Source organism: Acinetobacter sp. RIT698 (assembly GCF_009668065.1).
In the GTDB taxonomy this organism is placed as follows: Bacteria; Pseudomonadota; Gammaproteobacteria; order Pseudomonadales; family Moraxellaceae; genus Acinetobacter; species Acinetobacter guillouiae.
Map to the genome: position 1 here is coordinate 1 of NZ_WJYH01000024.1, position 57,671 is coordinate 57,671.

The 57,671-nt window shown below is 39.7% G+C and carries 58 protein-coding genes (1 of these 58 running past the window's edge); 23 read left to right on the plus strand and 35 right to left on the minus strand.

The genetic code is table 11. The features are described from left to right. Positions 1–81: 81 nt before the first annotated feature. The gene (locus GJV03_RS11885) at positions 82–1,401 is read right to left on the minus strand and encodes a M15 family metallopeptidase (protein WP_151956667.1); all 1,320 of its coding nucleotides are present in this window, start codon (positions 1,399–1,401) and stop codon (positions 82–84) included. 2 nt (positions 1,402–1,403) lie between these two features. Further along, entirely contained in the window at positions 1,404–1,835 is a 432-nt protein-coding gene (locus GJV03_RS11890) for a hypothetical protein (protein WP_004718858.1), read from the minus strand. Between the two features lie 63 nt (positions 1,836–1,898). On the opposite strand from GJV03_RS11890, the gene GJV03_RS11895 reads away from it, so the two are divergent. Then, on the plus strand, positions 1,899–2,564 hold the full coding sequence (locus GJV03_RS11895) for a hypothetical protein (protein WP_171287931.1): 666 nt from the start codon (positions 1,899–1,901) through the stop codon (positions 2,562–2,564). Between the two features lie 41 nt (positions 2,565–2,605). Here the strand turns inward: GJV03_RS11895 and ppc are convergent, their stop codons facing one another. Together ppc and GJV03_RS11905 are read right to left on the minus strand one after the other, a co-directional pair. Continuing rightward, positions 2,606–5,296, minus strand: a complete 2,691-nt coding sequence (gene ppc, locus GJV03_RS11900; protein WP_004718854.1) for a phosphoenolpyruvate carboxylase — start codon at positions 5,294–5,296, stop codon at positions 2,606–2,608. Between the two features lie 226 nt (positions 5,297–5,522). Continuing rightward, entirely contained in the window at positions 5,523–6,143 is a 621-nt protein-coding gene (locus GJV03_RS11905) for a TetR/AcrR family transcriptional regulator (RefSeq protein WP_004718853.1), read from the minus strand. Positions 6,144–6,292: 149 nt separating this feature from the next. Here GJV03_RS11905 and GJV03_RS11910 point away from each other — a divergent pair, with 149 nt between their 5' ends. The 4 genes from GJV03_RS11910 (at position 6,293) to dnaJ (ending at position 12,261) form a co-directional block, all read left to right on the plus strand. Continuing rightward, on the plus strand, positions 6,293–7,393 hold the full coding sequence (locus GJV03_RS11910) for an efflux RND transporter periplasmic adaptor subunit (protein WP_004718850.1): 1,101 nt from the start codon (positions 6,293–6,295) through the stop codon (positions 7,391–7,393). Positions 7,394–7,395: 2 nt separating this feature from the next. Further along, on the plus strand, positions 7,396–10,542 hold the full coding sequence (locus GJV03_RS11915; protein ID WP_154130160.1) for an efflux RND transporter permease subunit: 3,147 nt from the start codon (positions 7,396–7,398) through the stop codon (positions 10,540–10,542). A 136-nt stretch (positions 10,543–10,678) separates the two neighbouring features. Then, positions 10,679–11,056 (plus strand): hypothetical protein, encoded by a 378-nt coding sequence (locus tag GJV03_RS11920; RefSeq protein WP_004718846.1) that lies wholly within the window; start codon positions 10,679–10,681, stop codon positions 11,054–11,056. Positions 11,057–11,148: 92 nt separating this feature from the next. Then, complete coding sequence (gene dnaJ, locus GJV03_RS11925; RefSeq protein WP_004718844.1) at positions 11,149–12,261, plus strand: molecular chaperone DnaJ; 1,113 nt, start codon at positions 11,149–11,151, stop codon at positions 12,259–12,261. An 81-nt stretch (positions 12,262–12,342) separates the two neighbouring features. Here the strand turns inward: dnaJ and GJV03_RS11930 are convergent, their stop codons facing one another. Next, positions 12,343–12,558 (minus strand): hypothetical protein, encoded by a 216-nt coding sequence (locus GJV03_RS11930; protein ID WP_105713935.1) that lies wholly within the window; start codon positions 12,556–12,558, stop codon positions 12,343–12,345. 411 nt (positions 12,559–12,969) lie between these two features. Beyond that, positions 12,970–13,161, minus strand: a complete 192-nt coding sequence (locus GJV03_RS11935) for a hypothetical protein (protein ID WP_105713934.1) — start codon at positions 13,159–13,161, stop codon at positions 12,970–12,972. 289 nt (positions 13,162–13,450) lie between these two features. Here GJV03_RS11935 and dapB point away from each other — a divergent pair, with 289 nt between their 5' ends. Further along, the gene (gene dapB, locus GJV03_RS11940) at positions 13,451–14,266 is read left to right on the plus strand and encodes a 4-hydroxy-tetrahydrodipicolinate reductase (RefSeq protein WP_004718838.1); all 816 of its coding nucleotides are present in this window, start codon (positions 13,451–13,453) and stop codon (positions 14,264–14,266) included. 57 nt (positions 14,267–14,323) lie between these two features. Then, positions 14,324–14,974, plus strand: a complete 651-nt coding sequence (locus GJV03_RS11945) for an START domain-containing protein (protein WP_096732468.1) — start codon at positions 14,324–14,326, stop codon at positions 14,972–14,974. Positions 14,975–15,142: 168 nt separating this feature from the next. Here the strand turns inward: GJV03_RS11945 and GJV03_RS11950 are convergent, their stop codons facing one another. Both GJV03_RS11950 and dkgB read right to left on the minus strand, forming a co-directional pair. Then, the gene (locus GJV03_RS11950) at positions 15,143–16,318 is read right to left on the minus strand and encodes an MFS transporter (protein WP_004818249.1); all 1,176 of its coding nucleotides are present in this window, start codon (positions 16,316–16,318) and stop codon (positions 15,143–15,145) included. Positions 16,319–16,595: 277 nt separating this feature from the next. Next, the gene (gene dkgB, locus GJV03_RS11955; RefSeq protein WP_154130161.1) at positions 16,596–17,408 is read right to left on the minus strand and encodes a 2,5-didehydrogluconate reductase DkgB; all 813 of its coding nucleotides are present in this window, start codon (positions 17,406–17,408) and stop codon (positions 16,596–16,598) included. A gap of 123 nt (positions 17,409–17,531) precedes the next feature. Here dkgB and GJV03_RS11960 point away from each other — a divergent pair, with 123 nt between their 5' ends. Continuing rightward, complete coding sequence (locus GJV03_RS11960; protein ID WP_004718832.1) at positions 17,532–18,422, plus strand: LysR family transcriptional regulator; 891 nt, start codon at positions 17,532–17,534, stop codon at positions 18,420–18,422. On the opposite strand, the gene GJV03_RS11965 is transcribed toward GJV03_RS11960, so the two are convergent. Further along, positions 18,382–18,789 (minus strand): hypothetical protein, encoded by a 408-nt coding sequence (locus GJV03_RS11965; protein WP_056517032.1) that lies wholly within the window; start codon positions 18,787–18,789, stop codon positions 18,382–18,384. The genes GJV03_RS11960 and GJV03_RS11965 overlap by 41 nt on opposite strands. 110 nt (positions 18,790–18,899) lie before the next feature. Between GJV03_RS11965 and GJV03_RS11970 the strand changes: the two genes are divergently transcribed. Then, positions 18,900–20,336, plus strand: a complete 1,437-nt coding sequence (locus tag GJV03_RS11970; RefSeq protein ID WP_154130162.1) for a PLP-dependent aminotransferase family protein — start codon at positions 18,900–18,902, stop codon at positions 20,334–20,336. Positions 20,337–20,420: 84 nt separating this feature from the next. On the opposite strand, the gene GJV03_RS11975 is transcribed toward GJV03_RS11970, so the two are convergent. The 8 genes from GJV03_RS11975 to GJV03_RS12010 form a co-directional block, all read right to left on the minus strand. Next, a complete protein-coding gene (locus tag GJV03_RS11975; protein WP_034614740.1) occupies positions 20,421–21,443 on the minus strand; it encodes an NAD(P)-dependent alcohol dehydrogenase in 1,023 nt (340 codons plus the stop codon). 31 nt (positions 21,444–21,474) lie between these two features. After that, a complete protein-coding gene (locus tag GJV03_RS11980; RefSeq protein ID WP_151801874.1) occupies positions 21,475–22,029 on the minus strand; it encodes a DNA-3-methyladenine glycosylase I in 555 nt (184 codons plus the stop codon). Between the two features lie 42 nt (positions 22,030–22,071). Beyond that, a complete protein-coding gene (locus GJV03_RS11985; protein ID WP_056517037.1) occupies positions 22,072–22,317 on the minus strand; it encodes a hypothetical protein in 246 nt (81 codons plus the stop codon). A gap of 30 nt (positions 22,318–22,347) precedes the next feature. Continuing rightward, a complete protein-coding gene (locus GJV03_RS11990) occupies positions 22,348–22,896 on the minus strand; it encodes a M23 family metallopeptidase (protein WP_004718822.1) in 549 nt (182 codons plus the stop codon). 76 nt (positions 22,897–22,972) lie between these two features. Further along, a complete protein-coding gene (mutY, locus tag GJV03_RS11995; RefSeq protein ID WP_004818258.1) occupies positions 22,973–24,007 on the minus strand; it encodes an A/G-specific adenine glycosylase in 1,035 nt (344 codons plus the stop codon). A 135-nt stretch (positions 24,008–24,142) separates the two neighbouring features. After that, on the minus strand, positions 24,143–24,511 hold the full coding sequence (locus GJV03_RS12000) for an HIT family protein (RefSeq protein WP_004718818.1): 369 nt from the start codon (positions 24,509–24,511) through the stop codon (positions 24,143–24,145). Positions 24,512–24,574: 63 nt separating this feature from the next. Beyond that, the gene (locus GJV03_RS12005) at positions 24,575–25,312 is read right to left on the minus strand and encodes a dienelactone hydrolase family protein (protein WP_154130163.1); all 738 of its coding nucleotides are present in this window, start codon (positions 25,310–25,312) and stop codon (positions 24,575–24,577) included. A 183-nt stretch (positions 25,313–25,495) separates the two neighbouring features. Next, on the minus strand, positions 25,496–25,654 hold the full coding sequence (locus tag GJV03_RS12010; RefSeq protein ID WP_004718815.1) for a DUF1328 domain-containing protein: 159 nt from the start codon (positions 25,652–25,654) through the stop codon (positions 25,496–25,498). A 189-nt stretch (positions 25,655–25,843) separates the two neighbouring features. Between GJV03_RS12010 and GJV03_RS12015 the strand changes: the two genes are divergently transcribed. The 4 genes from GJV03_RS12015 to GJV03_RS12030 all read left to right on the plus strand — a co-directional run bounded on the left by GJV03_RS12015 (position 25,844) and on the right by GJV03_RS12030 (position 31,146). Next, on the plus strand, positions 25,844–26,296 hold the full coding sequence (locus GJV03_RS12015; RefSeq protein WP_154130164.1) for a YcgN family cysteine cluster protein: 453 nt from the start codon (positions 25,844–25,846) through the stop codon (positions 26,294–26,296). 46 nt (positions 26,297–26,342) lie between these two features. Further along, positions 26,343–27,308 carry an alpha/beta hydrolase-fold protein gene (locus GJV03_RS12020; protein WP_154130165.1) on the plus strand — a complete coding sequence of 322 codons (966 nt, stop codon included), beginning with the start codon at positions 26,343–26,345 and terminating at the stop codon, positions 27,306–27,308. Positions 27,309–27,378: 70 nt separating this feature from the next. Further along, entirely contained in the window at positions 27,379–28,653 is a 1,275-nt protein-coding gene (locus tag GJV03_RS12025; RefSeq protein ID WP_004718810.1) for a replication-associated recombination protein A, read from the plus strand. A gap of 144 nt (positions 28,654–28,797) precedes the next feature. Then, positions 28,798–31,146, plus strand: a complete 2,349-nt coding sequence (locus GJV03_RS12030) for a glycerophosphodiester phosphodiesterase family protein (protein WP_154130166.1) — start codon at positions 28,798–28,800, stop codon at positions 31,144–31,146. 1 nt (position 31,147) lies between these two features. Here GJV03_RS12030 and GJV03_RS12035 read toward each other — a convergent pair whose 3' ends face one another. The 3 genes from GJV03_RS12035 to GJV03_RS12045 all read right to left on the minus strand — a co-directional run bounded on the left by GJV03_RS12035 (position 31,148) and on the right by GJV03_RS12045 (position 35,066). Beyond that, entirely contained in the window at positions 31,148–31,528 is a 381-nt protein-coding gene (locus tag GJV03_RS12035; protein ID WP_154130167.1) for a hypothetical protein, read from the minus strand. A gap of 520 nt (positions 31,529–32,048) precedes the next feature. Further along, positions 32,049–34,451 carry a TonB-dependent receptor gene (locus GJV03_RS12040; protein ID WP_154130168.1) on the minus strand — a complete coding sequence of 801 codons (2,403 nt, stop codon included), beginning with the start codon at positions 34,449–34,451 and terminating at the stop codon, positions 32,049–32,051. 426 nt (positions 34,452–34,877) lie between these two features. Next, positions 34,878–35,066 (minus strand): heavy-metal-associated domain-containing protein, encoded by a 189-nt coding sequence (locus GJV03_RS12045; RefSeq protein ID WP_004818287.1) that lies wholly within the window; start codon positions 35,064–35,066, stop codon positions 34,878–34,880. A gap of 237 nt (positions 35,067–35,303) precedes the next feature. Between GJV03_RS12045 and GJV03_RS12050 the strand changes: the two genes are divergently transcribed. After that, on the plus strand, positions 35,304–35,864 hold the full coding sequence (locus GJV03_RS12050; RefSeq protein ID WP_016539551.1) for a DUF4303 domain-containing protein: 561 nt from the start codon (positions 35,304–35,306) through the stop codon (positions 35,862–35,864). Positions 35,865–35,915: 51 nt separating this feature from the next. Here the strand turns inward: GJV03_RS12050 and purC are convergent, their stop codons facing one another. From purC to dapA, 3 genes are read right to left on the minus strand one after another with little or no spacing between them, the layout of a single operon-like run. After that, positions 35,916–36,635, minus strand: a complete 720-nt coding sequence (gene purC / locus GJV03_RS12055; RefSeq protein WP_004818291.1) for a phosphoribosylaminoimidazolesuccinocarboxamide synthase — start codon at positions 36,633–36,635, stop codon at positions 35,916–35,918. Between the two features lie 37 nt (positions 36,636–36,672). Next, positions 36,673–37,281, minus strand: a complete 609-nt coding sequence (locus GJV03_RS12060) for a hypothetical protein (protein ID WP_004718797.1) — start codon at positions 37,279–37,281, stop codon at positions 36,673–36,675. 15 nt (positions 37,282–37,296) lie between these two features. Next, the gene (gene dapA / locus GJV03_RS12065; RefSeq protein WP_151956677.1) at positions 37,297–38,193 is read right to left on the minus strand and encodes a 4-hydroxy-tetrahydrodipicolinate synthase; all 897 of its coding nucleotides are present in this window, start codon (positions 38,191–38,193) and stop codon (positions 37,297–37,299) included. A gap of 484 nt (positions 38,194–38,677) precedes the next feature. Here dapA and pncA point away from each other — a divergent pair, with 484 nt between their 5' ends. Together pncA and GJV03_RS12075 are read left to right on the plus strand one after the other, a co-directional pair. Further along, positions 38,678–39,313: a bifunctional nicotinamidase/pyrazinamidase gene (gene pncA, locus GJV03_RS12070; protein WP_154130169.1), complete on the plus strand. Its 636-nt coding sequence runs from the start codon at positions 38,678–38,680 to the stop codon at positions 39,311–39,313. Positions 39,314–39,406: 93 nt separating this feature from the next. Continuing rightward, a complete protein-coding gene (locus GJV03_RS12075; protein WP_105713924.1) occupies positions 39,407–40,360 on the plus strand; it encodes a bile acid:sodium symporter family protein in 954 nt (317 codons plus the stop codon). Between the two features lie 60 nt (positions 40,361–40,420). Here GJV03_RS12075 and GJV03_RS12080 read toward each other — a convergent pair whose 3' ends face one another. Next, entirely contained in the window at positions 40,421–40,891 is a 471-nt protein-coding gene (locus GJV03_RS12080; RefSeq protein WP_154130170.1) for a DUF523 domain-containing protein, read from the minus strand. Continuing rightward, on the minus strand, positions 40,891–41,409 hold the full coding sequence (locus GJV03_RS12085) for a GNAT family N-acetyltransferase (RefSeq protein WP_154130171.1): 519 nt from the start codon (positions 41,407–41,409) through the stop codon (positions 40,891–40,893). Before GJV03_RS12085 ends, GJV03_RS12080 begins: the two co-directional genes overlap by 1 nt. Before the next feature lie 105 nt (positions 41,410–41,514). Between GJV03_RS12085 and GJV03_RS12090 the strand changes: the two genes are divergently transcribed. Together GJV03_RS12090 and GJV03_RS12095 are read left to right on the plus strand one after the other, a co-directional pair. Next, on the plus strand, positions 41,515–41,784 hold the full coding sequence (locus GJV03_RS12090; RefSeq protein WP_004718783.1) for a DUF4031 domain-containing protein: 270 nt from the start codon (positions 41,515–41,517) through the stop codon (positions 41,782–41,784). Between the two features lie 140 nt (positions 41,785–41,924). Further along, on the plus strand, positions 41,925–42,245 hold the full coding sequence (locus GJV03_RS12095; RefSeq protein WP_004718782.1) for a metalloregulator ArsR/SmtB family transcription factor: 321 nt from the start codon (positions 41,925–41,927) through the stop codon (positions 42,243–42,245). Positions 42,246–42,356: 111 nt separating this feature from the next. On the opposite strand, the gene GJV03_RS12100 is transcribed toward GJV03_RS12095, so the two are convergent. The 9 genes from GJV03_RS12100 to GJV03_RS12140 form a co-directional block, all read right to left on the minus strand. Next, complete coding sequence (locus tag GJV03_RS12100) at positions 42,357–43,328, minus strand: cation diffusion facilitator family transporter (protein ID WP_004718779.1); 972 nt, start codon at positions 43,326–43,328, stop codon at positions 42,357–42,359. Positions 43,329–43,762: 434 nt separating this feature from the next. Then, the gene (gene glmS / locus GJV03_RS12105) at positions 43,763–45,601 is read right to left on the minus strand and encodes a glutamine--fructose-6-phosphate transaminase (isomerizing) (protein ID WP_056517067.1); all 1,839 of its coding nucleotides are present in this window, start codon (positions 45,599–45,601) and stop codon (positions 43,763–43,765) included. A 12-nt stretch (positions 45,602–45,613) separates the two neighbouring features. Then, positions 45,614–46,978: a bifunctional UDP-N-acetylglucosamine diphosphorylase/glucosamine-1-phosphate N-acetyltransferase GlmU gene (gene glmU, locus GJV03_RS12110; RefSeq protein ID WP_154130172.1), complete on the minus strand. Its 1,365-nt coding sequence runs from the start codon at positions 46,976–46,978 to the stop codon at positions 45,614–45,616. Between the two features lie 21 nt (positions 46,979–46,999). Further along, positions 47,000–47,476: a phosphatidylglycerophosphatase A gene (locus GJV03_RS12115; RefSeq protein WP_154130181.1), complete on the minus strand. Its 477-nt coding sequence runs from the start codon at positions 47,474–47,476 to the stop codon at positions 47,000–47,002. 22 nt (positions 47,477–47,498) lie between these two features. Continuing rightward, on the minus strand, positions 47,499–48,416 hold the full coding sequence (gene thiL / locus GJV03_RS12120) for a thiamine-phosphate kinase (protein WP_154130173.1): 918 nt from the start codon (positions 48,414–48,416) through the stop codon (positions 47,499–47,501). An 11-nt stretch (positions 48,417–48,427) separates the two neighbouring features. Beyond that, positions 48,428–48,877: a transcription antitermination factor NusB gene (nusB, locus tag GJV03_RS12125; protein WP_004718751.1), complete on the minus strand. Its 450-nt coding sequence runs from the start codon at positions 48,875–48,877 to the stop codon at positions 48,428–48,430. A 3-nt stretch (positions 48,878–48,880) separates the two neighbouring features. Further along, positions 48,881–49,351, minus strand: coding sequence for a 6,7-dimethyl-8-ribityllumazine synthase (gene ribE / locus GJV03_RS12130; protein ID WP_004718750.1), 471 nt, complete (start codon positions 49,349–49,351; stop codon positions 48,881–48,883). Positions 49,352–49,448: 97 nt separating this feature from the next. Continuing rightward, a complete protein-coding gene (ribBA, locus tag GJV03_RS12135; protein ID WP_004718747.1) occupies positions 49,449–50,570 on the minus strand; it encodes a bifunctional 3,4-dihydroxy-2-butanone-4-phosphate synthase/GTP cyclohydrolase II in 1,122 nt (373 codons plus the stop codon). A 291-nt stretch (positions 50,571–50,861) separates the two neighbouring features. Next, positions 50,862–52,148, minus strand: coding sequence for a hypothetical protein (locus GJV03_RS12140; RefSeq protein WP_154130174.1), 1,287 nt, complete (start codon positions 52,146–52,148; stop codon positions 50,862–50,864). A gap of 77 nt (positions 52,149–52,225) precedes the next feature. Here GJV03_RS12140 and serB point away from each other — a divergent pair, with 77 nt between their 5' ends. The 3 genes from serB (at position 52,226) to GJV03_RS12155 (ending at position 54,887) form a co-directional block, all read left to right on the plus strand. Continuing rightward, positions 52,226–53,446, plus strand: coding sequence for a phosphoserine phosphatase SerB (gene serB / locus GJV03_RS12145; protein ID WP_004718743.1), 1,221 nt, complete (start codon positions 52,226–52,228; stop codon positions 53,444–53,446). A 430-nt stretch (positions 53,447–53,876) separates the two neighbouring features. Beyond that, positions 53,877–54,191 (plus strand): ciprofloxacin tolerance protein AciT, encoded by a 315-nt coding sequence (gene aciT / locus GJV03_RS12150; RefSeq protein WP_004818318.1) that lies wholly within the window; start codon positions 53,877–53,879, stop codon positions 54,189–54,191. A gap of 216 nt (positions 54,192–54,407) precedes the next feature. Next, positions 54,408–54,887 (plus strand): SCP2 sterol-binding domain-containing protein, encoded by a 480-nt coding sequence (locus GJV03_RS12155; RefSeq protein WP_004718739.1) that lies wholly within the window; start codon positions 54,408–54,410, stop codon positions 54,885–54,887. Positions 54,888–54,966: 79 nt separating this feature from the next. Here GJV03_RS12155 and dtd read toward each other — a convergent pair whose 3' ends face one another. Next, positions 54,967–55,407, minus strand: coding sequence for a D-aminoacyl-tRNA deacylase (gene dtd, locus GJV03_RS12160; RefSeq protein WP_154130175.1), 441 nt, complete (start codon positions 55,405–55,407; stop codon positions 54,967–54,969). A 279-nt stretch (positions 55,408–55,686) separates the two neighbouring features. On the opposite strand from dtd, the gene pncB reads away from it, so the two are divergent. Together pncB and GJV03_RS12170 are read left to right on the plus strand one after the other, a co-directional pair. Continuing rightward, complete coding sequence (pncB, locus tag GJV03_RS12165) at positions 55,687–56,913, plus strand: nicotinate phosphoribosyltransferase (RefSeq protein WP_004718736.1); 1,227 nt, start codon at positions 55,687–55,689, stop codon at positions 56,911–56,913. A 92-nt stretch (positions 56,914–57,005) separates the two neighbouring features. Continuing rightward, positions 57,006–57,671, plus strand: partial view of a rhodanese-like domain-containing protein gene (locus GJV03_RS12170; RefSeq protein ID WP_154130176.1) — the 5' portion only. Its footprint extends 183 nt past the window's final position; 666 of the gene's 849 nt are visible here — the first part of the coding sequence; the start codon lies at positions 57,006–57,008; its stop codon lies off the right edge, out of view.

Genomic DNA, 57,671 nt, shown 5'->3' on the forward strand with positions numbered 1-57,671 from the left:
CAGTGATTTTAGTTGTACAACCTCCAACTATAAAAATAAAAAATAACAAGGCTAAAACATTTTTCATAAACACTCCGAAAGCTAAAAATTTAATTTTTTATAATTACTTATACCAAGTACTAAAAGTTGAGGTCTTAAGTCACGCCATGTTTTTCCATTGGGATGTAATTCGAAATGAGGCCTATCAATTAGGGATTTCCATCGACCACCCCATACTAATCCTAATTGTTCACCAATTGGTCCTAATTTTTTATGATCTTCTTCTGCACTACTTCTTCTGTCTTGTGGAGATAATTTCTGATTATAGGCAACAATTTCACCATCTCGCACAGACCAAACATCTACAGCCAAACCATATTGGTGATAACTTTTTAATGGTCCCGCTTTTGTAACCCCGCTAGATAAAGCGCCTTGTGCTGCAGGGCTTCTATAACCATCCGTAATTGTCCAACATATGTTGAGTGTTTGGTAGCCAGTATTAATTAATTGAATTATGTAGGGTTGATATATTGGATGAAGTTCAGAAATTCTAGCTAATGCCCGTTTGTAATGCTTCTCTCCTCCACATGCTTCTGGTAATAAGCCACTAGTATTGACAGGATCAGATGCTTCCACTTCAGCCACAGGAGATTCTTCTTTGTTTTGAGAAGCATTCTGTTTTACTTTTGGTGGCGTAGACTTCTTATCTTTCTTGCTCTCAATTTTAGCTTTTGCTTGAGTGAGCCCTACTTTTCGGTCATAGACTTTTAACTTTTGGTTCTCACGGAGATGATCATCGCTTAGCCCATTAAGCTTTTTAATTTCATCGACCGTATTAGCTGTAAGCTTTGCAATTAAAGTTAATGTATCTTTATACTGAACTACAATGATCGTGGTTTTTTCTTGCTGACGAGGCTTTGTTTCTACTGGCTTAGTTTTATTTTCAGGAGTTGCTGTTTTTTTGACAGGGATTTTTAGCACTTGCCCAGGATGAATATCTGTATCACTTTTTAAATTATTTATTTTGATCAATTCTGATGTCGTTGTTTGATTATCATTCGCTATTCGAGATAAATAATCACCTTCAGCCACAATATAGGTTGATCTTAGATAAGTACCAGTTGCCACATCCTTTGTAGAAAGATTCACGCCTTTCAGTAAAACTTTTGGGCTACGAACAATAAAAATTGTTTTTTCTCCAACCAGCTGTATTTTGACTTTAGATTGATATTCCCCAGATGTACTACTCCTGATCCTCACATCAATCATCGTGCCTATAGGTCGCTTAAACCAAACAGATTCACCACTGGCAGGAGTAACATGATCAGATATAAGAGAAGACCCCACCCAAAGTTGATGGACTAATCCTTGAATAGGTTGTTCTAATGCATCAAGAAATTTAATATTTGCTAAGCAATCCATCATTAAACCTCTTGATCATGCTGGTCATGTGAACGGCATAGGTATTCAAACGCGTCCTCATCGTCAAGACCATCATCTACAGAAACGGTCCAATCTTCTTCTGTACCAATGAGAATATCGTAGTCATCATTATGGTCCGAGCTTAGTCTTTGAGTTCGTCCATGCTGATCCAGTGTCCCTGAAACATAGGTGTTATTTTTATTATTGATGAGTTTATATTTCACATTAGAAAAATCAGTCTGGTAAAAAAGATCATAAAAATCCCATTTATTACTAAATAGAGTCTCTTCTTTTAAGATAGGAAGTGTTGGAATTTCAGCTTTAACACGACTTCCCGTTTTAAACTGATGTTGCCCGGCAAAAACTTTAAAATCATTTGGTGTTTTAATTGTTATGCCATTTTTTGAAATGATGATTTGTGAACCACCAGCCATGACTATACCATTTATTAGTTTGTTGGTATTATATGTTTAGCATATCTTACAAAAATGAACAATATGACTTTTATCATTGCTATACAACTTGAGGATGGTGTAGTGGTTGCTGTAGATAACAAAAACATTCAATTAAAAGATAAAAATATCAATGATTTTGAGGAATATGACGATGTAAAGTTGTATGGGTGGGATGGTGGTGTTATCACGGGAACAGGTGAAATGTATGTCATTGATAAAGCAATAAGACTTTTTATTAATAATGCTGAATCTGATCTTAAAAAATTACCAGAATGTTTAAATATATCCAGACAAATTCGTGAAATGGAGGTTGGTCAGCATGAGCAAATCCAATCATCCAAATTGCTCTATTCAAGCTTTAGTGATTCAGGTGCAAAAATTTTTGCTGTTGAATGTGATGAAACAGGCGTTTATCGAACTCGTGAATTTCAAAATAACGATGTAATCGTTTGGTTTTTTAACCAAAATATTCAGGAAATAACGCAAGATTTAAACAACTTGTATAGCAAAGCACGAAGTTATAGTTCTTTTGAGCAACAAGCAGATGGGTTTAATTATTATCTTCATCCTATTGCAGAAATTTTCTATAAACAAAGTCAAGTCGATACTTGGATGAGTAGCAGTTTTAATATTTGCTTCCAAACAAGAAACCAATGCTTTTCTGCCTATATCCATAATCAAAGAAATGACTTTATCGAGGGTCACTAAGTTGAAGGGGTACCTATGTACCCCTTCAAAGAAACTTGAACTTAACCCGTATTACGTAAACCTGCCGCAATACCAGCAATACTGACCATCAGTGCATGATCTACAGGGGTATGTTCCGCCTGACATTCAGCCAAGTATGCACGACGACGTTTCATCAATTCGGCTTGTAATAAATGCAAGGGTAATAAATACGGCTTACGTACTTTCATGGCTTGATCAAGCACATCATTGGAACTTAACAGTTGCGATTCACCTTTCATCGCCAACAGGGTTTGTACTGCATCATGCAAGCGTTGACGTAATTCAGCACCAAGTACTTTTAAGTCTTCATCATCGGTAAGATGAGATTCATAATACAGTGCAATATTTGAGTCGGCTTTAGAGAGGACCATTTCCAACATATCAATTAAGGTTTGGAAATAAGGCCATTCCTTTAACATTTCATCCAATACCGCTTTTTGACCTTGATCAATCACTTGGTTGATCGCTGCGCCAGTACCCAGCCAAGCAGGAAGCATTAAACGAATTTGGGTCCAGGCAAAAACCCAAGGAATGGCTCGTAAAGATTCGATTCCACCACTGACTTTACGCTTCGCAGGACGTGAACCAAGCGGCAACATTTGTAACTCAAGCTCAGGGGTGACGGTGCGTAAATATTTAACAAAATGAGGATTTTCACGCACAGTCTGACGATACACCTGAACAGATAAATCCGTCATGCTGTGCATCAAATCTCGCCATGCTTGTTTTGGCACAGGTGGTGGTAATAATGTCGCTTCTAAGGTTGCAGCAGCATAAATTTCCAAATTTTGTAAGGCAATTTCTTCTAGACCAAATTTAAAGCGAATCATTTCACCTTGTTCAGTTACACGGATTGCGCCTGAAATTGAGCCAGGTGGTTGAGAAAATAATGCTTGTTGGGTTGGTGCACCACCACGACTGATTGAACCACCACGACCATGAAACAAGGTCAGTTGAACACCATGTTGTTTGGCAATTGCAGTCAGTTCTTCTTGCGCACGATACTGGGCCCAGTTTGCGGACATAAAGCCAGCATCTTTGGCAGAATCCGAATAGCCAATCATGACTTCGTGCTTAGCTTGGATATGCTGTTTATACCAGTGCATATTGAACAGGGTACTCATGGTACTTGCAGCACCATCCAAGTCTTTCAAGGTTTCAAATAAAGGAACAACGCGTAATGGATGTTCAATTCCCGCTTCTTTTTGCAGTAACAATACCGCCAAAACATCACTTGGATATTCCGCCATTGAAATGATATAAGCACCTAAGCTTTCTTTGGGTTGTTCAGCCAAAGTACGCATGGTTGCAAAGACTTCTTGAACATCAGGGTTTTCAATCAGACTACCTGAAGGCTCATTTAAATGTTTAGGTAATAATGGGCGTTTGCTTTGTAATTCTTGCAATAAGAAATTTTGACGCGCTTGTTCTGTCCATGTCTCAAAATTACCCAAACCGAGATATTCGGTAATTGCTGAGATAGCTTGGCGATGGCGACCTGACTCTTGGCGAATATCCAGTTTAAGCAACTCAATACCAAAACAATTTACTCGATAGATAAAGTCGAGCAATTTACCATTGGCAATCTCAGGTAAATTACATGCCATTAGTGAACGATAGCAAAGTAATAACGGTTGTAATAATTCATCTTTATGGCGAATGATTAAACTGCGATCGACATCTGAATGCTGACCACGTAATTTATCTGCCAACCATTGACGGGTTGCTTTGAGGCGTTCACGGGTCGCACGCAAATATTCGCGGTAAGGTTCAGGATGGCTATAACCCAAAGCTTGAAGTAGCTCATTGGAATAGGCTTCAATCGAGAGTTCCCAACGAAGATCTTCAATATCACGCACATAAAGGTCAGCCGCTTTCCAGCGTGACAACCACAAAACTTCTTGAGTAATGTTATGGGTGACGTTCGGATTACCATCACGGTCACCCCCCATCCAAGATGCAAAACGAATTGGAGAAATATCCAAAGGTAAAGCTTTTGCACAATTGTCCTGAACGAGGTCATCCAATTCACGGATGAATTTTGGAACCGCATTCCACAAAGTCTGTTCAATCGTGGTAAAGCCCCATTTTGCTTCATCTATCGGGGTTGGGCGATGCTGACGGATTTCGTCAGTTTGCCATGCAGAACAGATCAGTTGTTTTAAATCGGTTAACACATCTGCACGTTGCTTAGGTGTCAGTTTTTGCTGATCAAAAGTAGACAGGCAATGATTAATGCCATCATATTTTTGGATTAAAGTACGACGACTGACTTCGGTTGGATGCGCTGTGAGAACCAATTCAATTTTTAATTCACAAATTTGTTTATAGAGCGTTTCTGCTGAAATTTGCTGATCTTTGAATTTGCTAAATAAATGATCCAGCACATTGGGTGATGGTGAGTTTTCATCGCACTCACTTTGTCGACGACTACGCACAACGTGATATTGTTCAGCAATATTGGCAAAATTTAGAAAGTGTGAAAAGGCGCGGGTGAGTGGCAGAATTTCATCATCTTTTAAATTTAAAAATAATTGTTCAAGTTGTTTTTCTGCTTCAATTTGACCATCTCGAGCGCCTTTACCTAAAGCCCGAATTTGTTCAATTTGATTAAACAAATCTTGTCCTGCATGTTCCTTTAGCGTTTCGCCTAAAAGGTTTCCGAGTAAGCGTACATCTTCACGCAGCGGAGCATCAATTTGTTGAACCATTTGTTACTCTCCAGTTCTTGTTATCTCGAATATAACGTGATTCCACCACAATCCAAGAGACTCCCTACAAAAGTATGTAAATGACTGTGCAAGAAGTCGACTTTGGCTTAATTTTAATTTGGATATTTAGCTTTAGTTTTTGCCCTTTTGATATCAACAAGCCTATGCGATATGCATTGAGTATGCCTTAAACAACAATTGGACATTATTTTGTTTTTAAATAATTTCAGTTGGCTTTATATTTCATCATAAATAAATCAATACTTTCGGTGATGATTTGCTGTTTTTCATCTTCCGTAGGAATCGGGCGAATCCCCAATAAGACCTCGTGGTGTCGAACACCCAATAATAATGACAAAATTAAATTAATTTGTTTTTCAATATCATCCGTTTGAATAAATTTAAGTGTGACCGCTTGTTGGAAAAAATCTTGCCAAACTGCACACATTCTTTGATGGGAAGAATTATAAAACTGTAAAGCCAAAGGATTTTTTTCTGCGGCAAGTTCTAACAATAGATGCTCAAGTTTAATGGCTTCAGGTAAGCTAATCACAGTGAGTGCCAACTCACACGCCTGAAAAAAATGTGCATAAAAATCACTTTGAAGATTGAGTCGTAATGGTCGAGCATCGATAGACGCTTCACAGGTTGCTTCAATGGCACAACTAAATAAAGTTTCTTTATCTTGAAAATGGTTATATACCGTCAGCTTTGTGACGCCTGCTTCTTTGGCGATTTGATTCATGCTTGAACCGTGATAACCCAATTTTAGAAATAGCTTTTTGGCGGCTTCCAAAATGTGTTTCCGTTTTTCTAAGTCCTTTGGACGTCCAGCTGTTATTTGCACAATAAGTTCCAAAAAAAGAAAAATAGGTCAATTACTCTATACATGATTCACAATTACTGTACCATGCAGTATATTAATTAAAAAATGAGCAAATAAATATACTCATTCTATTTTGCCCGAAAAAATGCATTTGATTAAGAGCCTTGCCTATGCGTAGTTTAAATTTAATGATCACGAGCCTATTGGTATTGTGTAGTGTAACAATAGTGGGGTGTAGCAAACCAGCACCTGAAGCGGAACAAATTCCCTTGGTGATGGTGACCCAACCTACAACATCACATGAAGACCAAAAAAGTTATGCAGGGGATGTTCAAGCTCGACAGCAAACAGCATTGGCATTCCGTGTCGGGGGACAAATTACAGAACGCTATGTCGATGTTGGGGCTCGTGTCAAAGTTGGGCAAGTCTTAGCAAAACTTGATGTGAAAGATGCCCAATTACAATTGAACTCAGCCAAAGCACAACTCGAAAGTGCACAATCTGCAGCTAAGGCTGCAGCAGATGAATTTAAACGCTTTCAGCAGCTCTTACCGATCAATGCTGTGAGTCGTTCACAGTATGATTCAGTGAAAAATCAATATGATGCTGCTCAGGCAAGTTTAAAACAAGCCCAATCCAATTATGATGTGAGCGCCAATCAAACGGGTTATAACCAATTGATTGCCAATAAAAATGGGGTGATTACCCAACGTAATATTGAAACTGGGCAAGTGATTTCAGCAGGGCAAGCGGCATATCAACTAGCGATTGATGGTGATCGTGAAGTGGTGATTGGGGTACCTGAACAAGCCATTGCAGAGATTAAAGTCGGACAAAATGCATGGGTGACTTTATGGTCTAAACCTCAAGATCGATTTGCTGCCTATGTTCGAGAGATTTCTCCAGCAGCCGATCAATCACGTACATTTATGGTTAAAGTGGCTTTAAAAGAAGGGCAGTCCGCAATTCAACTTGGGCAAAGTGCGCGGGTATTCTTTAATCAAAATATTCAAAATGTATTGAGTGTGCCTTTATCTAGCGTCTCAGCAAATAACAATCAAGCCTATATCTGGGTGGTGAATCCAGACCAAACGATTCGTAAAGTTTCAGTGACTTTGGGCAGCTATGGTCGTGACAGCGTTACTGTCGTGAAAGGCTTAAATCCTGGACAATGGGTGGTTGTAGGAGGGGTACATTTACTTCGTGAAAAGCAAAAAATAAAACCGGTAGACCGTGAAAATCGTGCTGTAACTGTTCAAAAAGGAGCATGATCATGAGTCCATTTAATTCCTTTAACTTGTCAGAATGGGCACTCAAAAATAAAGGATTAGTACTTTATTTTATGATCCTATTGGGTATTGTCGGGCTATTTTCCTATTCAAAACTCTCTCAGAGTGAAGATCCACCCTTTACTTTTAAAGTCATGGTGGTACAAACCTATTGGCCTGGTGCAACAGCTCAAGAGGTTTCTTTACAAGTTACCGATAAAATTGAAAAAGAACTGATGAGCACAGGGCTCTATGACAAGATTATGGCTTACTCGCGTCCGGGTGAGTCTATGGTCATGTTTATGGCAAAAGACTCATTAAAATCTAACCAAATTCCAGATGTTTGGTATCAAGTGCGTAAAAAAGTAGGCGATATCAAAACACAATTACCTTCTGGTGTTCAGGGGCCGTTCTTTAATGATGAGTTTGGGGATACCTTTGGGAATATCTATGTCTTAACAGGCAAAGATTTTGATTATGCAACGTTAAAAGAATATGCAGACCGTTTACAGCTTCGCTTACAACGGGTAAAAGATGTCAGTAAAGTCAATCTGGTGGGCTTACAAGATCAAAAAATCTGGATTGAGCTTTCCAACACCAAAGCCGTACAAATGGGCGTACCAGTTACTGCAATCCAAGAGGCTTTGGCAAAGCAAAACAGTGTGACCAGTGCTGGCTTTTTTGAAACAGGCACTGACCGTATTCAAGTGCGAGTCAGTGGTGCTTTAAAAAGTGTCGATGATTTGAAAAAAATGCCCTTGTTGGTGGGAAATAGAACCATTCAACTGGGTGATGTTGCTGACGTTTATCGTGGATTTAGTGAGCCAGCACAACCTCGCATGCGTTTTATGGGCGAGAATGGAATTGGTTTAGCGGTTTCTATGCGTAAAGGTGGTGACATCATCGCATTGGGCAAAAACCTAGAAACGGAATTTAAGACCTTACAAAAATCACTGCCTTTAGGTATGGAACTGAAAAAAGTTTCAGATCAACCAGTGGCTGTTCAACGCAGTATTCATGAATTTGTCAAAGTTCTTGCAGAAGCAGTCATTATCGTTTTATTAGTGAGCTTTTTTTCGCTTGGTTTTCGTACAGGCTTGGTGGTGGCATTTTCGATTCCACTGGTGCTTGCGATGACTTTTGCAGGTATGAATTTATTTGATGTTGGCTTACATAAGATTTCTCTAGGAGCCTTGATTCTGGCCTTAGGGTTATTGGTTGATGATGCCATCATTGCCGTCGAAATGATGACCATCAAAATGGAACAGGGCTATAGCCGGATGAAGGCAGCTGGTTTTGCATGGACCAGTACCGCATTTCCAATGCTGACCGGAACATTAATTACCGCAGCAGGTTTTTTACCTATTGCTACAGCCGCATCAAGCACAGGGGAATATACCCGTTCAATTTTCCAAGTGGTGACCATTGCCTTAATTGTCTCATGGATTGCTGCTGTGGTTTTTGTTCCTTATCTAGGGGATAAGTTACTTCCAGATTTTAACAAAGTGCCACAAAAAGCACCGTGGTATCAGCGTCTTCTTGCAAGATTACGTAAGCAACCAGAACCTCAGCCCGTGATTCATCATACTGGTGAGCATTTTGATCCATATCAATCTAAATTTTATCAAAGCTTTAGAAAGTTGGTGAATTGGTGCGTGACCTATAGAAAAACCGTCATTTCAATTACGGTTGGGGTTTTTGTCCTGTCTGTGGTGATGTTTAAGTTTGTACCCCAACAATTTTTCCCGTCTTCAAACCGTGCTGAAATTTTGGTTGATTTAAAATTGGAGGAAGGCGCATCACTGACTGCAACTGAAGAGGCCGTGAAGAAAGTCGAGGCATTTTTATCCAAGCAAAAGGGTATTGATAATTATGTTGCTTATGTAGGAACAGGTACACCACGTTTCTATCTGCCTTTAGATCAACAGATGCCACAAGCCAGTTTTGCACAATTTGTGGTTTTAGCATCGTCACTGGATGATCGTGATGAAATTCGTAAATCCTTAGATACGCAAATTCGCCAATTATTGCCACAGGTGCGTATTCGTGTCTCTTTATTAGAAAATGGTCCTCCTGTTGGCTATCCATTGCAATTTCGTGTATCGGGTGAAGACATTGCAATTGTTCGTCAGGAGGCGCAAAAAGTTGCTCAACTGGTGGGTGAAAATCCAAATACCGCAAATGTTCATTTGGACTGGGGTGAGCAAAGTAAAATCATTTCGTTGGTGATTGATCAAGATCGTGCCCGTCAAATGGGTGTAACCTCAGAAGATTTGGCGAATTTTTTAAACAGTTCGATATCGGGTGCAATTATCAATCAATATCGTGAAAAACGTGAGCTGATTGATGTTCGTATCCGCGGTGATCAGGCTGAGCGTGTCAATGTTGAAGCATTATCTAGTCTTGCTGTTCCAACAAGTAAAGGTACCACCGTACCTTTGGCGCAGATCGCTACGCTTCAATATAAATTTGAAGATGGTTTAATTTGGCACCGCAATCGATTACCGACCATTACTGTACGTGCAGATATTCGGACCAAGTTACAGCCTGCAACGGTTGTCAATGAGCTGGCTGAAAAAATGGATCAGCTCCGTACAACCTTACCAAGTGGTTATTTGCTAGAAGTTGGTGGCGCGGTAGAGGAGTCCGCAAAAGGGCAAACCTCTGTGAATGCAGGGATGCCATTATTCCTTGCGGTGGTATTTACTTTGCTGATGCTGCAGTTAAAGAGTATTTCTCGCTCATTCATTGTATTTTTGACAGCGCCGTTAGGTTTAATTGGGGTGGTCTTATTTCTACTCTTATTCAATAAGCCTTTTGGTTTTGTGGCGATGCTGGGTACCATTGCATTATCTGGAATGATTATGCGTAACTCACTGATTCTGATTGATCAGATCGAACAAGATATTCGATCAGGGCAGAATCAATGGGATGCGATTTTGGATGCTACAGTTCGTCGATTCCGTCCAATTATTCTCACCGCCTTGGCAGCAGTATTGGCCATGATTCCGCTTTCTCGGAGTATTTTCTTTGGACCAATGGCAGTGGCCATTATGGGTGGCTTAATTATTGCGACACTTTTAACGTTATTTTTCTTACCAGCGTTGTATGCGACTTGGTTTAAGATTAAAAAAACTACAGAAAATACATAAATTGTTGAGAATATTAGGTGCGAAAAATTGAAAACTTCAATATAGTAGCACTTAATCTTTAACAGAAAATAACATAGGAAATTTTATTGCATAATAAGTAAATCGGTATGCAATAAATTTGAGGTCAAAAACACCCATGGGGCAAACAAATCCAGAACAGCATCGTAAATTTATTACGAGCTCTTATTTGTTTATGTTTCTTGCATTGTTTACGGTGATTACAGCCGTGTTGGCGTATTGGTTAGCACGTAAAGTAGCAGTGGCAGATAATGCAGAGGTATGGATACATGCGCAAGCGTTGTGGATTATGCGCAATGCTCTCATTTTTTTGATTTTGGCAGCCTTTGCTGCGCTATGGTTTATTCCGTTAATCTTTTTCTATTGGGACAGTTTCATTTGGGTAAAAGCGTGCACTGTGGCTGGTGTGGTATTTAGTGCCATTGCGTGGTTATATTTACTCAATACATGGCTCAAAGGTTTTACTAAATATTTACAGAAAAAAGCTGTTTTTTAAAAAAAACCACATTTCACGCTTGTAAAAAATAACATCGCCCCCAATTTACTCTGCATAGAAGTATTATCAAATTTTGTGGAGCATCGCCAATCATGGCTAAACGTGATTATTATGAGGTTTTAGGTGTTGCTAAAACCGCTAGTGATGATGAAATTAAAAAAGCCTACCGTAAGTTGGCGATGAAGTATCATCCAGATCGTAATCCTGACAACTCAGAAGCTGAAGAAAAGTTTAAAGAATGTGCGGAAGCATATGAAATTCTTTCTGACGGTGAAAAACGTAGCATGTACGACCGTATGGGCCATAACGCCTTTGAAGGTGGTATGGGCGGCGGTGGCTTTGGTGGTGGTTTCAGCGCCGAAGACATTTTCAGTCAGTTTGGTGACATCTTTGGTGGCGCTTTTGGCGGAGGTGGCCGTGGTCAGCAACGTGCGCGTCGTGGTTCCGACCTGCGTTATGTCATGGAATTAACACTCGAAGAAGCGGTGAGAGGCGTTAAGAAAACCATTACCTTTACTGCACCAGCACCTTGTGATGTGTGTGATGGTAAAGGTTCAAAAAATCCAAATGATGTAGAAACCTGTAAGACTTGCCATGGTGCAGGTCAAGTGCGTATGCAACAGGGCTTCTTCTCTGTTCAGCAGACATGTAGTACCTGTCGTGGACAAGGTAAAATTATTAAAAATCCATGCAGCAAATGTCATGGTTCAGGTGTATCAGATCGTCAGCAAACTCTTGAAGTTACTATTCCTGCAGGTGTTGATAATGGTGATCGCGTTCGCTTAACGGGTAAAGGTGAAGCGATTCGTGATGGTCAATCTGGTGATTTATACGTTGAAGTCGTAGTACGTGAGCACGATATCTTCCAACGTGATGGTGCAGACTTATATATGGATGTACCTGTTAGTATCGCAGATGCTGCTTTAGGTAAAGAACTTGAAATTCCAACATTGGATGGCCGAGTCAGTTTGAAAGTGCCTGAAGGTACACAAACCGGTAAAATGTTCCGACTACGTGGTAAAGGGGTAAAACCTGTACGTAGCAGTATGCAAGGTGACTTACTTTGCCGTATTGTGGTGGAAACACCTGTACATTTGACCAGCCGTCAACGTGAGCTATTGAAAGAACTTCAAGCCACGATGGAAAGTGATGACAATAAATCGTCACCGAAGAAAAAATCTTTCTTCGATCGTTTATTTGACTAATTGAGTTTAGATCTTTTCATTTAGCAAGCTAAACATTGAATATGTAAAAACGGAGCAACAGATCTTGTTGCTCCGTTTTTTTTATTTTGATGCTTGATTCGATGGTGATAAATCAAATTCGTTGTCATCCGGGGCAGCATCTATTGAATTATCATCTTGGGGGAGTATCACCGCGGGATGTGTTGCTGGTGTCGATGATTCTGATGATGGAGCGGTAGGCGGTGTGGTGTCTTCGGCCCAAACTAGTGAAACAGTTGTTGTCATCATCAATCCTAAAATGATTTTTTTGAGTTGCATGCTATTTCCTTTGATATATGCTTTTTATGATTGCGTCCAAGCGCTTTTAGTGTAGCGTATTTTGCTACTACATCGTTATTTTGCAAAACGATGTTTGTCATTATTTAGAAAGACTAGATTTGGTATTTTGTGCCTAGTATCAGTTAAAAAAACGCAAAATCGCAAACATAGACGAATTATTAACAGACCTTACAGATCTGAAAAATTTAAATTTTGTTTTTTAGTTATTTTTAGCTGTAATTTAATACACATTTCAAGCAGTTTTTAGATAATTTAAAAATAATATAAGTGTTGATGTTTGGCTGTAGTGCCTAATTTTTATGATGATAATTACAATTGAATTGAGTTATTTTTAAAATGAGAGGTTGAAGGTATTGGAGATACCCTCAACCGCTGAAAAATAGGTACTTATTATTCGATGATTGGTGCATCAATATCTTCGACACGAACTTCTGTTTGAGGTTCAGATGCTGTGTTGCTATTGGGTTGAGCAAGCGTTTTTTCTTCAGTTGTCGTTGATGTTGTTGCAGGCGCTGATTCAGCCCAAACATTTGTCATCATCATGCCGAGTACCAGAGCGAAAGCCACTTTATTCGAATGCATATTGATCTCCTTATAAGCCATATTATTTTCATTCGTGGCATGTAGTCTGCTGTGGGATTCTTGCATTTTGATGAAATGGATTTGAAAAGTTGTAAATTTTTCAAAGTTTTACCGATATATTTTATAAAATTAATCTATTTATTCGTTCAGGCTATTCTGTACCAATGAGCGCAACAGATCCCAAAGCAAGTAAAAAGATCACAGTATTTTTTTATATTGAAACGTCGTCTTGGAACCGAGTTTTGTTATAGTAGAGCCAAATTTTCAAATTCAGATTTAGGAAGATCGTATGTCAGCAGCTCCACGCATTGGTATTGTAGGTGCAGGTGGCCGTATGGGCCGTACATTGATTCAAGCTGTACAACAAGCAGGCTTTCAGCTTGCTGCTGCAGTAGAGCGTCCAGAAAGCACATTAATTGGTGCAGATGCAGGAGAGCTTGCAGGAATTGGTGCTGTGGGAATCAAAGTGGTTGGCAACTTGGAAGAGATCCTCAAAGATGTGGATGTGGTGATTGATTTTACTGCGCCTGTTGCCACTGAACATAATTTAAAACTATGCAGTGCTGCTGGTGTTGCGATGGTGATTGGTACAACGGGTTTTTCGGATCAACAAAAAGAGCTATTAAATCAATCTGCCACTCAGACACCGATTGTTTATGCTGCAAATTATTCAGTGGGTGTGAATGTTTCGATTAAATTACTTGAGTTGGCAGCTAAAGTATTTGGCGATACTGTGGATATTGAAATTATTGAAGCACATCACCGTCATAAAGTAGATGCACCATCAGGTACTGCACTGATGATGGGTGAAGCTGTTGCTGACACACTGGGTCGTGATTTAAAGAAAGTTGCTGTCTATGGTCGTGAGGGGCATACAGGTCCACGTGAACGTGAAACCATTGGCTTTGAAACGATTCGTGGTGGTGATATTGTGGGCGAACATACAGTGATGTTTATTGGCGAAGGTGAGCGTGTGGAAGTGACACATAAAGCCACGAATCGTATGAATTTTGCTGCCGGTGCTGTACGTGCAGCTGCTTGGGTTGTCGGCAAAGATGCAAAAAAATACGATATGAAAGACGTTTTAGGCTTAAATGATATTTAAGCTTAAAATCTGATGCGATAGAATTAAAACAATTAGTCAAATTTTGAACATTCAAAAATGAAAAAAACAGTGATGTTATTTGCTTGTGTAATCAGTGCTTTTGGCCTGACTACACAAGCTGCTTTACCAAGCAATGCCAAATTGAGTTTAAATAAAAATAACATTCAGGTATGGACATACAAGGATGCCAGTAATTCTGTGTTGTCTTATAAAGCTGAAACAACATTAGACGTGCCGATTGATCGTGCTGTTGCTTTGGTATTGGATGTTAAAAACTCACCGAAATGGGTCCCCAATGTTGCCAAAGCTGAAGTGTTATCTCGCGATGATAAAAAAGGTGAATTCAGCATTTATATGGTTTTAGATTTTCCCTTTCCGTTAAAAGATCGCGATATGGTGGTCAAAGGAACCATGTCTAAAGATGCAAATGGCAGTATTTTTATTAAAAATTCTGCGATTCAGCAAGGTAAAGCACTGAATCCTGACTATGTGCGTTTAAAAGATTATTCAGGTGATTGGACCTTTCAAAAACTGGGTGCCAATAAAGTCAAAGTCATTACCTCTGGACACGCCAATCCCGAAGGCTCTATTCCTGCCAGCTTAACCAATATTTTGGTCGAACAGCAGCCTTATCAGATGTTGCAGAAAATGAAAACAGAATTGGCAAAGAATAAACCCTTTGCAGCTTTGCCTGATATTTTAAAATAGGCATTGTTTGATCAATAATCCTGAAGCAGACCCTATTGACGAAACAACTTTATATTCGAAAAAATAATGCTTAGCAGATCTTTCCATTTAACTATTGAAAGTAACCTTTCTTAAGGTATTGATGTAGAAAGAAAGGTTACTTGCAGTCTTTGTCACGATTGTTAATCGCTAGGCTGAATGGCTATATTGTTGTACAGGTGCTTTATTCATTTTCATTTGAATAAAAACCAGCACTAGCCCTAAAGCTGTGAGTACCGCACCTGCAATAGACACCGCAGCATAACTCATGCCCATACTCAATACTGCGCCACCAGCTGTTGCACCTAAAGCATTGCCTAAATTAAATGCCCCAATATTCACAGAGGATGCCAATCCAGGTGCTTCATGAGCAACAGACATGACACGCATCTGTAAAGGTGGGACCACTGCAAAGGCTGCTGCTCCCCAGACAATCAGTGCCAATGCTGCACCAATTTGAGTTTGAGCCAGTATAGGGAACAGCAACATGCTCACCATCAGTAACAGCAAGAAACTGGTCAATGTTTTGGTCAGTGACAAGTCTGCAAATTTCCCACCTAAGTGATTACCAATTGAAAAACCAATTCCAATCAGTACCAGCATCAAGGTAATAAACATCGGGCTGGCATGGGTGATGTTTTGTAGGCTAGGCGCAATATAGGTATAGAGGGTAAACATTGCACCTGCACTCATCACCGTGGTGAGCAATGCAAGAACCACAGGCAGCCGAGTCAGCACTTTTAATTCTGCTTTGACATCAGGACGTTGGCTTGCTTTATCTTCAGGCAAGGCTTTCCATAGTGACAGCATAGTAATCACGCCGAGTAAGGCGATTGCTGCAAATGACATACGCCAGCCAATATTCTGCCCAACCCATGTGGCTAAAGGCACACCACCGATGTTGGCAATGGTGAGGCCCATAAACATGGTGGCAACTGCACTGGCTTGTTTGTCTTTAGGTACGACGCTTGTTGCAACAATGGAACCAATCCCGAAAAATACCCCGTGATTGAGACTGGTCAGGATTCGAGCGGCCATTAAGCCCCAATAATTGGGGGCAATTGCAGCAAGAATATTACCAATGGTAAAAATAATCATGGCTAAAATAAGCGCTTTACGTCGTGGAAACCGTCCAAACCATAAGGTCATAAACGGTGCACCAATCATGACACCGAGTGCATATGCGGTGATCAGCATACCTGCGGTTGGGATTGAAATATTCAAATTTTCTGCAATTTGGGGAAGAAAGCCCATAGGAGAAAATTCTGTTGTTCCTATTGCAAAAGCACCAATCGCTAATGCGAGTAAGGGAAAATTTAATTTCATGAGGAATCTCAAATATACAGCATATTGAAAATGATGGGGTGTAACAGCGTTTGGTCAATCACTGGGATGGTCATTTACTTTTCAGCCGCTATTTTGATGAAGTGACAAAATAAAGCTTCGCAAGAAAATAATCTTGCGAAGCAATCTAAGTCATGATCAAAAGGCGGTAAAGCCTGTTTCGAAGCCTAGTAAGCAAAAACCTAGCAACCAAACTTTACTCATCAAAGCCTGAGCCAAGATTTGCGCTGCTTTAAATCACTTTTACTCAATTAGTGAATTAAACATCCCACTGAGGTGCTAAGTTTTCAGGATCAACCTCACGGCCATTACGTTCCAATTGTGCGATTAATTGCATTTCTTCAGCAGATAACTGAATCTCTTGTGCTTTTAAGTTGGCGATTAAGTTTTCACGTTTAGTCGATGACGGAATGACAGCAAAGCCTTTCTGCAATGCCCATGCCAATGCAATTTGAGCGCTAGAAGCCTGATGCTGTTTGGCAATTTCAGTTAATGTTGGGTCATTTAAAACTTTGCCATACGCCAAGGTCATATAAGAGGTCACATCAATATTTTGTGACTGTAAAAAATTCACCAACTTATCATTTTGCAAATAAGGGCTAAGTTCAATTTGGTTGGTGGCAATATTTTCAAGTCCTACAGCAGCGATGGCTTGTTGCGATAAGTCGATATTGAAGTTTGAAATTCCAATATGTTCAGTTAGACCCAGCTTTTTCGCTTCTAATAGGTTATGCATCATTTCTGCAACAGAAATTCCGAGACTTGGCGCTGGCCAGTGAATCAAGGTTAAGTTGACTGCATCAGTACCCAGTTTCTGTAAGCTGTCTTTAAGACTTGGAATAAGTTTGTCGGCTTGATAATGATCTGTCCATATCTTTGTTGTGATAAATAAATCATCACGATGGATATGGCTTTCAGCAATGGCCTGACCGACTTCTGCTTCGTTGCCATAGATTTGAGCAGTGTCTACAGCACGATAACCAACGTCTAAGGCTGTTTTGACCGAGTCAATCACAGTTTGTCCTGTTAAACGGAAAGTACCGACACCAAATTGAGGAACGATGTTTGTCATGCTGGATTTCACTTTATTTTCTGAGATTGAGTGTATTTTGCTACTTTAATTGTTGCGGAAAAATACAGGAATATGCAAAATATTATTGACTAGAAATCAACAATAAGCAGAGCGCTGACAGCAATGAAATCTACACTCGAAGAATTACAGGCTTTTATTAATATTGTTGATAGTGGTTCGATTGTTGCAGCAGCAACGCATCTTGAACAAACCACTTCAGGTGTAAGTCGAGCCTTGCAACGACTTGAATCTAAACTGAATGTCACCTTATTAGAGCGGACAACACGTAAACTTAAGTTGACCCAAGAGGGGCAATTATTTTTAGCAAAAGCCCGAAAAATTGTGCATGACCTCAATGAAGCAGAAGATGCTTTATTAAAATCTGACAGTGATACATCTGGGCTGATTCGCGTGGATTCCGCGACACCTTTTGTATTACATGTGATTGCACCGTTGATGCAAGAGTTTTCTCAGTTGTATCCTGAAATAGAAATAGAGTTAAACAGTAACGATCAGATCATCGATTTATTAGAACATAAGACAGATGTTGCAATACGTTTTGGTGATCTTAATGATTCGAGCTTACATGCGCGTTTGTTGTGTAAAAGCCGATTATATATCGTTGCCAGTCCTGAGTATTTAGCTACACATGGTTATCCAGCAACACCGCAAGATATTTTAAATCATACCCAAATTGGCTTTAGCAAAGTCAGCCGTTTAAATACTTGGCCGATTCGAGTCAATGGAGAAAGGCTTACTGTCAAACCAAAAATCAAAGCATCCAGTGGTGAAACTGTCCGTCAACTGTGTTTACGCGGGCATGGAATTGCGAGATTGTCTGAGTTTGAGATTTTAAAAGATATAAAGCAAGGACGCTTGATTGCTCTATTTGAAGATCAAATAGAGCTTTATGAGCAACACATCCATGCAGTGTATTATCAACAGGAACATTTACCAAAGCGTGTCCGTTTATTTATTGAGTTTTTAACGCAAAAGCTGTCAAAGTTTCGATAGTCTTTTGTGGTGGTAAATCCAGACTCAGTAAAGTTTGGCTACTGGGTTTTTGTGGATTGACCAATTGGATTTCAAAATGATCAGTTGCTGTCTGAAGACATTTAAACGCCAAGTCTTTTTGCACCGGGATATTAATCTTCATCCGTTGATCACTACTGGCATGGTAGCGGTAGTTTCGCACAGCTGCAGTCTGGTGTAAGGTGGGTTCTAGATGATCAAGCTGATACTCAGCTAAATTTTGTGTTTTTAAAAAGCCTTCAATCAAAGATTTACATACAAAATGTTGTTTCTGAGCAGCTTGATTGACCTGCTGAGGCTGGCAAGCAGTTAATCCAAAGACAATACTGATTAAAGCGATCGTTCTCATTTTTTTCTCCTTTCAAATCAATTTGTTTGTAAAAATTGGCTGTGAATGAAGCATAAATCTGTTAACTTTATAGATACAGATACAACAAATATTAAAATTTGAGTACAGATATGGCTTTTCAATATCAAACATTAGCACAACAAATTGCACAGAAAATTTATTGTGGAGAGTTGGCCGTTGGGCAACGTCTGAGCTCTTTGCGAAAATTTGCAGCATTGCAAAATATTAGTCTCAATACAGCAAAGAGTTGTTATGAATTGCTTGAAGCGCAAGGCTTGATTTACGTCAAAGAAAAGTCTGGCTATTTTGTTCAATCGCAGCAAAAAGCCCCACAGATTGCTGTACCTGACCATCCTGATTTTAAGTCGAGAGCGCGTGAGGTTTCAAATCTAGACTTACAAATTCAAATTCATGAAGCAGCAATCAATAATAAACTGATCCATTTAGGTTCGATTCAGTTATCGCCTAATTTAGTTCCTGTAGAGGCCTTACGCCGTTCAATACAACGTGCTTTAAAGCACAGTAAGCCAGAAGACTTTTTATATAATGACCGCCAAGGGCACCTTCAGTTAAGAGAGGCATTGTCAGCACATTGGGCTGAAGATGGTTTTTATATTGCCAAAGAAGATATTTATATCAGCAATGGTTGTATGCCGGCATTGTCTGTGATGATTCAAAGCCTGAGCCAAATCGGTGACAGTGTGATTGTACCCACGCCAAACTATAATGGTCAGTTGCAATTATTGGCGTTGCTCAAACGAAAAATTATTGAAATCCCTGCCAATACCGAAGGTTTTGATCTGGAGCGTTTAGAACAAGAGATGCAAAACTCAGCTGCAAAAGTCTGTTTATTAACCGCCAACTTTCAAAACCCTTTAGGCTTCTGTTTGACTAATGCCGAGAAAGAAAAAATCGCACAGCTGGCAGCGAAGTATCAGTGTTACGTGATTGAAGATGATATTTATGCTGAATGTAGCTTTAATGCCAAACGCCCTTTACCGATTAAATATTGGGATCAACAGGGCTATGTAGTTTATTGCGGATCGGTTTCCAAGTCGTTGTCGACCTCTTATCGAGTCGGTTGGTTCTGTTTGCCACAACGTTTACAGCACTTACATGCCAAGTTGATTTTACAAAATGTTTCGGTCAATACACCATTGCAATTGGGTCTTGCTGATTTGATTTATAGCCGAGCCTATCGTCAGCATTTGAGTGAGTTACGCCCTAAGTTGATGGCTCAAGTTGCGCAATATTTACAGTTTATTCAACATGCTTTTTATGGGGTTGAGATCCGTTTAAATCAACCGCAGGGAAGTTATGCCTTGTGGTTACAGTTCCCAGAACAGATTGATAGCTTGGCGTTGTATTATTATGCACAGCAATACAGTATCAATATTGTGCCAGGGATTATTTTTGGTGAGGATCACCGTTATAACAATTGTATTCGCTTAAATGCAGGCCATGAATTGTCTCAGGAAATTCAGGATGCAATTATGTTATTGGCAGATTGGGTAAGGGGGGAATTGTCAGCCAAGAGTGTGGCTTAAACTGATTTGTGAGTAAATGCATAGCCCGACAGCCTTATTCCATTCACGGTTCTTGATAAACCGTGATGGATGGTCAGACTTAAATTAGAAATCCGCTTTTAATACGATACGATAACGAGCTTTTCCAGAGTGAAGTCGCTCCAAAGCCTCATTAATTTTTGACATTGGATAAACTTCAATTTGTGGTGCAATATTTTTGCGTGCGGCAAATTGTAATAATTGACGCAATGCAAAAGGGGAGCCTGTTGGTGAACCAGTCACTGATTTTGCACCGCCAATCAGTGCACCCGCTGGAATCGGCATCGGTTCGAGGACTAAACCTAGCATATGAATTGTGCCATTTGGCGCCAGTGTATTGAGATATGCTTTCCAGTCCAAACTCACATTTACCGTACAGAGCAATAAATCAAATTTGCCACGTTGTGCTTTTAAAGCATTGGCATCGCGACTATTGACCACATGGTCTGCACCCATCGCTTTAAGTTCATCTGTTTTATCCAAACTCGATGTAAAGGCAGTGATCTCACAACCCCACGCTTTGAGTATTTTAATGGCCATATGACCTAAGCCACCAATCCCAATCACACCAACATGGTGAACTGCTTGAATTTGATGTTTTAAGATTGGGTCAAAAACAGTGATACCACCACACAATAAAGGGCCAGCACTTTCAGGGTTTAAATCTTCAGGAAAAGGAATAATCCACTGCCAACCTGCACGGACCTTATCTGCAAACCCGCCTGCATGACCAACGATAGTTGCAACTGAACCCCCTGTGCAAAGCACTTGTTGACCACTAACACATGGATCACAGTGCTGACAACTTTCCGCAGTCCAACCGATACCGACACGTTGACCGACTTTTAATCCTTTCGCTTCTGAACCCAGCTGAGTGATGGTACCGATAATTTCATGACCGCCAACCACTGGGAAAACTGAATTTCCCCATTCATTGTTAATCACTGAAACATCGGAATGGCATAAACCGCAATATTCAACTTTGACTTCGACCTGATGAGGCTGTAATTCACCTGCATCAAATTGATAGGGCACAAGTGCTGCACCTGCCTCTAAGGCAGCATAAGCATGAAACGTATTATTTGACATGTGAATCCTTCCTGTTTGCTCAGTTAAACTTTTAGCGGGATATACAATCATTTTCATGGTCATTGACCATACCCACTGCTTGCATAAAGGCATAGCAAGTGGTTGGACCAACAAATTTAAAACCATTCTTTTTTAACGCTTTGGAAAGCTTTTGACTGGTTTCGGTTTGTGCCGGTGCTAATTTATAATCAGGGACATCATTGAGTTGTACTTGCTGGTCGACGAAATCCCATAACCAGTTCACCATATCGATGTCTTGAGCTTTCATGTTTTGCCATGCAATGGCATTGTCACGAATTGCCGTTAATTTCCCGATATGGCGAATCAGCCCAGCATCCTGACATTTTAGTGCAAGCTCTTGTTCAGTAAAATTGGCGATGGTTTGAATCGGGTGGTTAAAAAATTGGGCGCGGTAGCTTTCACGCTTTTTTAAAACAGTAATCCAAGATAAACCTGCTTGTTGCCCCTCTAGGCAAAGCATTTCAAATAAATGCTGTTCATCTCGATTGGATTTACCCCACTCTTGATCATGATATTCAATATAAATAGGATCATCTGAACACCAACCACAGCGTTTATTTGTCATAAAAGATCTACCATTGTTCTGATTGATTTAAGTTTTAATTCTCTAAAGTTTAAATTCGACCCACTGATCTTGTTTGTTGTCCCAATAGGAAAGTTGCGCATGTTGTAAATCTTTAAAATTTACCCAAATATCTTTACCCGCTTTGTCTGCAAAGCCAGTACTGATCATTAATGCTTCATCGGTGATTTCCATAATCCAGCCTTGATGATTTTGTCCATTGAGGGCAATTTTTTGTTGATTGCCTGATTCTGCAAATTCAACTAAACGCTCAAGCAATGCTTCTGACATGGAATATTCCTAAATTGATTCAATCTAAAATTAACGTAAATAAGGGTAGGGGTTGACTGCACCTTGGCCTTTACCTCTTAAGTATAGTCCATAGTGCAAATGCGGTGCAGTATGTCGTGCATTTCCAGTATTGCCCACATAGCCGATTAACTGACCTTTTTTAACGTAATCGCCTTCTTGTAGACCACGTTTGTGATCGTTTAGATGAGCATAATAGTGATAAACACCACCTGGTCCGATGAGCCAAATCACTTTACCCCCCAGATTATTGCTCTTTAAGCTGGCAATCACACCTTCAGTACTACTATAAACTTTGGTTCCACGTGAAGCCATGATGTCAATTCCTTCATGTGCTCGCCCAGCACTGCGAGATGCACCCCAAGTATCTGTGAGGTTTTGTGGTTTTACTCCATCTACAGGAATTGCCAATCGGGTTGGCATTGACATTGCTTTTAGGCGGTTAATTTGAGCTTGTGGAAGCTGTGGCTTAGATGAGCTTGGCTTTTTAGGTGCAGTAGTACATGCAGTTAAAATAATGGCAAGCAAGGCCATCAAGCAATATTGGATGCTACGTGACACGAGAAATCCTTTTTTTCAAGTTTCAAAAGGGCAAATTAAAATTGAAATATGCTTAGAATACCCGTGTCTGACTATGTCATATTTTTACTGCTGAGATCAATTTTTTCATGGCTGTAGGGATGCCCATTTGTGTAGCTTTTTGTGGTGTTAACCATTCGCCCCCAAGTTCAGCCTGAAGATATTCTTTTTGGTCTGATTCAACTCGAACAATATGCGCATTTAAAATCCATGTGAAATGGGTAAAGCTATGCGAGATTTGGACAGGTTCAACAGTTGAAATAAGTTTTAGACTTTGACAAAGCTGTTGAAACGCGAGCTCATTTTCAAAAATCGGTAAACTCCATAAGCCTCCCCATAAACCACTGTTAGGACGCTGCTCCCATAACCATTGTTGATCTGACTCAATTAATAACACTGTGGCTGTTCTAACGGGAACAGGCTTTTTAGCTTTCTTATAAGGCAGTTCAGTTTCTAGCCCTTGTTGATGGGCTTGGCAATGTTGTTGCATAGGGCAGTATAAGCAGAGTGGCTTTTTAGGCGTGCAAATGGTTGCACCCAAATCCATAATTGCTTGGGTATAGTCATGGTTGCGTTCAGTTGGGCATAAACTTTCCGCCAGTTGCCACATGGCTCGTTCATGGATGGGTTTACTCAGGTCATCTTCAATGGCAAAGAAACGGGCCAAAACACGTTTTACATTGCCATCCATAATGACGCCATATTGGCGTAAGCCAAGCGACATCAGTGCGCCACCAGTAGAGCGACCAATACCTGAAAGTTCCACCCATTGTTCTAAGCTTTGTGGGAAATGCCCTTGTTGGCTGACCACGCCTGCTGCTTTATGCAAATTGCGTGCACGGGCGTAGTAGCCTAATCCTGCCCAATAGGGGGCAACATCATCCCATGAGGCTTTACCCAAATCATCGACAGTCGGAAAGCGTTGGATAAATTTATCAAAATATTGCAGTACAGTTTTGACTTGGGTTTGTTGCAACATAATCTCAGACACCCAAACTTTGTATGGATCATCAGCCACTTGCCACGGTAAATCATGGCGCCCGTGTTGATCAAACCAAGTCAATAGCGCATCTGAAAATGAAAATTGCGACATAACAATCTAGCGTAAAAATTGGATGCTCAGTATAACCAAGATAAATTTATTGCGGAAAATTATCTTAAACTTGAGCAGCAATTTGCATAAAAAAAGACGCCAAAGCGTCTTTTCAAAAGCGTTTATAGCCACAACTTAGTTTTCGTTGATGATACCCCAACGCTTATCCAGTTTAAGCGGTTCGTTTTTATAACGTGGGATAATGTGAATATGGAAATGTTCACTTTGATCTTCACCAAACACATGACCATCATTAAAGGCGATATGGAAACCTTCAGGTTGATGGCGAATCTTAAGCTCGTTACGTGCCAGTTCCAATAAAGAGGAAAGGCTTTTACGTTCTTTCTCTGAAACCTCAAAAAAAGAAGCAATATGGCGCAAAGGAATAATCACTGAATGACCTTTAGACAAAGGGTTATGTTCAGGCAAAATTGCACCAAATTCATTTTTATCAATGATATCAAATTCTTCAAAGTCACAATAAGGACATACTTTTTCAGTCATTTCTAATCCCTCGTTTTGTTGTCTTAATCAACGTAGAACATATTTTAATTAAGCCAGAGTAGGTTAAGCCAAGGTGCGATCTAATAAATCATACATTGCTGCTAATCCTGCTTTTTCTGCTTCGGCGTTATAACCTAGATCTACGCCATTGGCTTTTGCTTTTTCATCTGCTTGTGGGTTACTAAAGCCATGTTTAGCATCTTTCAGGATGATCACTTCAGATTTTACCTGAGCATGCTGCATTTCTTGTTTAAACGATTCGACATCTGCCAAAGACACCATGCTGTCTTTTTCACCATGTAGCACTAAAACTTGCGCTTTAAATTTTTCTGCTTCCGCTGCTTTTTGCGCAGATAAATTTGCATGGAAAGTAATCGCAGTTTTTAAGTCAGCACCTGAGCGTGCCAAATCTAATATCACTTTACCACCATAACAGAATCCAATCGCAGCCAAACGCGTTGCATCGACTTCTGGTTGTGCTGCTAAAGCAGCCAAAGCCGCGGCTGAACGCTCAACAATGGTTTGCTCATGTTGGAAGGTTTGCATCATCCACTCATGGGCTTGAGTCGCAACAGCCGTGGTTTTTTTATCGCCATACATATCAATTGCCAGCGCAGCAAAACCATGTTGTGCCAACTCTCGAGCACGTTGTTCAGAATACTCATTTCGACCCCACCATTCTGGACCAACAATCACACCTGCAACTGGTTGTGCGGATTCAGGTGCAGCAAAATAACCGATTAAAGTTGTTCCATCTTTTGCTTGATATTGAATTTCACGAGTTTTGATTGCAAGAGTCATCTGTTAATCCTTGTGTATCGGCGAGAATGAGATTGATTAAAGCATAAATATATAAGATTCAAATGACTAAATTTCGAATATTTACAATAGAAATGTGAAAATTTATGAATGAAAAAGATCGTTTTCAAATGAAAAAGAGAAGAACCAAGGTTCTTCTCTTTTATGAAAATTGATCAGGAAAAGCTAAACTTTTCCCCTCGAAATAAAACCAACAATCGCGAGGATTACCGCGACAACGAGAAGAATGACTGCGAAGTCTTTAGACATTCCCGCAACACCACCAAAACCAAATAAACTTGCGATTAAGGCGATCACAGCGAAAATAATTGCCCAACGAAACATAAGATTCATCTCCATATTTTTGTTATGTATTTTCAGTATAGGCAGAAAAATCTGAGGGACTTGTGAAGTTGTGTTTAAAAAGTGTGATTAATAAAGCAATATGTAAAGGTTTGTTCTGTTTTAAATTTTCTAATTTCTGCTTATATACTGATATAATTATTTCGCCTTAAATGACTTTAATGTTATGCCATGACCTTTGAGATCCGCCCCCAGTTTTGGAAGAATTATACACTGTCTGAGTTAAATCCGACCGAGTGGGAAGCGTTGTGCGATGGTTGTGGGCTGTGCTGTTTGGTGAAATTAGAAGATGATGACACACATGAAATAGCCTATACCAAAGTGTCTTGTAAACTCCTCGATTGTGAAACAGCACAATGTTCTGACTATCCTAATCGTTTAGATTATGTACCCGACTGTATTCAATTAAGCCCTGAAAAATTAGCCAATATTCATTGGTTACCTTCAAGTTGTGCTTATCGTCGGGTGAATGAAGGTAAAAATTTACCGGCATGGCACTATCTGATCACAGGCTCAAGAAGCAATGTGATTAAAGCCAGAAAATCTGCTGCTGGGCGTTGTATCTCCGAAACAGAAGTCAATGAAGAAGAAATCGATGAATACATTGTAAGATGGGTGCGGTAAATCATTTGAATCAATTATGAATTGATAATCATTATCAAATAGTAATATGATAGGCAAACTCTTCAGTTTGATGTGTTTTAAAATGTTTGCTTTATCTTGGTTATTCAAAAAAAGTACATTCTGTTTATGTGCAATCAGCCTGAGTTTCGGTATTCACTGCAATGTTTATGCAAAACCAGATTTGCAAGCTTTAGGGCCAAATATTGCGGAGCAAGGCTCCAGTTATTATCAATTCCAAATAAAAAATTTTCAATCCGCAGATCAACAACGGCATTATAAAGTTTGGGTCGGCATTCCTAAACATATCAATAAAAATAAGATCTTACCTGCTGTTTATATGTTAGATGGCAACTCTGCTATGGCGCGTTTAGATGAGTCACTGTTAAAAAAACTATCCGAACAAGACAGCCCCGTGTTGGTGGCTATAGGCTATCAAACCCAGTTACCGTTTGAGTCCGCTTCACGGTCTGTAGACTACACACCTGCCGATGAATCTGGGAAAGTGTCGGCTGACCCACGCAATCCTGAACGTATGGCAGGGGGAAGTGCACAATTTAGACAGGTGCTGTTTGAAAAAATTATGCCGTGGGTCAATACGCAAGTAAAACTGGATAAGCAACGTACCGCATTATGGGGACATTCTTATGCTGGTTTATTTGTTTTAGATACCCTTTTAAATAGTCAAAGCACAGATAATAAGTTTTCACACTATTTTTCAGCCAGTCCATCTCTCACATGGGCAGATTCTCGATTACTCAAAGCCGTTGAAAAAGCCCCGCCTGAGCAATTAAAAAATAAAAAATTATGGGTGATGGAAGGTGACATCATTCAGTCTACAACTGGACCAATCAGCCCAAATGCAGATCGGGACATGATTCAAAATAACCGTCAATTGGTTTTAGATTTGGCCAGTAAAGGCGTAGATGGCAAATTAATGCTTTATCCACATCTTAGTCATGGTCAAGTATTTCAGGCCTCGTTAATGGATGTTTTGCAGAATCGATTATTTTAAAGCTGAAAGTGCAATATTGATGATTTTCCATAGTAGACTAAGGACAGCATTCATCAATTAAAAAAGCAGTATGTCAGACACTCAAATTCCGCTTCCAGAACGTTTACGTCCACGTGATTTGTCTGAAATTATTGGGCAAGATCATTTACTCGGTGTCGCAGCACCACTCCGTCAAATGATTGATCAAGGGCATTTACCCTCGATTATTTTTTGGGGGCCGCCTGGTGTTGGAAAAACCACCATCGCATTGTTATTGGCTCAAGCAGTCGATCGTACATTTATTAGCTTATCTGCCTTAAATACAGGGGTAAAAGAGCTCCGTGAGGTGATTGCTGACAGTGGTGATTTATTAACACCGGTGGTGTTTATTGATGAAATTCATCGTTTTAATAAGTCGCAACAAGATGCTTTATTGAATGCGGTTGAAAAAGGCAAAATTACCCTGATCGGTGCGACCACTGAAAACCCTTCATTTGAAGTCAACAGTGCTTTGCTGTCTCGTTGTCAGGTGTATACCTTAAATGGATTAAGTAATGAGGCGATTCAAGAACTCATTTTACGCGCGATTCAACAAGATAAATTTTTAAAAGACCGCCATATCCAGATTGAAGAATTTGATGCATTGGTTCAGTTTGCTGCGGGTGATGCACGTAAGGCACTTAATTTAATCGATTTAATTGCCAGTACCTTTGAGTCTGATATTGAAAATATTGTGACCAATGCGATTGTGGTCAAAGTTGCGCAACAGAATATTGCACGCTATGACAAATCAGGTGAGCAACATTATGATCTTGTGTCTGCGTTTATTAAATCTATTCGAGGTAGTGATCCTGATGCAACGTTGTATTGGATGGCACGTATGCTTAAAGGCGGTGAAGATCCGGTTTTTATCGCTCGTCGTATGTTGATCGCTGCTTCAGAAGATATTGGTAACTCAAATCCAAATGCCTTGCTTTTAGCGGGCGAATGTTTCCGCTCGGTTCAAGCGATAGGCATGCCTGAGTGTCGAATTATTTTAGGCCAATGCGCAGTTTATCTGGCAACCAGTGCAAAGAGTAACAGCACTTATTTGGCGATCAATAAAGCCTTAGAACTTGCAGAAAAAACGTCCAACCTACCTGTACCACTCCATTTACGTAATGCACCGACCAAGCTCATGAAACAACAAGGCTATGGTGTGGATTATCTTTATCCTCATAACTACCCTGAAAATTTTGTGCTACAGGAATATTTACCACCTGAATTGAAAGGCACAAAATTATATGAGTCTGCTCGTAATAAGCGTGAAGTTGAAGGTGAGCGTTTACAGCAACGTCGTTGGCAACAAGAACAGCAGCAACAGTAGTTGTGAAGTTTATTTGCTTAGGCATCTTTTAAATAGATGTTCTATTTTATATAAAGGTTTAAAATATCGGCAAAATTTAAATTAGGCTGGCATCATTTTAGAAATACGCTTGATCAAAGTGCTTCTAAATGGTTTAGAAATTTTATGAAATTATCCGTTTTATCTTTTGCTATTTTAATTTCTTTGCCGATGTTGAGCCATGCTGAACTAGCAAGTAAAATTTCGACCCAAAATCAGCCTAAACTTGCTTCGCAACAGCTTAAAACACTTTATCAACAAAGTTTTGTTCAGCAAAAAACAATTCCTCAAGGCTGGCGTATTCCTGGCAACAATGCCGGCAACGTCTATGTTGAAAATGGAATACTTCATGTTGATGGTCGAGCAAACTCAGTCAGTCCGACCTCAATTTTATTACCACAAAATCTTGAAAAACAACAAAACTATCGCATTGATCTCGAATTTACTTTAGACCAAGCTGTCAATAACTCACGTTGGGGCAGTGTGATTTATGATGTCACAGAAACTCAGGGGGTGATTCCAAGCAGTTATTATCAATTTACCCTCAGAACAGACACCACTGCAAAAAATGGTACGGAGTTTGGTCGGCATAAAAGTAACGGGCAGTGGGAGGTCTCTGAAACGAAAGCGTTTTCGGAGAACATCAAAGCAAATCAATGGTATAAAGCCAGCATTGTGGTCTCTGGACAACGCGTACAGCATTATTTAAATCATCAGTTGATGCAAGATGTAGAACTTGACCAAGGATCTGCCAAAGGTGGCATCGGGCTTTCAGCAACAGGCCTAGTCTTAAAAGTTAAAAATATTCAAGTCTCTGAACAAACCAGTGCGTTGCCAGACTTAGCCAATAAAGTCACTCAAGTGCAAGAAATTCAAACTAATGTTGGTTTGGCACCGACGCTGATTCAAAAAGTTAAAACTACCAGCAGTCCATTAAATTCCACCAATCAGTTATATTATCAATTAGATGCCAATTTAAACTTGCTTGATCAGACAGGGCAGGTGGTTGAAACATTACAACAATATTTATCCAATCCACAGCGCAATACCATTCCTGTTTTAGAAATCAAAGATCCCAAAAGCATTGAAGCCTTAAAATTACTCTCTAAATCTCATGATATTAGTGATATTACTGTATTGTCCAAAAGTGATGATTTACTCAAGTCTGCGCATCAAATTGTACCTACGCTTCGCACAGCATTAGATTTAAGTCGCGAAAATTTAAAGGAGAGTCATGCAAGTCTTTCTGAAATTATGCGTCGTACTAATCAGGCCTATGCACGCATCGTGGTTCTTCCGCATAGCCTTGCCAACAAACCGAGTGTTAGCTTTATTCAACGTCATTTAATGACAGTGTGGGTTGATACCCCAGCACATGATCCGCAGGATGTCGCCAGTATTTTGACTTCAGGTGTGAATGGGATTATTACAACGCAAAGTACGCTATTTGCCAGTGTCTTAAAACAATTTCCAAAAAATACTTTATTGCGTAAACCCTTTATTATTGGGCATCGTGGTGTACCCAGTTTAGAAGATGAAAATACCTTAGAAAGCGCAAAACATGCAGTTGCTTTGGGAGCAGATATTGTTGAAAACGATATTTATTTAACCAAAGACCAGCATCTTGTGGTGATGCATGATGCAACAGTGGATCGCACTACGCGTTCAACAGGTAAAATTGAAGAAATGAGCCTTGCGCAGGTTCAGCAATTAAAATCTAAAAACAAAGCTTATCCAATACCGACCCTTGCAGAATATTTCACTACATTTAAGCACAATCCAAACTTTGTATTGATGATCGAAATGAAAAGTGCCAATCCAGCATTGGTTGCAAAAATGCAGGATGAAATTAAAAAGTACCAAGTCGAAAATCAAGTCGTCACGACCTCATTTAATGCAGATCAAGTTGCGCGTGCACAGTCACAATTGTCTGAGATACCACGAGGTTTATTGGTTGGAAGTATGCCCAATAGCCGCAATACTTTAATTGCCGCCAAACAAATCAATGCCGATGTTCAGAAATATAATTCAGCGTATAACCCAGCTTATCGTGCTGATTTGATCAATCTTTTAGAAACAACCAAGCACCGTGGAATCAGTTTTTGGCCTTGGGCATTGAATGATGAAACATTTAAAAAATTATATATTGCAGGAACCTACGGGATAACCACCAATTCTGCGCAACTTTATTCGAAATACATCGTTGATATTCAAGCACCCAAGAATATCAAAGTAAAAGCTGAACAGCCGGTATTACTCAATGCGCAATTGGTTCAGCAAGATGGCGTGAAGCTCAATCAACAACTCATTAATTTTGTCGTTTTATCAGGTTCTGCAAAACATGAGATTAAAAATGGTCAGTTGAGTTTCTCTGAAAAGGGCACTGCATATGTTTTGGCAGGTTATAAATATCAGATCGATGCACAAAACTTCTATCAAATCTTTTCAGCCCCTATAAAAGTCATCATCCAATAGCTTATTTTATGGCATCTGTTTGAAATGGAAGTTCCACATCTTTGGGGAAATTTGGAAAAAGTGTAAACAGCATCTGAGGATTATTCTTTAGTCCTTCACCGTCCAGATAGGTCCATTGATGTGATTGTAGTGAACGAATGGCGACCATAAATGAGGGCGATGCTGCTTGAATTTGACCCGCAACTTTCATGGTGATGGTTTTGGGTACAAAGCAAATTTCTTCACGATCTACGATATAGCTATAAAGTGGCGGCTTTGATTGTACATTGACAATTTCTACCCGAGATTTGGCAAGCAGATTTTGAACGTATTTAAGCAGCTGTTGATAAGCTTCTGCACCACCAACATAGTTGATCAGAGATGGATGGGTTTTTTCTTGCATAAATGAATAATCATTTTTCTTTAAATCTTGTCCTAATTGATCTAAGTCTGGCGCAATAATTTAGGATAATCTTGCTGACAGCTTAACTCTTCCGCCTGTGCAGGATTTAAAATGATCAAGAATAAAATGACAGCATAAATTGTTTTTATCATGTTGGATTAAATCTGAATATCGTTTGTTTTGAGTATATAAGTTTCTTAAAAAAAGTTCATCAGCAATCCAAGCTTACCGATACTCGCTCATCCAACAGGAGATTTTGTAACTTGTCTCTGTTCATCTCTGAAAAGTTAGGTAGAGTCTACGCAAATTGATTTAAACTTTCAAAGCAAAATGTACAATGAATGTTTTTAAAATCAAACAACCTATTTGCCTATTGAATTGATTTAATTAAAATTATGAATGAAGAAAAATTATATTCTAGTGTATGTGTTTCTGAACAAGTTGGGGATATACCCAATAACGATAAGCATAAAAACCGAGTCATTCAACTCGGTTTGAAGCCCTTGGTTAACTTTAAAGCCTACCACTTATAATTAATTTTGCCGTAATAGAACGCACCATTAAAGCCAAACGGTGAGAACTGGCTGTATTGTAAACTTCCGCCTGTAGGTTTGTTGATGTCATAAACATCTTTATCAGGATAAACATTGGTAATGTTGTCCCCCCCAACAGTAAATTTCCAATTGTTTAATTGGTATGTCAGTGCTAAATCCAATAGCCATTTTGCAGAAAATTTCTGATCACTGGCAGCACCTGAGTTGCTGTAAGTTTCGAAGCTACCATAACGCGTGATATTGGTATTGATACCAAAATTTCCAATTTTATAATCATTGGCTAAACTGAACTTATGTTCAGGCGTGCTTCCTGCCAATAGACCATATTGTTCACGACGGTCTAAACGGGTGAGGTTGACACCCAAGGCATTTAAAATCTCAGGGTTTTTATCGACATCGGTGACTTTATTGCGATTAAAATTATATGCCAAAGATGTGGTTAACTCGCCATAAGGCAGGTTTTGCCATTGGTAATTGGCAACTAAATCTACACCACGAGTGCGGGTATTACTGGCATTATTAAAGAAACGAACCGTGCTGAAATTGGTATCGGTAATCCCTTTAGATACCAAATAAGCGCGAACAGCGGGGCTGCTGGCATTGATATTTGAAGATAAGCTAATGCGGTCATCAATATCAATTTGGTAGGCATCCAAAGTCACATATAGGTTTTTAGTCGGGGTAAATACCAAGCCAAGGCTATAGTTCTTTGATTTTTCAGCTTTTAAGTCTTCTGCGCCGAGCAATTGTGCAACTTGTGAAGAACTTGGAAATGTTCCAGCCTCAACAAACTGTCCATTGACCAATTGCGAAGAAGTTTGGGTGAAATATTGTTGTGCCAGACTCGGTGCGCGAAAGCCTGTAGAAACTGAGCCACGTACCGCAACTTGAGGTAAAAGTTTATAACGTAATGAAAGAGATGCATTATTGGTGTCCCCAAAGTCATCATATTTCTCATAACGATAGGCTGTAGATGCTGAAAGTTTTTGGGTAATATCTGTTTCTAAATCAAGATATCCAGCATAACTGTCACGTGTCCATTTCCCGGCATCTGCTTGACGAAAGCCTGATAAACCTGAAGAACCACTTTTATAATAAGAGGCAGGATTGCCTGCTTTGATTTGATATTGTTGATTTAAATACTGAGCACCAAACGCGACATTTAATGGACTTGCAAAAGCAGAGATCTCAAATTCTTTTGACAGATCAATATTATAAACAGCTTGAGTATTCTTTAACTGTCCATTATGGAATGAATTTGGTGTTGAACCTGTATCTTTGTATAGATCGACATTGATGGTTTTTGTATTTACATCATATTGGTTTAAGCCATAATTGGCTGAAACATCATAGCGCCAATCTGCGACTTCCCCACGTAAGCCTGCAACGGCACTAAAGTCATCTAATTGACCGCGAATCAGCGGTAAATAACCATTTGGAAATAATGCAGGTACATTGTTCGAGGCATTACTCAAACGATAGAACCCAGCAGTTTCTGCATTACGATGGCTATAGGTTGAAAAACCATATAATTCAACAGTATCACTAAGGTCAAAACCAGCATTAACAGAAGCTTTTACTTCATCTGATTTTGGATCACCAAAACGAAAAGTTCTTTGTCCGTATGTAGTGGCGTTTGGATCACGAAGGTCTAAACCTGCGCGATTGGTTGCTTCATTGTCCTGCCATTCACCAGAAAAAATGGCATAACCATAATTGCCCAGTTGAGTACCGCCCGAAACATAGGATTGTTTTTGTTCACCATCACCTTTGTCATAAATACCGTAGCGAATACCTGCATCACCTGTTTTAGGATCAGACTTTAAGATAATGTTGACGACACCAGCAATTGCATCTGAACCATAGCGAGCAGACGCACCTTCTCTAAGTACTTCAATACGGCTGATGGCAGAAATCGGAATGGCATTTAAATCGGTCGGTGCTGAACCGCGTCCAATGGTGCCCCCAAGGTTAATAAATGCCCCTGTATGGCGACGTTTGCCATTCACTAAAACCAAAACTTGATCAGGAGAAAGCCCTTTTAGTTGCACTGGGCGAACGAGTTCTGTTCCATCGACAACGGTTGGACGAGGAAAGTTAATCGAGGGGATAATTTTAGCCAGCGCCGTACCTAACTCACTTGAACCTGTACGTTCTGTCAATTCCGCTGCACTAATCACATCAATCGGTTGTAAGGAATCTGTTTTAGAACGTTTTAGCGAACGTGTACCTGTGACAACAATGGTATCAAGTTTTTTAACTTCTTGGGTGGCTGGAATCTGTTCCGCAGCGTATGCATGTGGATACAGAAATGTAAAAACTAAGCTGGCGGTCAGGCTTAATGAATATCGTTTTGATAATGTACGCATAACTCTATTTTGTAGCTCTTTTTGTAACGGTTTGTTGTGATCATAGTGAGCTTGAGATTATTTAGAAAACAACTTTTAAAAATATAAATAGAATAAAATCTGCAAAGTGTATGGTTATTTAAAGTGTTCTCAGTTTAGAAATCTAGATTTTATCATGCGATGTTTTATGGGAAGTTTGATACACAATCTTTTGAAATTATTGATAAAGCGTATGATTTTGATTGGCTCAGTGATGAGGCGATGATATTGAATTAAGTTGATGAAATATAGTGATGATCAACAATTTACATCAGCAAAAGCTGGGTTTGATCAATGCTATACAGACGAATAAATCCCATGACAGAGCCCAGTTTGATCAGTTTATATTTGCTTTAATGCAAAAGGGCTACCTTAAATTGATAGCCCTTTTCACCTTATCCAATCAGCTTAGCGTGGAGGAAAGCCCGCTTCTGATAAAGCATCAACCACTTGTTGCTGTGTTGCTGTTGTTTCAACTTTAACACTGTGACTTGGTGGATCGGCAATCACCTTAGCATTTTCATCTACAGATTGAATTGCTTTGGTTACACCACGTGCACAACCACCACAGGTCATATTTTCAATATAAAATTCCATATCTCACCCTGCTCTAAGAAGACTTAAACTTAAGATAAACCTTACCATAATTGTAAGGTCAAGTTTTAATGTTTAAAGTTTCATCGCAACGCTTTTTCAAAAATAATTTACAGTATTTTTAAGCCATCGATTGCTGAATTTTTTACGAATGCTAAATGCCAACATAGGCGAATGGTTTATATACAGAATTTATGCTTTGATAGTAAACTCTGCATTGAAATTGTGAATGATAAGAACATGATGATGAACAAAGACCATTTATATTCAGTGATTTACCAAGACATTCAAGATGCTTTCGCTGAGATTCAGCAGCTTACACAAGATCAGCATTTATGTGCTATTGGTTTGGGAATGGTTGAAGATTTCTGTGGTTTCTTTTATGTAGGATGCACATTAGAACAATTAAAAACCTTTGAAGACGTCTATGAAGCATGGTGGATTTCAGAATGGAGTTGTTCAAGTACTGCCAATAATCGTGTTCACGATGCAATCACGGCTTTGTATCAGGACTTGGGAGAGGATTATACAGATGAGCAATATAGCGAATTGCAAGCGCACTATCAAAAGACCATTATTCAAGCATTACAAGATTTAAGAACACAAGGAAAATTAAAAAACCAACAGGGTGAAGAAATTATTGTCATTATTCAATATGCAGACTCATCCGATGAAGATTTTGAGGACATTAGTTTCCCACAAATTAATCCTGAGTTTTTAGTGCCTTTATTTGAAAACCGCTTTCAGAAAAAAGCTGGTGAAAATTTATATGATTACCTATTAGAAAAATCAGCATCTTAAAATAACAAACCGAGCTAAAAAGCTCGGTTTCTGAAGAATCAGTATCTAAAATTAGATATCTGAAAGATCTACACCAATGCGAGTAGCCACTTCTTCATAAGCTTCAACAACACCACCTAAACCTTGACGGAAACGGTCTTTGTCGAGTTTTTTCTTGGTGTCTTTATCCCATAGACGGCAACCGTCTGGAGAGAATTCGTCACCCAAAACGATACGGTCATGGAACACGCCAAATTCAAGTTTAAAATCAACAAGAAGCATGTTGCCTTGAGCGAATAAATCTTTCAGCACAACATTGACTTTTTGAGTCAATTCTTTCATTTGCGCCAATTGTTCAGCATTTGCCCAACCCAATGCAATTGCTTGAGACTCGTTCACCATAGGATCGCCTAAAGCGTCATCTTTGAAGAACAATTCAAATGTTGGTGGAACAAGCTCTAAACCTTCTTCAACACCCAAACGACGGCATAATGAACCTGCAGCATAATTACGCATTACACATTCAACAGGGATCATTTGCAATTTTTTCACTAAAACTTCAGTTGGAGAAAGAAGTTTTTCGAAGTGTGTTTCAATACCAGCTGCAGCCAGTTTTTCCATGATAAAGGCATTAAAACGGTTGTTCACCTTACCTTTACGGTCTAGTTGCTCTATTTTTTCGCCATTAAATGCAGAAGCATCGTCACGGAAAACTAGAATTAGATGATCCGCGCTATCTGTTTCATAAACAGATTTCGCTTTACCAGTATAGAGCAAGGTTTGTTTTAACATGGGGGAACCTTTTGCAAAAAAAAATTGCCTAGAACGACTAGGCTGGCCAGTTTTGGTAAATCTGGGTTAATAGTTCTGCAGCTTTTTCTTTGTCTGCAAAGCTATTATCGGCGTTAAACACAGCAAGTGTGTTACTTGAACCTACAGAATTAAGTTTCAATACATAAGTTGAATTATCGATTTTTACAGTTGCCTCATTGGCATTTTTGCTTTGGCCGATAACCTTATGATTTAAGCTACTGAGGGTCGCAAGTGCGTACTGCCAAATTGTAGCAGAATTTCCATCAATTTTGATCAGTGGATTGCCATTTCCATCAGTTAAAATTTGAGGACGACCAACACTTTCAGTTGATGCAGAAACTTCATCAGCAGGTGCACTGATTTGAGCAACATCTGGACGAGGAACCTCGTAACGGTTGCCTCGTTTATTTTCAAATTTTGGTGCATGCTGAAGTGCAAGAGGGTCAACAATAGGAGCTGGATACATTGGCGTTGCAGGTCTAACTGTTGAACCTTCAGGGTAGCTAAGTGGCTCTACAGTGGTCGTGTTTTTATAATCTAAAGAACCATTACTGATTCCAAGGGAACTACAACCCGCCAAGCTTAAAGCTGAAATGGCAAGAGTTAAACCTAAACGTAATTGCATAATACTAAGCTCTTATTAAATGAGACCCACTGCTTTGAGTTCTTCACGCAGTGGTGCACGGTATTGTTCTGCTAGGGGAGTTAATGGTAAGCGAATGCCAGTACCAATTAATTCCATTTCATGAAGTGCCCATTTCACTGGAATTGGGTTCGATTCGCAAAATAGAATATTGTTTAATTTTGCAACTTGGTCATCTTTGCTTTTCGCTGTTGCAGCATCACCTGCAATTGCAGCGGCACAAAGTTCGCTCATGATTTTTGGTGCAATATTTGCTGTCACTGAAATATTGCCGTGGGCGCCTAACTGAATCAATTCACTCGCAGTCGCATCATCACCTGAATACACCACCATGTTTTTGCCTTTTAAGCCATCAATCAGCTCTTTACCACGGGGAACATCGCCAGTCGCATCTTTAATTCCTACGATTTGAGGAATATCTGCTAAACGAATCGCGGTGTCGTTGTGCAGATCTACACCAGTACGACCAGGTACGTTGTAAAGAATGATAGGTAAATCAACAGCTTCAGCAATTGCCTTATAGTGTTGGAATAAACCTTCTTGCGTTGGTTTGTTATAATAAGGGGTAACTAAAAGTGCGGCATCTGCGCCGAGTTGTTTGGCTTCTTTGGTGAGTTCAATCGCTTCGTGTGTCGAGTTTGCACCAGTACCGGCAATAATTGGAATACGTTTATTGGCAACACGGATAATTTCTTTAATTACTTCTGTGTGTTCTGCCATGCTAAGAGTAGATGCTTCGCCAGTTGTACCGACAGCAACAATACTATTAGTGCCTTGTTCTATGTGCCACTCAACGAGCTTCTCGAGACCCTTCCAATCTACGCTGCCATCTTCAAACATAGGGGTGACGATTGCGACAATTGAGCCTTGAATGGTCTGTGCTTGCTGAGTCATTTTAAAAAAATATCCTATTTTTCCATCCACATGCGTTTGAGTAAACAAGGATTGGGATGGTTGCAGTATTTTGATTTGAGCGAGAAACAATCATCTTAAAGATTGCCTAATGCTTATGCAAATTATGACTGATTCAGCGTGTCAGAACAATATGCTTTAGTCAAAGCTTGGAAATTCTTTAACAAAAGCAACAAATCACTCACATTTCCAAGCAATTTTTTTAATTTTCAGTTTTTTATCAAACATGACCGGCATGCAGTTTTAATCCAAATGCAGGGTAAAATCTATCTTCGCTAGAAAACAATTTTCTATTGGGCGGCTGAGTCTCACCGTTTAGAATCTAGCGAACCGTTCTAGATGATTTCACGATTGATTTTGATAAGATGCTCGCAAATGTAGGCTTTTTTATTGTATGTTGAGTCATCGAGTATTTAAATTTTTACGATTAAAATAATAGTCATTTGGCCAATATAAGGGTAGGGAAATGTTGCAATCTGAGCGTAGCGCCTTGATCGTTGTTGATGTACAAAATGGTTTCACTTCAGGGGGAAATTTAGAAGTTGCCCATGCTGAGCAAATCATTCCAACCATCAATCAATTGGCACGACATTTTGACAATATCGTACTGACCCAAGATTGGCATCCTGAAAACCATATTTCATTTGTTGAGAATCATCCCAACCGTAAAGCTTATGACCTGATCAGCTTAGATTACGGTCCGCAAGTATTGTGGCCATCACACTGTGTACAAGGGACGCAAGATGCTGAATTTCATCCTGATCTAAACATACCAACCGCACAACTGATCATTCGCAAAGGCTTTCGTTCTCAAATTGACAGCTATTCAGCCTTTATGGAAGCCGATCATAAAACCACTACAGGCTTGGCGGGCTATCTTAAAGAACGCGGTATAGATACGGTGTATATTGTCGGGATTGCAACAGACTTCTGTGTCGCATGGACGGCCATGGATGCCGCCAAATTAGGCTTTAAAGCCTTCGTGATTTCGGACGCGACCAAAGCGATTGATTTACATGGTTCTTTACAACACGCATGGCAGGAAATGCTGGCTGTGGGTGTAAAACGCGTGATCTCAAAAGAGATTTTCAACGCAGCATAAGCATCAAGACTTGCATCATTTGAGAAATATTACTGCTTTAGAACATCTTGTTTTAAGATAAGCCGAAATCCTCAATCTGCTTGGGTAAGGACAATGTCAGCAATTTTACGTTTTAGTCAGTTTGTACAAAAAACTTTTGCTCTATGGGTTGTGGTGTTTGCCTTTATTGCCTTATGTTTTCCAGCAGCATTTGTCTGGATGAAAGCATATATTCCATGGGTTTTAGGGATTATCATGCTGGGGATGGGCATGACCATGACCGTGGACGAATTTAAAAATGTCTTGTCAAATCCCAAAGCAGTTGTGATCGGTGTCGTTGCACATTTTGTGGTGATGCCCAGTGTGGCTTTCTTTCTCTGTAAAGTTTTTAATTTACCACCCGAAATTGCGGTAGGGGTAATCCTTGTCGGCTGTTGCCCCGGAGGGACAGCATCCAATGTCATCACCTATATGGCCAAAGGAAATACTGCTTTATCCGTCACATGTACATCTGTTTCAACGTTTTTAGCGCCTATTTTGACACCTGCAATATTCTATGTGTTAGCCAGCCAGTGGATTCCGATTGATGCGGGTTCAATGTTTATCGACATTCTTAAAGTGGTAATTTTTCCAATTATTTTGGGCGTGATTTTAAGAAGTCTATTTAAACAAAAGACTGAGCAATATATTCAAGTGATGCCTTTGATCTCTGTGATTGCCATTGTGGTGATCGTGGCAGCAATTATTGCAGCCAGTAAGGCTTCAATTTTGCAATCGGGCTTGCTGATTTTGGGTGTGGTGATTTTACATAATGGTTTAGGCTTTTTATTAGGCTATTGGGCAAGTCGTGTATTCAACCTATCTTATCCTGACTCTAAAGCTGTTGCGATTGAAGTGGGGATGCAAAATTCTGGTTTAGGTGTGACCTTAGCGGCAATACATTTTGCAGCATCTCCAATAACCGCAGTGCCAAGTGCTATTTTTAGTTTATGGCATAATATTTCAGGGCCTGTTTTAGCCACCTATTGGGCAGCGAAAGCAGATAAAATGGCTGAAAATAAACAATAATACTATTTTAAAATTTACCTTTCATTTAGAGAGCCTTGGCTCTCTTTTTATTTATAGTGCTTATTCATGCGCTAACTGTTTTAAAAACTCATCTTCAGTGAGTACACTAAAGCCATGTTGTTCAAGTAGGGCTGCTGTAACCCCTTTGCCTGATATTTTATGCCCTGAAAATGATCCATCATAAATCATCTGTGAACCACAAGAAGGACTGTTGGCTTTTAAAATAATATGTGTAACTTGATGGTATTGGGCAAGTTTTAGGGTTTTTTCTGCACCCAAAATAAATTCAGCTGAAACATCATCACCATTGGCATCTTTTACTTTGGCTTGTCCCTTTAAAACTTGATAACCATCACCGCCTACGATTTCAGCAGGCTGTCGAGGTGTACTTAAGCCACCAGAAACTTCAGGACAAATCACCACGGCTTGTTGAGTGTCTAGCAGTTGTTTAAGCTTGTGTTGTAGGCAGTTCTTGGCATCGTAGCGAACATTTTCACCTACAAGACATGCACTAATCAGATATTTTTTCATTATCTTGAGGTTAATTCGAGTTGCATTAAATCCATACCAATATCATATAAATCGGTTTTAAAGTCGATGTTTAATTTTTCTGTAAAAGCAAAATTTTGATAGAATTTTTTTGCACGCGTATTAGTTTTCAATATTTCTAAAAATACAGAAGCTTGTTGATGTTCACGTGCAATATCAATCGCATTTTGCATGAGTGCAGATGCAAAACTTTTTCCAACAGCATTTTCAAGCAAGTAAATTTTCTGTAATTCTGCACCAATAATATCTAGATGGGGCTCATATTGATTGAGATTTAGCTTGGCATATCCAATAATTTGCGCTTGTTCATTTTCAAGCAATAACCAAATTTGATCAGGATCTCGCAGAGATTCAGACAAATTTTCTAAACTAAAATTTTGATTGAGAAAGCTTTGTAGGCCTTGTTCTGCCCAAAGATCAGCAAAATGTTGGCGATATGTGGTGCAGGCAAGCTGATTGAGTTGCTTGAGATGGATTGGTGTGGCTGGATAAATTTTCATTATATTTTGTCATTAAATGACGCTTTGCTATACCTTGAATTTGTATTCAATCATGTATGAATTTCATGGGATAATCAATCCGAAATAGGGAAAATGAATCTTGTTATGAGTGTGTATGTCGATCGCGCAAAAGTTCCTTTTAAAGGCCAAGAATGGTGTCATTTGATGGCAGATACACTGGAGGAATTACATCATTTTGCGCAAATGCTGGAAATCGATGCCCGTTTATTTCATCGCTCAGCGTCTTATCCGCATTATGATATTACCCTGCAAATGCGTGTAATGGCGATTGCTTATGGCGCAATTGATGCCGATCGAAAAACCATTATTGCCTGTGGAAAAAAGCTGAAGCTACAACTCAACCAATCTTTATAAAGTATTGGTTTTTTATTCAAGCTTGATAAAACCGCACTTCCAGAAAAATACTTTATCGCGATTAAGTCTTGTCCTTATGAGAAGCACAAGAGTAGAATCTTTTATGATGAAAAATTATGAACAACGATTGTGATTAATATATGACTTTTAAAGACGGCTCAACAGAAATATCGCAAGACGAGATTATTATTCTGGCTGAAACTTTTCGACTTTTAGGAGACGCCTCACGTCTCAGAATTCTTTTATTCTGTATGCGTGGACCTAGTCCAGTAGGCGATATCTGTGAAGCACTCGATTTGTCGCAATCTTTGGTTAGTCATCATTTACGTTTATTACGTTCAGCACGCTTGGTGAAAAGTGAGCGTCAGGCCAAACAAGTCTTATATGAAATCGCTGATACGCATGTCAGTCATGTTCTGTCTGATATGGCAAAACATATTGCAGAAGAGCAGTGTGGTTAAATTTTCTATTTTTTAAATCGATTATTAAAAGCAAAGTGAATTTCAAAATGTGGATGCCACAAGGCAACAATCAATGACCTTGTGGCATTTTGTGCTTGATCCATATTGATCTTAATGACTATGTCCAGCATGAGGATCAATTTTTGTCGGTTTTTCAAGGCTACAGCTGCTATCACCTTGCCAATCAATCGCGACAGTTGGATGTTCAATATCAAATTTGGTTTTTAATTCATGTTCAATTTGTTCGGTGAGTGTCTTGATATCAACACCTGCTTCAGGTTGGACATGTAATGTTGCCATTGCTCTTCCTGAAGTAATCATCCATACATGAATATGGCTAATTTTCTGAATGCCTTGAACGGATTTTAATAAGTGAGTGGTGATATCTGTTGTATTCGCATTGGCAGGCGCACCTTCTAATAAAATATGAATGGTTTGTTTAAACAAAGACCATGCACTGCGCAATACAAGTAATGATACAAGCACAGACAAAATCGGATCAATCGGTGTCCAGCCTGAGTACCAGATGACGATTGCAGCGATAATTGCAGCAACAGAACCCAATAAGTCACCCATCACATGCAGAATTGCACCTTTGATATTTACATGATCCGTATCATCTCGTGTGAGATACCATAAAACAAAGATATTCACCAACATACCAACAATTGCGACAATAAACATCGGTCCTGCAAGTACGGGTTGAGGTGATTGAAAGCGTACAATCGCTTCATAGACGATCCATCCAACAATCCCAAACAAGGTTAGAGAATTGATCAGGCCTGCAATCACTTCAAAGCGCATATAGCCGAAAGTACGTGATTTATCCGCAGTACGACGGCCAAAGCGAAACGCTGCATATGCTAATCCTAATGCAAGTGCATCCGTCATCATATGGCCTGCATCAGCTAACAGTGCCAGTGAACCAGATATGATTCCCCCAGCAGCTTCAACAAGCATAAAACTGAAAATAATGAAGAAAGAAATCAGAATTTTTCTTTCATTTCCTGTAGTTGCTTCAGGTACATGTGCGTGGTTGTGATCACTATGGCTATTATGGGGGTGATTATGATTGTGTCCCATAAGGACCTCTGAATTGGATTATTTACATATGAATATATGTTCATATGTTTGTTTTGTCAAATAGCTTCATGTTAATTTTTTATTGCATTGTGAATCAAAAATTTTAAAAAACTGATGCCATAAGGCACTTAGGTTTAATAAAACAGAATAGAAATAAAGTTTTTAAAACGGACTAATTCACTTTCGAGCTTATTTACTTTGATACGAAGTAAAAAGGAGGCTATTTTTTGCTCAGGGATTTTGTTGGTTCAAGTTTAAGAAGATGGTTTTTGTTCAGGTTATTTTTAAATTGATGGATCTATAAAAATCAGGCATAAAAAATCCACACATTCATGCAATTTTAGCGCACGGTTTGTGTGGATTGCTTGAGCTATTGATATGTGTATGAAACTTAATTTATTTCATACACATATGCTCAATGAGTAACTGATTGATTATTCAACCGTAACTGATTTTGCTAAATTACGAGGTTGGTCTACGTCAGTACCACGTAATACCGCAACATGATAAGACAACAATTGCACAGGTACACTATAAACGATTGGCGCTAACCAAGTATTGACCGTTGGAACATAGACAACATGTTGGCGTTCTTTAGCCACGATACCGCTATTTTCATCAGCAAAAACAAACAGTTCACCACCACGTGCTTGGACTTCTTCCATATTGGATTTAAGTTTATCCAGCATGTCATCATTCGGTGCAAGAATCACCACAGGCATATCATTGTCGACCAAAGCCAGTGGGCCATGTTTCAATTCACCCGCAGCATAACCTTCGGCATGAATATATGAAATTTCTTTAAGTTTTAATGCACCTTCAAGCGCAATTGGGAATTCTGTACCGCGACCTAAGAACAAGCAATGCTGTTTCTCTTTGAACAGAACAGATAAACGTAAAATTTCTGCATCATTTTGTAAGGTATCTAAAATGACTTTAGGGATATGCCACAATGCGGAAGTGATTTCATCAATACGTTCAGCTGAAATGGTTTGCTTAACTTGACCAAGTTTAAGGGTCAATAACATCAAAGCCGCAAGCTGTGTGGTAAATGCTTTGGTTGATGCGACCCCAATTTCAGGACCAGCTAGGGTTAATAAATGATGATTTGTTTCACGAACCATAGATGAGGTCGCGACATTACAAATCGTCATGGTATAGATATTCACCCCTTTTGCTTTGGCACGCTTTTGGGTATCACGTAATGCAGCCAAGGTATCTGCAGTTTCACCTGATTGGGAAATACAAACATACAAGGTGTTATCTACAATCACAGGCGAGCGATAACGGAACTCACTGGCAATTTCAACTTGGCAAGGCAGATCAATCAGTTGTTCAAACCAATATTTTGCAATCATTCCCGCATGGTAGCTGGTACCACAAGCAAGCACTTGAACTTGCTGAACATTTTTAAAATCTATTTCAGCATTTTGTAAAAAGTCTTCTCGTAATGTATTGCCATTTAAAGCTTGAGAGATCGTTTGTTGAATTGCTTCAGGTTGCTCAAAAATTTCTTTGAGCATGTAGTGTTTATATTCACCTTTAGAGGCATTACTCACGGTTGCATCCAGCTCTTTCACCGGACGATCAACCAATTGATCATTAACAAAAACTTCAATCGTTTCACGAGTTAAACGCGCAATATCACCTTCTTCAAGATAGATAAAACGGTTGGTCACAGGTAATAGTGCCAATTGGTCTGAACTAATAAAGTTCTCACCAATACCGACACCAATGACTAAAGGTGAGCCTTCACGAACAGCAATTAATTCATTTGGGTAATCGGTATGCACAATCCCCAGTGCATAAGCACCTTTCAGTTGAGGTACGATTTCTTCAACGGCTTTTAATAAATTTGGCGATGATTTTAGTGCTTCAGTAATTAAGTGAGCAACGACTTCAGTATCGGTTTGAGATGTAAACACATAACCCAAAGCTTCAAGATCATCTTTAAGCTCTTGGTAGTTTTCAATAATACCATTATGTACCACTGCAACATGCCCAGAAATATGCGGATGGGCATTGTTTTCAGTTGGTTTACCATGGGTTGCCCAACGTGTGTGTGCAATACCCACAGAACCTAAAATATTCGACTCTGCAACCGCGCCTTCTAAATTTGCAACTTTACCAACACGACGTTCACGTAAGATTTGCCCCTGATCAACTAGAGCAACACCCGCAGAGTCATAACCACGATATTCAAGACGTTTTAGGCCTTCAATTAAAATATTTGTAATGCTTCGTTCAGCAACGCCACCAACAATACCGCACATAATAATATCCTCTTATTTCTTGACCTTTTGGGGACGTTGATAATTTTCTTTCGAAATTTGTTTTGCACGTTCAAATGCAAGACTGTTGTCTGCTACATCATGGGTAATCACTGAACCCGCACCTGTGGTTGCGCCATGCCCAATTTTAATCGGTGCAACCAGTGAGTTGTTGGTTCCAATAAAGGCATTATCACCAATGATGGTTTTGTGTTTATTGGCGCCATCATAATTACAGGTAATTGTACCTGCACCGATGTTTGAACCCGCACCAATTTCTGCATCGCCTAAATAGGTGAAATGATTGGCTTTTGAACCGAGACCAACAGAAGTGTTTTTCACTTCAACAAAGTTACCGATATGAACTTCATCTGCCAATTTCGCACCTGGACGTAGTCGTGCAAAAGGACCAATGTGTACATCTGCACCAATTACCGCATCTTCAAAAACACTATACGGTTGAACTTTGGTTCCTGCCGCAATTTGAGTATTTTTGATAATACATCCTGCGCCAATTTCAACGCCATTTCCGAAAGCACATTGACCTTCAATAATCACATTAATATCAATACGAACGTCAGTACCCGCAGTGAGTTGACCACGTAAATCAAAACGTGAAGGGTCAATCAAATGCACGCCTTGTTGCATCAATAATTTGGCTTGATAATTTTGAAATTCACGCTCTAATGCTGCAAGTTGAATACGATCATTTACGCCTTCAACCTCAAAAGCCAATTCTGGTTGAATGGATGCGATTTCCATACCATCCGCTAAAGCCATTGCCACGATATCAGTGAGGTAGTACTCGCCTTGAGCATTGTCATTGCTGAGTTTAGGTAACCATTCATGTAATTTGGCATTGCTCACACAGTAAATACCTGTGTTGATTTCTTTAATTTGACGTTGTTCATCAGAAGCATCTTTATGTTCAACAATCGCTTGGATTTTTCCATCCTTACGTACGATGCGACCGTAGCCAGTAGAATCATCAAGCGTTAATGTGACTAAACCGATGCCTGTTTGACTGGATACATCAACCAAGCGTTGTAGGGTACTTTGTTGTACGCAAGGCACATCACCAGAAAGGATCAAAGAAATGCCATCTTGGGGCAAAACAGGTAAAGTCACTTTAACGGCATGACCCGTACCGAGTTGTTCGGTTTGCTCTACCCATTGAATATTTTCATGTGCAAATGCATTTTGAACTAGATCACCACCGTGACCAAAGATTGTAATGATATTTTTTGCTTGTAATTGTTTTGCTGTTTCAATCACATGACCGAGTAGTGGGCGTCCTGCTAAAGGTTGGAGTACCTTGGGTAAACTAGAACGCATACGTGTTCCTTTACCTGCAGCAAGAATGATCACAGTTGTAGACATATCACACCTAACAGATCTGGCTTAAGCCATTTTAAAATATAAATAAATCACGATACATATTGCTGCCCAGAGGCCTGCAATAATATCGTCAAGCATGATCCCAAAGCCACCATCGACTTTTTGGTCAATGACACGAATAGGCCATGGTTTCCAGACATCAAATAAACGGAACAGTGCAAATCCAACCAGTGCCCAAATCCAATTCATTTGTCCTAAATAAATTAAAGGCAGGAACGTGATTGATTGCCCAGCAAACTCATCCCAAACAATGCGCCCATCATCATGCACATGGATAATCTCTGCGGTTTTCCCACAAATCCAAATACCGAGCAATGACATGATTATGATGGCCAATATGGAGCCATAAAAACCAATTGCAAGCCAAATCGGAATAAACAAAAGCGCAAATGCTGAGCCAAATGTACCTGGTGCTTTAGGCGCTAAGCCTGAACCAAAGCCCACACCGCAGAACACAATAAAGCGTTCAGCCCATGTCATACTTTTAAAGACAATCGGAGGTTTATGCAAAGTGTTGGTACCCTTGAAGTTGAAGTGGATGGTCTAAGCCATCTTTCTCAAATACAATCCCAGATTTTTGTGTAACTTGGCCGATGATTGTAGTGGTTACATTTGGTTTTAATTGCAAAAGTTTAGCATAATTTTGCATAGTTATTGTAAAGCATAACTCATAATCATCTCCGCCCGCTAAAGCATATTTCCATTGCTCATTGTCGCTGAGTTGCCTTAAAGTTGACTGAATCGGGAGTTGATTTAAATTTATTTTTGCACCGACACCCGAGGCATCTAAGATATGCCCGAGATCTTGAGCAAGCCCATCTGAAACATCAATCATACTGGACGCCAAGTCTTTTAACAGAGCACCTAATTCGCAGCGCGGTGTTGGGTAATCTAGACGTTGTTGTAGTGGATGTCCTAAATGTTTTAGCCCAAAAGCGGCATCACCAATCGAGCCACTGACTACAATTAAATCATCGACTTGTGCGCCAGAACGGGTAATGGCTTTGCCTGTTTCAATCCAGCCCAGTGCGGTGACGGTAATGGTGAGATGTGGACTTTGTGTGGTATCACCACCAATTAAACGTACGCCAAATTGATCGCAACAATCATATAAACCCTGACTAAATTGTTTTAGCCAGTCATGATCAATTTGGGATAGGCTCAATGCGAGTAAAATACTGTGGGGTTTTGCACCCATTGCAGCAATATCTGACAGATTGACAGCAACAGATTTCCAGCCAATGGCATGTGGAGAAGTTTCTAACGGAAAATGTCGACCAGCGACAAGGGTATCCGTACAAATCACCAATTGATGATTCAAAGGCGGGGAGAGCAGAGCTGAGTCGTCACCGACGCCTAGATCAACATCAGTTTGCTGCTGACGATTGAAATAGGTCTCAATAATTGAAAACTCAGCCATGTAAAAACAACTTATTTACTTTGTTGCTTTTCTGCTTCACGCAGGCTTGTTGCTAAACGATCTAATACACCATTGATGTATTTATGACTGTCAGCACCACCAAAGTGTTTTGCCAGCTCAATGGCTTCATCGAGTACAACTCGATAAGGGACTTCAAGATGGTCTTTGAGTTCGTATGCACCTAAACGTAATGTAGCAAGTTCTACACCGTCCAATGCACTCAGTTCACGATCCAGAACAGGAACAAGTAAAGCATCCAATGCTTCATGGTTTGCGATCACGGCTGTGAGCAACTCATGATAATAGCCGAGATCCACTTTATGCATTGCGTTTTCAACACGGGTACGTGCTTCAATTTCATGCACTGGGTTGTGGCTCATTTGCCATTCATAAATCCCTTGTACAGCAAAGCGACGTGCTTTACGTTTTGCTGCATAAGTAGCTTGGAGTGTTTGCGACATGCTTTAAATTGCCTTTAACAGGTTAACCATTTCAATAGCAGTAAGGGCAGCTTCACCACCTTTATTACCTGCTTTTGTACCAGAGCGTTCAATCGCCTGTTCAATACTATCCGTAGTCAATACACCATTGATTACAGGTAGGCCAGTATCTAAACCAACTACACCTAAACCTTTGGCACATTCACCTGCAACGAAGTCGAAATGTGGCGTACTACCACGAATCACTGCGCCAAGTGCGATCACTGCATCGAATTTACCAGAAGCTGCTAATTTTTTAGCCACAACTGGAAGTTCCCATGCGCCCGGTGCATGAACGACAGTGATATTATCGTCGCTTACACCATGACGATGCAATGTATCAATTGCACCTTCTAATAAATGTTCAACAACAAAGCTGTTAAAACGACCAACTAAAATCGCGTAACGGTCTTCGCTCGCGAGATGTAATAAACCTTCAATTCGGCGAATCGCCATGGCAACCTCGATAATTTAACAGATAAGTGGTTGTACCGACTGCTTTTATTTCCCGACTAAAAACCTAATTGAGCAATAAATGCAGTCTGATTAAAAATTATTGACCCGTTTTTTGGTCAGCAGTGATGTATTCCACCACTTCTAAATTAAAGCCTGATAATGCATTGAAACGTAATGGTGAACTAAGAAGTTTCATCTTTTCAACACCAAGATCACGTAAAATTTGTGCACCAACACCAATTGTTTGGTATTGCTGTGAAAGTGCAGCATTTGATTTTGTTGGTTTTGGCTTACCAAGTTCTGCCAAAGCAGGGCCTAAGTCAGATAGATGACGTTGACCAATCCAGACCAAAACCCCTCGATCACTCTCGGCAATCGTTTTGAGTGCTTTATCGAGGTTCCAAGCAGGCTCACCATCTTTTTTATTGAGTTTCAATAAATCACGTACAGGGTTGAAACCATGTACACGGACAGTTGTCACCCCTTGTTTCGGTTCACCTTTGACCAAAGCCAAATGAATGTCTGGATTACCAATTTCACGGTAACGGTATAAATCAAAGGTACCGTATTCAGTATCTATACTTTGTTGATCCAAACGTTCTACGGTTTGTTCATTGGTCATACGATAATGAATCAGATCAGCAATTGTACCAATTTTTAAGCCATGTTTCTCAGCAAATACTTCAAGATCTGGACGACGTGCCATCGTGCCATCTTCATTGATAATTTCACAAATCACCGACGCAGGCTCTAAACCCGCTAAACGAGATAAGTCACAGCCAGCTTCTGTATGCCCAGCACGGTGTAATACACCACCTGGTTGTGCCATCAATGGGAAGATATGCCCAGGTTGTACAATATCAGCAGGTTTGGCATGTGCTGCAACTGCAGTTTGAATGGTATGGGCACGTTCTGCGGCAGAAATACCAGTGGTAATACCATTTGCCGCTTCAATAGAAAGCGTGAAGTTTGTACTGTGTTGTGCGCCATTATGGTCGACCATTAATGGTAGATCGAGTTGCTTACAGCGGTCACGACTCAGTGTTAGGCATACAAGACCACGAGCATGGGTGATCATAAAGTTGATGTCTTCAGGGCGTACGTGTGTTGCAGCAATGACTAAATCGCCTTCATTTTCACGATCTTCGTCATCCATGAGGATAACCATTTTACCTGCACGGATATCTGCTACAAGCTCTTCAACAGTATTGAGCGGCATCAACCTTCACCTTTTTGTTCTGTCGTATGACATTTTCATTGAGTACATTCGGAGCATAGTCTAACGTGTTTTTACGTATTTTGCCTATGCTTATCATCTTCCTTTGAGATAGATAGTTATACACAAGCTTGTAGGGCAATGAAAAGAGAAGAAAATTGAAACATTGCGATTTAGTATAAAGATCAGACACTCATTTCGAAAAAAATAAGATTAACTTATCGGAAATTGAGCGTAATAAAAGAAAAACCCTCGCACTTTAAAAAAGAGGAGGGCTTGATAGATGGTAAATATTTAATTCTCTGAGATTGCTTCAGAATTCGGTGTATTTTTCTTACCTTTTAAAATCTCAGTACGAATATTTTGTGCAAGTTCAGCGCAGTCATTATTCATACCATTGATCATAAATGAATGACGGGTCAACACATTGGTTGGATTTGGTAAGGCAACCAATTGATAACAATTACCAATATGCTTGAGTTGATCATTGCTTAAATACAATGCCATTTCTTTGGCAATTAAATGATTCACCAAGCGCTCAGCCGCTTGAGACGCATCAAGTTGCATCGCCTCTACTGAGGTGGTGACCGCACAACGCGTCTGTAACACAAAGCGCTTATCTTCACGGTAACGTTTATACAGAACTTCTGACAATAATTGAAATACTGAACCAACCATTAATATAGATTGTGCTGCATTGGGTTTTTCAGCATTAATACTCAGGATTGCACCATTCTGATTAAATTCTTGATGAATGGTGAAATCTTTTGCATTCAATTTGAAATGCTGTGCGCAAAGTTCAATACTTTTATTCAGAAAAATCTGACATAAATTAAAATAAGGCAGTGAAACCGACTGGTTGACCGTATTCATCAGTTGCTTTGGATCATAGTACTGAATATTCAGCGCCAAAATCTCTTGGTCATTTTCCAGTGTCGTGGTTACAGGAGTTTTGGGTTCAGGTTTTGCTTTGGCTTGCGCTTGTTGTTGAGCTTGGGCAATCGCAATCGTGCGGTTGGCTTTCTCAGCTTCAAGTGCTTCCGTCAGTTGTTGAATCTCATGTTTTAAACGGGCTTCATTGTTGATGCGAGCCAAATATTCACTACGTGTTGGACGAGCGATGGCACGGTAGGCCAACCATAAGAAGGTATGAATCAATAAGGACACTAAAATAGCCAGCCATTGGGTACGTAAAATTTCACCAATACTTGGCTTGATCAAGGTAATTTCAATAGTGCCGACTTTTTTCTCGTTCTGTAATGCATCACGAACAAAAACTTCACCTTGACGCGTTTTTGCCATACCACTGGTTGCCAGCACTTGTTTTTTAGCATCCAGTATTCGAATCGAAGCCACGCTTGGATTGGTCGCATAGCGATTTGCCAACAGCGCCAATGACACCGTATTTGCGGGTTCGAGTTCAGATAGGCTGTCCGTGACCAATTGGCTGGTCATGAGTTGGCCTTGGCTGGCACGGTTTTCATTCAACTGATGTGTTGTTGCAACTACCAATAAAAAGGTATGAAATGCAAAACTTACAATAAGTAGGCTAGCAAATAGCCCTTGTCTTGGCGCATTCAACGTAAACTTCCAAAGCAAAAAATTTCGATTTCGATTATGATTCTTCCAATTGTTGTAGCTCAGACCCGAGTCAATTCATGCGAGAAATCATTCTTATTTCATTTTTAGGACCTGACCAACCCAATCAGTTTACTCGATTAATGCAAGTGTTGTCCGTACATTCTTTGCAAATATTAGATGTAGGACAGGCGGTCATCCATAATCAATTGACTTTAGGTATTGTAGTGTCGTCAAACGATCAAACTGCAACAGCTTTAGCCATGAAAGACATCCTTATTTTAGCACATGATATTGGTTTAACTGTTCGTTTTAAGCCGATTTCAGGCGCAGAATATGACCAATGGGTGAGTGAAGGTGGGCGCACACGTTATATCGTGACCGCTTTAGCACCAGAGCTCACAGCCGAACATCTGCAAGCGGTGACCAATATTGTTTCAAGTCAAGGTTTTAACATTGAAACAGTAACGCGCTTGTCGGGGCGTCCCGAGCGTAATGGACACCAAGATGGGCTGAAACGTTCATGTGTTCAATTCGGTTTGAGTGGGCAAATGCTGGATGCACAGGCGATGCGTGCCGCATGTTTACGGCTTTCTGCTGAATTAAATATTGATGTCGCGGTGCAGGAAGACAATGCCTATCGCCGTAATCGTCGCTTAGTCTGCTTCGACATGGACTCGACTTTGATTGAGCAAGAAGTGATTGACGAACTTGCTAAAGAAGCAGGGGTGGGCGATAAAGTCGCTGAAATCACTGAACGTGCAATGCAAGGGGAGTTAGATTTTCAACAAAGTTTCCGTGCACGCGTTGCGTTACTTAAAGGCCTTGATGCCACAGTATTGCCTCAAATTGCTGAACGACTAACCGTGACAGAAGGTGCCGAGCGGTTAATCTCGACACTAAAATCACTGGGTTATAAAACTGCGATTTTATCTGGTGGTTTTCAGTACTTTGCTGAATATCTACAAGAAAAATTGGGCATTGATGAAGTGCATGCCAATATCCTCGATGTTGAAAATGGTGTTGTGACAGGTGAGGTTAAAGGCCATATCGTTGATGGTGCGCGCAAGGCGTATCTCTTGACTGAATTGGCTGGAAAAATGGGGATTTCACCTGAGCAAGCGATTGCGGTAGGAGATGGCGCAAACGATTTACCGATGCTTTCAATTGCAGGGCTTGGAGTCGCATTCCGTGCTAAACCTGTGGTTCGCCAAAATGCCAATCAAGCTATTTCAAGTGTAGGTCTAGATGGTGTGCTTTATCTTTTAGGCGTGCATGATAAAGATTTGTCCCGTGCTTAAATGACATGGGTTATATTGCAGAATCATGACAAATAGCGACTTTAAGTCGCTATTTTTTATTTGAAAATAAATCACTTTGCTGCCATTCGCGCTCAATAAAACAGCTTGATAAAAATATTCGTTTTAGAACTTAAAAAAAGTTTTTTAGGGATTAAAAGCTGTGTGTATTTTTTTGTAATGACACTGCATGATTGATGGTAATTAGATTGTGAGAAAAACAGGATTCTTAAAAAATGTAATGACAAATGAATGTTGCGACAAAGTGTGTCGTTTAAGCAGAAAACAGCGCTTTCCTTCTCTTAAAAACTATACATAATGCAAAGCATAAGCTTCTATAAGGTGATTTAAGAAAAATTATAAAGCTTGAAATTGTTGTGAAACACCTATTTAAACGGTTTTTTTATAAGGCATCATTTTGACGGAGGTTGTTATGGTATCAACAACATTTGCAACATTGATTGGATTCGGTCTAATTGCTGCAGCGTTGGCTACCGTTTTCTTTTCCCCTTATCGTCATTGGTTAGGGTTTATGTTTGCAGGCATGATCTTCTGGGGCACCTTGGAAGCAATGCGTTATAGTGTACAGAACATCTTTGATATTTCGGTCGCATATAGCTATTTAACCGCGATTATGTTGGCGATGTCTGCATTGATTGCTCTCTTATTGCGTGAAGACAGTCGTGCACAAAAAGCATTGGCAAATCGCCAATATATTGAACATACCCCAGTCTATGAAGATGAATAAGTTTTGAGTGAAAACTTCAGTCAATATGAACGCTAAGATAACAATAGTGACTTTAATTACACGAAAAAAATCAATTTAGACATTCCAAGGTATATCATAATGGTATACCTTTTTTTCAGTTTATACTTTGCTCTGAAAGCCATGTCTACGCAATGACAAGTTATGTTAGGATGAGCAAATTCGAATCTAATTTAAAAAACAACAGGCTTAAATGTCATGAAACTTTCTGCAATTCCAGTTGTGAAGTTACCAATCGTTGATGCAAGTACAGATCCACTGGATTTGCTTGTATTGGGTTTAGCACTTCGTATGAAACAATTGGCTCGTACCAGTCCAAAATTTATTGAATTGACCCATGACCGTCAGTTCCGTATTCAGATTGGTACTGACTTGGGCGTGGCACGCCAAATTATTGTGAACAATGGTCAAATTGATACAGTTTCAGGTGCTGAACAAAAAGCTGATTTTGTTTTACAGTTTGCTGACAGTGAGCAAGGTGTAAAAACTTTGGTAAAAGGCGATCCAACGGCTTTTATGACGGGTATGCAAAACGGCAGCATCAAAATGGAAGGCGATTTCAGTTTGTTGGTCTGGTTTAACCAAGTGGCTAAACTGATTCCACCAAAAGTTCCAAAACCAGTAAAAGACAAAATTAAATTGGCACGTCAATTCTTAAAAGAGAAGATTGGACGCTAAGCGAATCGAAAATCTTAAAAAGCCCGATCTGATCGGGCTTTTTAGGATTTAAACATTGGCATTAAGCTCAAGCTTTTAATTATTCAACTTCTAAGTTAAAGGTCACAGGCCCATCATTGACCAAATGTACTTTCATATCCGCTGCGAAAATACCCGTCTCAACGTTTGTAAATTGTGATCGAGCATAATCAACCAATTGTTGATACAGTGCTTGGGCTTCAGCGGGCGGCATGGCCGGCCCAAAGTCTGGACGCAAGCCCTTTTGCGTTTGTGCCATTAAGGTGAATTGAGAAACCAATAAAATCCCGCCATTGGCTTGGCTGACATTCCAGCCCATTTTGCCTTGTTCGTCATCAAAGAAACGATATTTCAAAATTTTATCAATTAATTTTTGACCTTTTTCAAAATTATCTTCCTTCGCTAAGCCTAGAAAAACCAAAATTCCTTTTTGAATTTCTCCCGTGGTTTCACCATCAACAACGACTTTGGCTTCTAACACTCTTTGTAATAATGCGCGCATATAAACAATAAGACTAAAATACGATAGCGCTATTCTAACAGGGAAAACCCTGTAAGTTGATGCGAGTAGGCCATTGCTGAAAAGTTGAAGCTGTTGATAAGCTTTTGAATAAGAATAGAATTTATAAAATTATCATGTGAGTAGATAAATTGAAAAAATAATTCTGCTGAGATTTATGTTGAGCTTAACTGAAAATATAGTTCATCACTTATAAATGATTACGTTATCTCAGCGAAAAATATGCTTTAATAAAAACAGCATAGCGAAATTAAAATAGATATGGCGCCAATCATCCAATCCTTGCTCGACACAGATTTATATAAATTTACCATGTTACAAGTGGTGCTACATAAATTTCCTCAAACGCACAGTGTGTATCACTTTCGCTGTCGTAATCTAGATGCTACGGTTTATCCCCTGACGGATATTCTGGATGATTTGAACGAGCAGCTCGATCATCTCTGCTTACTCAAATTCCAAGAAGATGAATTGCAATATTTACGCAGTATGCGTTTTATCAAAAGTGATTTTGTTGACTATTTAGAATTATTCCAACTCAAACGCCGTTTTATTAAAGCGGGTATTGATGAACAAGGTCGTTTAGACATTTGGGTTGAAGGCCCAATGGTTCAGGCGATGATGTTTGAAATTTTTGTTCTGGCGATTGTCAATGAACTCTATTTTAGCCGGATTCGTAATGATGACATTTATGTTGAAGGTGAACGTCGTCTACAAGCCAAAGTTGAATTATTAAAGAAATTTGAACAACAACAAGGCACTCAAGCTCCTCCATTTTTAGTCTCAGATTTTGGTACTCGTCGTCGTTATAGCCTAGATTGGCAAAGACATGTGATCCAGACCTTCCATGCAGCTGTACCCAATGTGTTTAGAGGTACCAGTAATGTCCTTTTGGCAAAGGAATTAAATATTCATCCAATTGGAACCATGGCGCATGAGTTTCTACAAGCATTCCAAGCGCTAGATGTCCGCTTAAGAGATTTTCAAAAAGCTGCTTTAGAAACCTGGGTACAAGAGTATCGTGGTGATTTGGGCATTGCCTTGACCGATGTGGTCGGTATGGATGCATTCTTACAAGATTTTGATTTGTATTTTGCCAAGTTATTCGATGGCTTACGTCATGACAGTGGTGACCCATTTGAATGGGGCGATAAAGCTTATCAGCACTACCGAAAACTAAAAATTGATACTAAAACCAAGATGCTAACCTTTAGTGATGGATTAGATATTGAACGTGCATGGGCGTTGTATCAATACTTTAAAGATCGCTTTCAAGTTAGTTTTGGTATTGGTACCAATTTGACCAATGATATGGGGCAAACACCACTCAATATTGTGTTAAAACTGGTGGAGTGTAATGGTCAATCGGTGGCGAAAATTTCAGATAGTCCCGGAAAAACCATGACGGATAACGATACTTTCTTGGCTTACTTACGACAGGTCTTTGAAATACCTGAAGTTGTCGAAGCAGTGAAAATTGATATCTGAATTTTTGCTAAAAGAATGTGAAAAATCAGCATATTGGTAAAAAACACTGTGCTAAGATCATTTGTGCTCAAGGTCTTAAAATAGAAAAACGTATGACTACATCAGCCTTTAACTTCGAATTACTCATAGAAGCAGAACAACTTGTGCCATTTTTAGGGCATGACAAAATTCGTATTGTCGATCTAAGTCGTAGCTCTGTGTATGATCAATTACATATTCCACATGCCTTACATGTTAAACCACAACTGTTGGTTCGACAGGAAGAACAAGCTTCAGGGTTATTGCCCGATGAGGACGGTTTAAAAGCGCTGATTGAGTATTTAAACATCTCTCCCGAACATCATGTTGTGGTCTACGATGATGAAGGTGGTGCTTGGGCTGGGCGTTTGATCTGGAACTTACATTGCCTTGGCTTTTATAATACCAGCCTACTCAATGGCGGAATTCATGCATGGTTAGCAGCAGGCTATCCGACTTCGGCTGAAGCAGAAAGTTATAGCAAAGTTGAACCCTTAGTTACCGTCAATTTACAACATCTTGATCAACACCGAATTGAATATGCCAAACTGTTGCAAAAGGTTGAACAGCAAGCGATTCAAGTTTGGGATTGTCGAACTTCAGAAGAATATACAGGACAGCGTTTAGCAGCGCGACGCGGCGGTCACATTCCAAGTGCACAACATTTTGAATGGAGTACTGCAATTAATCGTCAAAATCATTTAAAATTGCATCCTCTAGAACGCACGCAACAACGTCTA

Bases quoted from the DNA above. Each gene is read 5' to 3' on its own strand.
- GJV03_RS11885 (WP_151956667.1), bottom strand. From the start codon at position 1,401: ATGGATTGCTTAGCAAATATTAAATTTCTTGATGCATTAGAACAACCT.
- GJV03_RS11890 (WP_004718858.1), bottom strand. From the start codon at position 1,835: ATGGCTGGTGGTTCACAAATCATCATTTCAAAAAATGGCATAACAATT.
- GJV03_RS11895 (WP_171287931.1), top strand. From the start codon at position 1,899: ATGACTTTTATCATTGCTATACAACTTGAGGATGGTGTAGTGGTTGCT.
- ppc (WP_004718854.1), bottom strand. From the start codon at position 5,296: ATGGTTCAACAAATTGATGCTCCGCTGCGTGAAGATGTACGCTTACTC.
- GJV03_RS11910 (WP_004718850.1), top strand. From the start codon at position 6,293: ATGCGTAGTTTAAATTTAATGATCACGAGCCTATTGGTATTGTGTAGT.
- GJV03_RS11915 (WP_154130160.1), top strand. From the start codon at position 7,396: ATGAGTCCATTTAATTCCTTTAACTTGTCAGAATGGGCACTCAAAAAT.
- GJV03_RS11920 (WP_004718846.1), top strand. From the start codon at position 10,679: ATGGGGCAAACAAATCCAGAACAGCATCGTAAATTTATTACGAGCTCT.
- dnaJ (WP_004718844.1), top strand. From the start codon at position 11,149: ATGGCTAAACGTGATTATTATGAGGTTTTAGGTGTTGCTAAAACCGCT.
- GJV03_RS11930 (WP_105713935.1), bottom strand. From the start codon at position 12,558: ATGCAACTCAAAAAAATCATTTTAGGATTGATGATGACAACAACTGTT.
- GJV03_RS11935 (WP_105713934.1), bottom strand. From the start codon at position 13,161: ATGCATTCGAATAAAGTGGCTTTCGCTCTGGTACTCGGCATGATGATG.
- dapB (WP_004718838.1), top strand. From the start codon at position 13,451: ATGTCAGCAGCTCCACGCATTGGTATTGTAGGTGCAGGTGGCCGTATG.
- GJV03_RS11945 (WP_096732468.1), top strand. From the start codon at position 14,324: ATGAAAAAAACAGTGATGTTATTTGCTTGTGTAATCAGTGCTTTTGGC.
- GJV03_RS11950 (WP_004818249.1), bottom strand. From the start codon at position 16,318: ATGAAATTAAATTTTCCCTTACTCGCATTAGCGATTGGTGCTTTTGCA.
- dkgB (WP_154130161.1), bottom strand. From the start codon at position 17,408: ATGACAAACATCGTTCCTCAATTTGGTGTCGGTACTTTCCGTTTAACA.
- GJV03_RS11960 (WP_004718832.1), top strand. From the start codon at position 17,532: ATGAAATCTACACTCGAAGAATTACAGGCTTTTATTAATATTGTTGAT.
- GJV03_RS11965 (WP_056517032.1), bottom strand. From the start codon at position 18,789: ATGAGAACGATCGCTTTAATCAGTATTGTCTTTGGATTAACTGCTTGC.
- GJV03_RS11970 (WP_154130162.1), top strand. From the start codon at position 18,900: ATGGCTTTTCAATATCAAACATTAGCACAACAAATTGCACAGAAAATT.
- GJV03_RS11975 (WP_034614740.1), bottom strand. From the start codon at position 21,443: ATGTCAAATAATACGTTTCATGCTTATGCTGCCTTAGAGGCAGGTGCA.
- GJV03_RS11980 (WP_151801874.1), bottom strand. From the start codon at position 22,029: ATGACAAATAAACGCTGTGGTTGGTGTTCAGATGATCCTATTTATATT.
- GJV03_RS11985 (WP_056517037.1), bottom strand. From the start codon at position 22,317: ATGTCAGAAGCATTGCTTGAGCGTTTAGTTGAATTTGCAGAATCAGGC.
- mutY (WP_004818258.1), bottom strand. From the start codon at position 24,007: ATGTCGCAATTTTCATTTTCAGATGCGCTATTGACTTGGTTTGATCAA.
- GJV03_RS12000 (WP_004718818.1), bottom strand. From the start codon at position 24,511: ATGACTGAAAAAGTATGTCCTTATTGTGACTTTGAAGAATTTGATATC.
- GJV03_RS12005 (WP_154130163.1), bottom strand. From the start codon at position 25,312: ATGACTCTTGCAATCAAAACTCGTGAAATTCAATATCAAGCAAAAGAT.
- GJV03_RS12010 (WP_004718815.1), bottom strand. From the start codon at position 25,654: ATGTTTCGTTGGGCAATTATTTTCGCTGTGATCGCCTTAATCGCAAGT.
- GJV03_RS12015 (WP_154130164.1), top strand. From the start codon at position 25,844: ATGACCTTTGAGATCCGCCCCCAGTTTTGGAAGAATTATACACTGTCT.
- GJV03_RS12020 (WP_154130165.1), top strand. From the start codon at position 26,343: ATGATAGGCAAACTCTTCAGTTTGATGTGTTTTAAAATGTTTGCTTTA.
- GJV03_RS12025 (WP_004718810.1), top strand. From the start codon at position 27,379: ATGTCAGACACTCAAATTCCGCTTCCAGAACGTTTACGTCCACGTGAT.
- GJV03_RS12030 (WP_154130166.1), top strand. From the start codon at position 28,798: ATGAAATTATCCGTTTTATCTTTTGCTATTTTAATTTCTTTGCCGATG.
- GJV03_RS12035 (WP_154130167.1), bottom strand. From the start codon at position 31,528: ATGCAAGAAAAAACCCATCCATCTCTGATCAACTATGTTGGTGGTGCA.
- GJV03_RS12040 (WP_154130168.1), bottom strand. From the start codon at position 34,451: ATGCGTACATTATCAAAACGATATTCATTAAGCCTGACCGCCAGCTTA.
- GJV03_RS12045 (WP_004818287.1), bottom strand. From the start codon at position 35,066: ATGGAATTTTATATTGAAAATATGACCTGTGGTGGTTGTGCACGTGGT.
- GJV03_RS12050 (WP_016539551.1), top strand. From the start codon at position 35,304: ATGATGATGAACAAAGACCATTTATATTCAGTGATTTACCAAGACATT.
- purC (WP_004818291.1), bottom strand. From the start codon at position 36,635: ATGTTAAAACAAACCTTGCTCTATACTGGTAAAGCGAAATCTGTTTAT.
- GJV03_RS12060 (WP_004718797.1), bottom strand. From the start codon at position 37,281: ATGCAATTACGTTTAGGTTTAACTCTTGCCATTTCAGCTTTAAGCTTG.
- dapA (WP_151956677.1), bottom strand. From the start codon at position 38,193: ATGACTCAGCAAGCACAGACCATTCAAGGCTCAATTGTCGCAATCGTC.
- pncA (WP_154130169.1), top strand. From the start codon at position 38,678: ATGTTGCAATCTGAGCGTAGCGCCTTGATCGTTGTTGATGTACAAAAT.
- GJV03_RS12075 (WP_105713924.1), top strand. From the start codon at position 39,407: ATGTCAGCAATTTTACGTTTTAGTCAGTTTGTACAAAAAACTTTTGCT.
- GJV03_RS12080 (WP_154130170.1), bottom strand. From the start codon at position 40,891: ATGAAAAAATATCTGATTAGTGCATGTCTTGTAGGTGAAAATGTTCGC.
- GJV03_RS12085 (WP_154130171.1), bottom strand. From the start codon at position 41,409: ATGAAAATTTATCCAGCCACACCAATCCATCTCAAGCAACTCAATCAG.
- GJV03_RS12090 (WP_004718783.1), top strand. From the start codon at position 41,515: ATGAGTGTGTATGTCGATCGCGCAAAAGTTCCTTTTAAAGGCCAAGAA.
- GJV03_RS12095 (WP_004718782.1), top strand. From the start codon at position 41,925: ATGACTTTTAAAGACGGCTCAACAGAAATATCGCAAGACGAGATTATT.
- GJV03_RS12100 (WP_004718779.1), bottom strand. From the start codon at position 43,328: ATGGGACACAATCATAATCACCCCCATAATAGCCATAGTGATCACAAC.
- glmS (WP_056517067.1), bottom strand. From the start codon at position 45,601: ATGTGCGGTATTGTTGGTGGCGTTGCTGAACGAAGCATTACAAATATT.
- glmU (WP_154130172.1), bottom strand. From the start codon at position 46,978: ATGTCTACAACTGTGATCATTCTTGCTGCAGGTAAAGGAACACGTATG.
- GJV03_RS12115 (WP_154130181.1), bottom strand. From the start codon at position 47,476: ATGACATGGGCTGAACGCTTTATTGTGTTCTGCGGTGTGGGCTTTGGT.
- thiL (WP_154130173.1), bottom strand. From the start codon at position 48,416: ATGGCTGAGTTTTCAATTATTGAGACCTATTTCAATCGTCAGCAGCAA.
- nusB (WP_004718751.1), bottom strand. From the start codon at position 48,877: ATGTCGCAAACACTCCAAGCTACTTATGCAGCAAAACGTAAAGCACGT.
- ribE (WP_004718750.1), bottom strand. From the start codon at position 49,351: ATGGCGATTCGCCGAATTGAAGGTTTATTACATCTCGCGAGCGAAGAC.
- ribBA (WP_004718747.1), bottom strand. From the start codon at position 50,570: ATGCCGCTCAATACTGTTGAAGAGCTTGTAGCAGATATCCGTGCAGGT.
- serB (WP_004718743.1), top strand. From the start codon at position 52,226: ATGCGAGAAATCATTCTTATTTCATTTTTAGGACCTGACCAACCCAAT.
- aciT (WP_004818318.1), top strand. From the start codon at position 53,877: ATGGTATCAACAACATTTGCAACATTGATTGGATTCGGTCTAATTGCT.
- GJV03_RS12155 (WP_004718739.1), top strand. From the start codon at position 54,408: ATGAAACTTTCTGCAATTCCAGTTGTGAAGTTACCAATCGTTGATGCA.
- dtd (WP_154130175.1), bottom strand. From the start codon at position 55,407: ATGCGCGCATTATTACAAAGAGTGTTAGAAGCCAAAGTCGTTGTTGAT.
- pncB (WP_004718736.1), top strand. From the start codon at position 55,687: ATGGCGCCAATCATCCAATCCTTGCTCGACACAGATTTATATAAATTT.